The organism is Bacillus sp. AFS041924 (genome assembly GCF_002577195.1).
GTDB lineage: Bacteria > Bacillota > Bacilli > Bacillales > Bacillaceae_G > Gottfriedia.
The window spans coordinates 1-57,671 of record NZ_NULG01000030.1; the positions used below are offsets into that span (position 1 = coordinate 1).

The 57,671-nt window shown below is 34.2% G+C and carries 48 protein-coding genes, 1 other RNA gene and 2 pseudogenes (1 of these 51 running past the window's edge); 5 read left to right on the forward strand and 46 right to left on the reverse strand.

What is annotated here, in order from left to right:
• Positions 1–54: 54 nt before the first annotated feature.
• From COC46_RS10455 to COC46_RS10485, 7 genes are all read right to left on the reverse strand, one after another.
• Positions 55–726, reverse strand: coding sequence for an AroM family protein (locus COC46_RS10455; protein ID WP_098809658.1), 672 nt, complete (start codon positions 724–726; stop codon positions 55–57).
• A gap of 45 nt (positions 727–771) precedes the next feature.
• Positions 772–1,716: a DUF1177 domain-containing protein gene (locus COC46_RS10460; RefSeq protein WP_098809659.1), complete on the reverse strand. Its 945-nt coding sequence runs from the start codon at positions 1,714–1,716 to the stop codon at positions 772–774.
• Between the two features lie 33 nt (positions 1,717–1,749).
• The gene (locus COC46_RS10465) at positions 1,750–2,799 is read right to left on the reverse strand and encodes an S-methyl thiohydantoin desulfurase family protein (protein WP_098809660.1); all 1,050 of its coding nucleotides are present in this window, start codon (positions 2,797–2,799) and stop codon (positions 1,750–1,752) included.
• A gap of 11 nt (positions 2,800–2,810) precedes the next feature.
• Positions 2,811–4,412 (reverse strand): OPT/YSL family transporter, encoded by a 1,602-nt coding sequence (locus COC46_RS10470; protein ID WP_098809661.1) that lies wholly within the window; start codon positions 4,410–4,412, stop codon positions 2,811–2,813.
• Between the two features lie 307 nt (positions 4,413–4,719).
• Positions 4,720–5,499, reverse strand: coding sequence for an IclR family transcriptional regulator (locus COC46_RS10475; RefSeq protein ID WP_369700045.1), 780 nt, complete (start codon positions 5,497–5,499; stop codon positions 4,720–4,722).
• Between the two features lie 476 nt (positions 5,500–5,975).
• A complete protein-coding gene (locus COC46_RS23015; protein ID WP_098809662.1) occupies positions 5,976–10,139 on the reverse strand; it encodes a S8 family serine peptidase in 4,164 nt (1,387 codons plus the stop codon).
• Positions 10,140–11,337: 1,198 nt separating this feature from the next.
• Complete coding sequence (locus tag COC46_RS10485; protein ID WP_098809663.1) at positions 11,338–13,056, reverse strand: cohesin domain-containing protein; 1,719 nt, start codon at positions 13,054–13,056, stop codon at positions 11,338–11,340.
• Between the two features lie 255 nt (positions 13,057–13,311).
• Between COC46_RS10485 and COC46_RS10490 the strand changes: the two genes are divergently transcribed.
• Complete coding sequence (locus COC46_RS10490) at positions 13,312–14,514, forward strand: IS110 family RNA-guided transposase (protein ID WP_098809664.1); 1,203 nt, start codon at positions 13,312–13,314, stop codon at positions 14,512–14,514.
• A gap of 207 nt (positions 14,515–14,721) precedes the next feature.
• Here COC46_RS10490 and COC46_RS10495 read toward each other — a convergent pair whose 3' ends face one another.
• From COC46_RS10495 to COC46_RS10560, 14 genes and pseudogenes are all read right to left on the reverse strand, one after another.
• Entirely contained in the window at positions 14,722–15,015 is a 294-nt protein-coding gene (locus COC46_RS10495) for a hypothetical protein (RefSeq protein ID WP_098809665.1), read from the reverse strand.
• Between the two features lie 520 nt (positions 15,016–15,535).
• Positions 15,536–15,766: pseudogene (gene cotJC / locus COC46_RS10500) on the reverse strand (spore coat protein CotJC); the annotation flags it as partial.
• A gap of 15 nt (positions 15,767–15,781) precedes the next feature.
• The gene (locus COC46_RS10505) at positions 15,782–16,045 is read right to left on the reverse strand and encodes a spore coat protein CotJB (protein WP_098809666.1); all 264 of its coding nucleotides are present in this window, start codon (positions 16,043–16,045) and stop codon (positions 15,782–15,784) included.
• Positions 16,046–16,047: 2 nt separating this feature from the next.
• Positions 16,048–16,290, reverse strand: a complete 243-nt coding sequence (locus COC46_RS10510) for a spore coat associated protein CotJA (protein ID WP_098809667.1) — start codon at positions 16,288–16,290, stop codon at positions 16,048–16,050.
• A 72-nt stretch (positions 16,291–16,362) separates the two neighbouring features.
• Positions 16,363–17,844: a flavin monoamine oxidase family protein gene (locus tag COC46_RS10515; RefSeq protein WP_098809668.1), complete on the reverse strand. Its 1,482-nt coding sequence runs from the start codon at positions 17,842–17,844 to the stop codon at positions 16,363–16,365.
• Positions 17,845–18,109: 265 nt separating this feature from the next.
• The gene (locus COC46_RS10520) at positions 18,110–19,048 is read right to left on the reverse strand and encodes a type II secretion system F family protein (RefSeq protein ID WP_098809669.1); all 939 of its coding nucleotides are present in this window, start codon (positions 19,046–19,048) and stop codon (positions 18,110–18,112) included.
• Between the two features lie 3 nt (positions 19,049–19,051).
• Complete coding sequence (locus tag COC46_RS10525; RefSeq protein ID WP_098809670.1) at positions 19,052–20,014, reverse strand: type II secretion system F family protein; 963 nt, start codon at positions 20,012–20,014, stop codon at positions 19,052–19,054.
• Position 20,015: 1 nt separating this feature from the next.
• Entirely contained in the window at positions 20,016–21,356 is a 1,341-nt protein-coding gene (locus COC46_RS10530) for a TadA family conjugal transfer-associated ATPase (RefSeq protein ID WP_098809671.1), read from the reverse strand.
• A gap of 14 nt (positions 21,357–21,370) precedes the next feature.
• Positions 21,371–22,558 (reverse strand): CpaE/TadZ family protein, encoded by a 1,188-nt coding sequence (locus COC46_RS10535; protein ID WP_098809672.1) that lies wholly within the window; start codon positions 22,556–22,558, stop codon positions 21,371–21,373.
• The gene (locus COC46_RS10540) at positions 22,558–23,142 is read right to left on the reverse strand and encodes an RcpC/CpaB family pilus assembly protein (RefSeq protein WP_098809673.1); all 585 of its coding nucleotides are present in this window, start codon (positions 23,140–23,142) and stop codon (positions 22,558–22,560) included. Before COC46_RS10540 ends, COC46_RS10535 begins: the two co-directional genes overlap by 1 nt.
• A gap of 22 nt (positions 23,143–23,164) precedes the next feature.
• Complete coding sequence (locus tag COC46_RS10545) at positions 23,165–24,064, reverse strand: pilus assembly protein TadG-related protein (RefSeq protein WP_098809674.1); 900 nt, start codon at positions 24,062–24,064, stop codon at positions 23,165–23,167.
• A complete protein-coding gene (locus tag COC46_RS10550; protein WP_098809675.1) occupies positions 24,064–24,435 on the reverse strand; it encodes a TadE/TadG family type IV pilus assembly protein in 372 nt (123 codons plus the stop codon). The genes COC46_RS10545 and COC46_RS10550 overlap by 1 nt, the downstream gene beginning before the upstream one ends.
• Entirely contained in the window at positions 24,432–24,944 is a 513-nt protein-coding gene (locus COC46_RS10555) for an A24 family peptidase (RefSeq protein WP_098809676.1), read from the reverse strand. Before COC46_RS10555 ends, COC46_RS10550 begins: the two co-directional genes overlap by 4 nt.
• Positions 24,945–25,071: 127 nt before the next feature.
• Entirely contained in the window at positions 25,072–25,245 is a 174-nt protein-coding gene (locus COC46_RS10560; RefSeq protein WP_098809677.1) for a Flp family type IVb pilin, read from the reverse strand.
• A 410-nt stretch (positions 25,246–25,655) separates the two neighbouring features.
• Between COC46_RS10560 and COC46_RS10565 the strand changes: the two genes are divergently transcribed.
• Entirely contained in the window at positions 25,656–25,997 is a 342-nt protein-coding gene (locus COC46_RS10565; RefSeq protein ID WP_098809678.1) for a DUF192 domain-containing protein, read from the forward strand.
• 65 nt (positions 25,998–26,062) lie between these two features.
• Here the strand turns inward: COC46_RS10565 and COC46_RS10570 are convergent, their stop codons facing one another.
• The 17 genes and pseudogenes from COC46_RS10570 to COC46_RS10650 form a co-directional block, all read right to left on the reverse strand.
• Positions 26,063–27,040 (reverse strand): ring-cleaving dioxygenase, encoded by a 978-nt coding sequence (locus COC46_RS10570; protein WP_098809679.1) that lies wholly within the window; start codon positions 27,038–27,040, stop codon positions 26,063–26,065.
• Positions 27,041–27,254: 214 nt separating this feature from the next.
• Positions 27,255–28,991, reverse strand: coding sequence for a thiol reductant ABC exporter subunit CydC (gene cydC / locus COC46_RS10575; protein ID WP_098809680.1), 1,737 nt, complete (start codon positions 28,989–28,991; stop codon positions 27,255–27,257).
• Between the two features lie 11 nt (positions 28,992–29,002).
• A complete protein-coding gene (cydD, locus tag COC46_RS10580) occupies positions 29,003–30,706 on the reverse strand; it encodes a thiol reductant ABC exporter subunit CydD (protein WP_098809681.1) in 1,704 nt (567 codons plus the stop codon).
• Positions 30,706–31,719 (reverse strand): cytochrome d ubiquinol oxidase subunit II, encoded by a 1,014-nt coding sequence (cydB, locus tag COC46_RS10585; protein ID WP_098809682.1) that lies wholly within the window; start codon positions 31,717–31,719, stop codon positions 30,706–30,708. Before cydB ends, cydD begins: the two co-directional genes overlap by 1 nt.
• 186 nt (positions 31,720–31,905) lie before the next feature.
• Positions 31,906–33,021 (reverse strand): annotated as a pseudogene (locus COC46_RS10590) (RNA-guided endonuclease InsQ/TnpB family protein).
• 146 nt (positions 33,022–33,167) lie between these two features.
• Positions 33,168–34,562: a cytochrome ubiquinol oxidase subunit I gene (locus tag COC46_RS10595; RefSeq protein ID WP_098809683.1), complete on the reverse strand. Its 1,395-nt coding sequence runs from the start codon at positions 34,560–34,562 to the stop codon at positions 33,168–33,170.
• A gap of 340 nt (positions 34,563–34,902) precedes the next feature.
• On the reverse strand, positions 34,903–35,433 hold the full coding sequence (locus COC46_RS10600; protein ID WP_098809684.1) for a chromate transporter: 531 nt from the start codon (positions 35,431–35,433) through the stop codon (positions 34,903–34,905).
• Positions 35,430–35,996, reverse strand: a complete 567-nt coding sequence (locus COC46_RS10605; protein ID WP_098809685.1) for a chromate transporter — start codon at positions 35,994–35,996, stop codon at positions 35,430–35,432. The genes COC46_RS10600 and COC46_RS10605 overlap by 4 nt, the downstream gene beginning before the upstream one ends.
• 12 nt (positions 35,997–36,008) lie before the next feature.
• Entirely contained in the window at positions 36,009–37,619 is a 1,611-nt protein-coding gene (ggt, locus tag COC46_RS10610) for a gamma-glutamyltransferase (RefSeq protein ID WP_098809686.1), read from the reverse strand.
• A gap of 14 nt (positions 37,620–37,633) precedes the next feature.
• Entirely contained in the window at positions 37,634–38,620 is a 987-nt protein-coding gene (locus COC46_RS10615; protein ID WP_098809687.1) for an ABC transporter ATP-binding protein, read from the reverse strand.
• Positions 38,617–39,594, reverse strand: a complete 978-nt coding sequence (locus tag COC46_RS10620) for an ABC transporter ATP-binding protein (protein ID WP_098809688.1) — start codon at positions 39,592–39,594, stop codon at positions 38,617–38,619. Before COC46_RS10620 ends, COC46_RS10615 begins: the two co-directional genes overlap by 4 nt.
• 8 nt (positions 39,595–39,602) lie before the next feature.
• Positions 39,603–41,123 carry a glutathione ABC transporter substrate-binding protein gene (locus tag COC46_RS10625; protein WP_098809689.1) on the reverse strand — a complete coding sequence of 507 codons (1,521 nt, stop codon included), beginning with the start codon at positions 41,121–41,123 and terminating at the stop codon, positions 39,603–39,605.
• A 12-nt stretch (positions 41,124–41,135) separates the two neighbouring features.
• Entirely contained in the window at positions 41,136–42,023 is an 888-nt protein-coding gene (locus COC46_RS10630) for an ABC transporter permease (RefSeq protein WP_098809754.1), read from the reverse strand.
• Between the two features lie 40 nt (positions 42,024–42,063).
• Positions 42,064–43,005 carry an ABC transporter permease gene (locus COC46_RS10635; RefSeq protein WP_098809690.1) on the reverse strand — a complete coding sequence of 314 codons (942 nt, stop codon included), beginning with the start codon at positions 43,003–43,005 and terminating at the stop codon, positions 42,064–42,066.
• A gap of 197 nt (positions 43,006–43,202) precedes the next feature.
• Positions 43,203–43,652 carry an Lrp/AsnC family transcriptional regulator gene (locus COC46_RS10640; protein WP_098809691.1) on the reverse strand — a complete coding sequence of 150 codons (450 nt, stop codon included), beginning with the start codon at positions 43,650–43,652 and terminating at the stop codon, positions 43,203–43,205.
• 277 nt (positions 43,653–43,929) lie between these two features.
• On the reverse strand, positions 43,930–46,110 hold the full coding sequence (locus COC46_RS10645) for a YhgE/Pip domain-containing protein (protein ID WP_098809692.1): 2,181 nt from the start codon (positions 46,108–46,110) through the stop codon (positions 43,930–43,932).
• 157 nt (positions 46,111–46,267) lie between these two features.
• Entirely contained in the window at positions 46,268–46,858 is a 591-nt protein-coding gene (locus COC46_RS10650; protein WP_098809693.1) for a TetR/AcrR family transcriptional regulator, read from the reverse strand.
• Between the two features lie 290 nt (positions 46,859–47,148).
• On the opposite strand from COC46_RS10650, the gene COC46_RS10655 reads away from it, so the two are divergent.
• Positions 47,149–48,576: an alanine/glycine:cation symporter family protein gene (locus tag COC46_RS10655; protein WP_098809694.1), complete on the forward strand. Its 1,428-nt coding sequence runs from the start codon at positions 47,149–47,151 to the stop codon at positions 48,574–48,576.
• Between the two features lie 220 nt (positions 48,577–48,796).
• Here COC46_RS10655 and COC46_RS10660 read toward each other — a convergent pair whose 3' ends face one another.
• Complete coding sequence (locus COC46_RS10660) at positions 48,797–49,168, reverse strand: hypothetical protein (protein WP_098809695.1); 372 nt, start codon at positions 49,166–49,168, stop codon at positions 48,797–48,799.
• Positions 49,169–49,630: 462 nt separating this feature from the next.
• Between COC46_RS10660 and COC46_RS10665 the strand changes: the two genes are divergently transcribed.
• The gene (locus COC46_RS10665) at positions 49,631–50,851 is read left to right on the forward strand and encodes a helix-turn-helix domain-containing protein (RefSeq protein ID WP_098809696.1); all 1,221 of its coding nucleotides are present in this window, start codon (positions 49,631–49,633) and stop codon (positions 50,849–50,851) included.
• Positions 50,852–51,165: 314 nt separating this feature from the next.
• On the opposite strand, the gene ssrA is transcribed toward COC46_RS10665, so the two are convergent.
• The 4 genes from ssrA to COC46_RS10685 form a co-directional block, all read right to left on the reverse strand.
• Positions 51,166–51,523, reverse strand: a transfer-messenger RNA (tmRNA) gene (ssrA, locus tag COC46_RS10670).
• Positions 51,524–51,738: 215 nt separating this feature from the next.
• Positions 51,739–52,206, reverse strand: a complete 468-nt coding sequence (gene smpB, locus COC46_RS10675; RefSeq protein ID WP_056469927.1) for an SsrA-binding protein SmpB — start codon at positions 52,204–52,206, stop codon at positions 51,739–51,741.
• A 92-nt stretch (positions 52,207–52,298) separates the two neighbouring features.
• Positions 52,299–54,752, reverse strand: coding sequence for a ribonuclease R (rnr, locus tag COC46_RS10680; protein ID WP_098809697.1), 2,454 nt, complete (start codon positions 54,750–54,752; stop codon positions 52,299–52,301).
• A gap of 65 nt (positions 54,753–54,817) precedes the next feature.
• Entirely contained in the window at positions 54,818–55,558 is a 741-nt protein-coding gene (locus COC46_RS10685; protein WP_098809698.1) for an alpha/beta hydrolase, read from the reverse strand.
• 266 nt (positions 55,559–55,824) lie between these two features.
• Between COC46_RS10685 and COC46_RS10690 the strand changes: the two genes are divergently transcribed.
• Positions 55,825–56,316, forward strand: coding sequence for a DinB family protein (locus COC46_RS10690; RefSeq protein ID WP_098809699.1), 492 nt, complete (start codon positions 55,825–55,827; stop codon positions 56,314–56,316).
• Positions 56,317–56,360: 44 nt separating this feature from the next.
• Here COC46_RS10690 and COC46_RS10695 read toward each other — a convergent pair whose 3' ends face one another.
• The 3 genes from COC46_RS10695 to COC46_RS10705 all read right to left on the reverse strand — a co-directional run.
• On the reverse strand, positions 56,361–56,879 hold the full coding sequence (locus tag COC46_RS10695) for a PepSY domain-containing protein (protein WP_098809700.1): 519 nt from the start codon (positions 56,877–56,879) through the stop codon (positions 56,361–56,363).
• Positions 56,880–57,012: 133 nt separating this feature from the next.
• Positions 57,013–57,246, reverse strand: a complete 234-nt coding sequence (gene secG, locus COC46_RS10700) for a preprotein translocase subunit SecG (RefSeq protein ID WP_098809701.1) — start codon at positions 57,244–57,246, stop codon at positions 57,013–57,015.
• Between the two features lie 84 nt (positions 57,247–57,330).
• A protein-coding gene (locus COC46_RS10705; RefSeq protein WP_098809702.1) for an alpha/beta fold hydrolase crosses the window boundary here: on the reverse strand, positions 57,331–57,671 show its 3' portion. Its footprint extends 589 nt past the window's final position; the window shows 341 of its 930 coding nt (coding positions 590–930); the start codon falls outside the window, past its right edge — the gene reads right to left on this strand; it ends in the stop codon at positions 57,331–57,333.

A 57,671-nucleotide genomic window follows, 5' to 3' on the forward strand; every position in this document is an offset into this window, starting at 1 on the left:
ACTTTATAGGGAACAATTCATTATAAGAAAGAATAGCGCTTTTTTTCATTTTAATTAAATCATTTCTGAAACTAGCTTTGCCATAATCACATTTGAAACGATAACAGGAAGCCCTGTTATTTTGGACACTAATTCTCTTGACTGCTCTGAATATGCCATGCAATCAAGTAAAATAATATCTACTTTTTCCTTAAGTGCCTTACCTGCTTTTTCGAAATTTTTCAAATCATTTTTATAAGGAGAAGCAACCTGAATAGTAGGACTCATTCCAAATTGAGAAAATTTATTAATTATACTATCTACTTGTTCTGCTAAAGGTATAATAACCCCTAATCGAAGATTTCCAATTATCGCCTTAACTGCAGACGGAATAATTTGATCTGGTTCAATTAGATAGGATGTATTTGTTTGTAATCCTGGAAATACACCCGTACATAGAAGTAAAATTTGCTTTATCCCCATCTTCTCCAACTGATGAATCTTATCTTGAATAATGGGCTGAATTTTCTCCCGCGACATCACTACAGAATCACCGTTTGTCAATCGAGTCGTTAACACATAATCACCAAAGTCCGGTGACAAATGCTCTTCAATTGTTTCTTTAATTAACCCGTCCAAAACTCCAACTTGAACTAATTCAGAACGACCCTCTATATATTTTTCAATTACTGGTGCCATATCAAGTCGTGGCGCTTGACCGATTGTAACCATTCCAATTTTCGGCATTTGTTTCTCTCCTCTTTAATAAGGAAATGTACATTTCATTCTTGATTAACAAACAGATTTTTTCCCCATTGTTTGTAAGATTTTCATAGAACCATAGAGTTGCGTAATTTTTTCAAATTCGACTTGATTATAAAATTGGCACGAACCGTTTGTAGCTTCTTTGGCAGCTTCAATTGCAAACCGAGCAGCCAATGCAATATCGGTTTCATGGCTTGCTCCTGTACCACATCCAGGAACCATGGATTGAGCTGTAATTGCTAGTCCAACTACAGGCGAATCAGTAGCAACAGACGGCTGAAGAATTGAATTAATATGATAAATGTCATTTCCATATGGTGTAATATCTTGCATTGTTATTGGATACGTAACAGGAAGTTGACCTGTTGTCATTTCCATAATTCTCAGCAAATCGTCACTGACACGAAGAATATATCCTTCTTTTACAGTTGGTGATATCGCAATTCCCTTTTGATTAATGACACGATTTCCTTTTGTCGTATCAATGGAAAGAACCATGTCCATTTCAGGTAAAACTTCATATTGATTCATTGTTAAAATATCAACAGGTGAATCCATGAAGTCTACAGGCTCATGTGGAAATGTTGGTGCATCAGGACAAATATGAGTTGTGACGATTACATCACCTTGTAAGACATCTCCCTTTACTTGCATATCTGCTAATTTTAGTGCAGAAGCAATTGCCGCGACTGCACCATCTGCATCTGAAACTAGACCGATACGACTGGGTCTCGCCCCAATACCACCAAGACGACCTACGATTCCAAAAGTAGGAATATTACCACCAGCAACTTTTCCTTCTTTTCCTGGAATCACAATCTTAATAAAATCTGTGCTACCATTCTCACCTGTTACGGTAGTTACTTCTACGGTAACGTCAGGATATGGAAGAAATAATTCCTTTACTTTTTGCCCGTTTACATAAGCATTATCTAGAGCATCCATTACAGTAAGAGTTTGTCTAAGTGTCATATTAAACCCTCCGTCTCATTTACACGATGTGTTTTAAAGTACTGATTTTTTTATAATTCCTTCAATTTGTCTTAGTAATTTTTCATTGCTCATTGTAGTACTCAAAATTAAATTTTCTTTCGGTACTGCGATAACTGAAAGATGCTGCCCTTTTTCGATCGCTGCGGACACTATCGGTTTTGCTGTTTTTGCATCAAACGTCATAATTAAATCAGGGAAGGTTGCAAATCGCTCTCCGTCTTTTTCTAGTGTCATATATTCATTCCAAAATGTTAATTCATAAGAATCATTGATTAATACAGTTCCAACATCAAATCCGCCGGCCGTTTCAAGTTGAAAGTCAGTAACAGTTCCTGTTGTAATGACTTTTCCACCTAATTTTTTAACGACTGCATCGATTGCCTCTTCACCTTGATGGCTTAATAAAGCTTCTCCAACTTCCATAGCTTGCTTGATTGCACCAGGTGAGCCATTTTGCTTTGCGTATGCGACAGTTACAGGATTTCTCGCAACAGCAACAACTCCACCTGCTTCGATTGAAGCTTTTCGAACCATGTTAGATGTTTTATCAAGTGAGCCTGACATACTCACCTCGACATAGTTTTCATCTTTTCCACCAAGCGCTGCTTGATGTGATACATAATCAGGTAGTTCTGATAAATTTAAAGAGCCCATTGATCCAGTAGGGTGTGCACGTCCATTACATGGAATATCAATTACTGGAATATTTGTCACAGCACTTTGAAACCATCCATTTACTGAAGTACTTGCCCCATTTTCATTTGTAATAATCCCTTTTATTGGTTTACCTATTTTTTTCGAAAGTAGCTCTAATGCCTGAGCATAATACATTGGTTTAACAAATTGCTCCTTTGCTGCAGGAGCCCCAACTAATGATACTGTTACTAGTAAATCGTCATCTTCAAGCTCATCAATTGTAAGTAGTTTCGGTTGACCAACTTCAAGAGCTAACTTACCTATTTTAAGTCCCTCTTCAATCCAGCCACCGCCGCCGCCACCTAAGACTGCGCCACCATATACTACATATTCAACAGTTTTTTCATCTAATTTTATAATTGCCATTTTATTTCGCCTCACTTTCTGATTTTGAACATTGAATTAAAGAAGTTGAACAATGCGTCACCTGCGATAAAACCTGCAGCTAAAATACTCATTGGAGCTTCAGCTTCTTTTCCTTTTACTTTCAATACAACAATACGGATTAGAATACCTAAAAGAACAGCCCAGCAAGCATTCGGACTTAATATCAGTAATCCAGTTGCAAATAAGACTCCTAATTGTTTACCAGGGCCACCAATTAATTGGATAATTGCGCCTGGAATTGCCCAGAATAACAGCTGTTTTGCTACTTCTGGAGATGCACCCGCTTTAATTGTTGAAACATATACCGCATCAATTGGAGGTACTAGATTTTGGGCAAAATAACTTTTATATGTGATCAGAACTGTTAAAAGAGCAACCCCAAATGAAATCATACCAGTAATGTACTGTTGCTTTCTTCCTTGTAATTCATACTCTTTGTCTTCGCCATTTCCGCGAAGAATGTAGCCAGTTTTCAAATCGTATCCCATATCAGCAAATGCCGGACCAGTAGCAGCGCTAAACCCAGCCAACAGTGCTAGTGCTACAGGTGGAAATCCGATTAACATTCCAAATAGAAGCGTAATGAAAGCTACAGCAAATGCTGGGAACCAACCTGAATGCATAGCAGCAATCCCAACAATTAATTCATGAACAAATGCTGCAAAAGCTGCAAATAGTAGGAATCCTATAAACATTCCTGGAGACATTTTTGTAATGATACCGCCTGTAATAGCAATTAATAAAGCTATTACCAGATATGCAATAAATCCATAGCCCAATGCACGTCTTGCTTCCTTAATCGGTCTAGTTAATCTACTCTCATCTAAATTCTCTGTAGCTTTCGCTTGTTTCTGATTACTTTTCTTTTGTTTTCCAAAAATTAAGAATGAAACTTGAATTAAAGCTACTATTCCAGCACCGATCATGAATCCATGTGCAATATAGTGCTGATTAATATCAAAATTAAACCAAGGAATCGAATACTGGCGAATCATTAGTCCGATGCCAAACATTGAAAGTGCCCAAATATTGCCGATAAACGCTGTACCAAATGCCGACATTGAAATATTAAAATAAGAACCTATTATCCCAATTGCTGTACCAACTCCTAAAAGTGCGGCACGTTTTCCACCCTTATCTCCAGCTAGAATAGACTGAGCTGTAGCCACTCCAGGTGCCCAAGTTTCTGATGCCGGGAAAAGCCTAGAATCAAATATTTTGTATAGGATGGCAGCATCTACAAACATAGCTAATGCTGCACCAATCAACATAGGTATAATTAATTTCGTATTCCCCATAACAAATGGAATCCCAATCGGTATTAATAAACTGTTAGCTGCACCAAACGTAGCAGAAGAAATCGATGTTTGAACTAGATTTTGTCGATGAATCGATTTGTACTTTTTAAACATTGCTCCTGGTATCCTAGCTACCAGCATAGCAACAAGTGCACCAACGATTGATGTACTTGGTGTTACCCCAAGAGTCGTAATGATTTGCATTCCAATGATCGCCCCAATAATACTCGTTACAATATTAAAGATAAGCGCAAAGGGTTCAAAAATACTTGGATGCTTTTTTGTGTCTTTCATAGTTTATACCCCCATTAATAATTCCTAACAACTACAATTTTTCTCTTTATACAGTCCTCATTTTCATACTCTTTTAAACGCTTTTTTACCTTTTATACCTTTTATATCCCCCCTTAGTCGTTTTTTATCAACTTAATATGTTTCTATATAAGAAACACTGTTTCTAAAATTATAAACCAATTATAATAAATAATCTAAAAATTTTCAATATTAATATTCTTCCAAGCTTTGGTAAAGCAAATCTATAAAAAAACTGCCCGCTCAATTGAGCGGGCAGTTTTAAATGATTAGTTTATGGTATCAATTATCATCTTGATATGTAATTACTTTGTGTTTCTACATCATATTGAGAGAAATAGCCTTGTATTTTCTCTGCCGCTTTTTGGAGCTTCGGTAAAACTTCGGGTATGATTGATTCTGGCATACGATATTCTGGTCCACCTATCGTTAAAGACGCAATTATTTCATTCTTTCTATTAAATAATGGGACAGATAACGCGAAGATTGATTCAGAATATTCACCGATTGAATAGCACCATCCTTTCGCACGAATCTCCTCTAAATCTTTCAACAATGTTTCAGGTTCTAGTATTGTCTTGGTTGTAAATGCCTGTAATCCTGTATCCATAATTTCTGCTATTTTCTCTTGGGGAAGATAGGCCATTATGACCTTACTTGATGCTCCAGCGTATAAGACTGATCTTGCGCCCTTTGATACAGCAAATTTAATTCTTTTATCAGTCTCAGCAATTTCTACTGTTATCCCTTCTGAACCTTCAAGCCATGTTAAAAATGTAGATTCTTCCGTCTCCTCTGAAAGCTCTTTCATAATTGGATAAATAAAATTTGAAAGATTCATTTTTTCTTGAACAATATAACCGTATTCCATAAATCGAATCCCTAGTTCATATTTCTTTGTTTCTGAATTTTGAGCTAAGAATCCGTGACTCTCGAAAGTAGATAAAATTCGATAAACGACTGAATGGTTCATATTCATTTCCTTAGATAGCTCTCGAACCCCCCATGAAGGATTCTGTTTTGTAAAACATTTTAATAGCTCTAAAGAATTGTCTAATGTTTTTAGCATTATTTCCACACCTCCACTGTTTGTTTCTGTATAAGAACCGTAGTTTCTGTTATATTATTTGTTTTCATTATAACTTTATCTAGGTGTGGAATAAAACAAAAAATAAATATTTGTATCTGTTACATTTATATTCTTTCGTTAAAAAGGACTTTTGATTTTGGATAAAATGTTTGTATTCTATCAAGCGACTGGAATTTGTCATTAATTTAGTATAATTATTATTAAGATAATCGAAGTCAATAATAAAAACAATAATAATAAAGGATAAACAAACAAATGCACTATTATATCCTCCAATCGAACGATATTAATTAAATTGATATTCAACATTATGAAAATATATTTTTTTCTACTATTACTTTTCAAATATAGAGTATTTATATGTAAAGGGAATAGTAAAGAATAAAGAAAGACTCCGGTAAAAAACCGGAGTCAATTAAAACAAAAATTATTTCGAATTTTTCAGTCTTTTGTTTTTAGTTAATTCCTAGTTCTTTCTTAATACTTTCTAAAGTTTGTGATTTGTATTTCTTTTTAGGTTTTGTCTCATTGTTAAATGAAGTATTTTGCCTTAAATAGTTTTTCTCAACAAAAGCCATATCTTTCTCATCAACTACACCATCAAAGTTAACATCCGCATTGCGTTTATTCGTTCCCCAATAAACTTGTAAGTAGATTGCATCCAATACATCAATCACATTATCGCCATTCACATCACCTGCACGGTTTTTCTCCATATCTACTACTGGACTTACCCCCGCAAGATCACCATTGACGTCTCTCACTAGTTTGGTTGATATTTTGCTTGCAAAGTGGCCAGGTAACTTTACATAAATGTCATAGGCTTTGTCTGATAATGGAATATTATCAATTGTAAAGTAACCAGTCTTTGTAATACTTGATGCTTCATAGGTTTTACCACTTGCATCTTGTGCGTACACTTTTGCTCCAATCTTTGAGTAATCAATTGCAGCATTCACTTGATCATTATTCATGAAAGCTTCAGGCAAAATTGAACCATTTACTATTGATTGTTTAGGTAAGACAGTAAAAGTTTTATCTTTAAATGCGCGAATTATTGTATTAGTCGAACTAGACGTTTTCTTATATTTAAAAGAAGTGACATCTATTGGTGTTGCCTCTGATTCATAGATTTTATCATTCGTGACTTTAAACGTGACATCTAAAAACGGTAAATCCTTATCGATTTTCAAATCAGTTTGATCAATTGTAGCCCCTACTTTAAGTGACCCTATTTTAAGTGACCCTGCACTTACTGTTGGTGCACTTAAATTAATTTTTACACCCTTTTCTTCAGCATATTTTTTAAATGCATCATTGATTTTGACATTTTGAAAATTAAGAAAGTCTTTATAAAAAGATACGGTATATTCTCCAAAAGCAAGTTGCTTAATATTATTTAAATTCATTGTCATCGTAATTTCATCACCAAGCCTAACCTTTTCTTTGTCGTAACTTGGCATCGCGTATTCTGTACCTTCTTTTATAAACATGTAATGCTTAATTCCTTGTGGATATCCGTCTGACGCTGTTGCATTATCAAAAACAAATAAGTTCGAATCAATGTAGCCTACTTGGTCAAGCTCAGACTTTGATGCTGGGAATCTAAAGTTACCCTCTTGATCGATTGCGAGGAAATATTGATTATAATAATTATACTCCCACCAAAGTGCACCGTTCGTAGACTGACTGATATTGACTCCTTTTTGTTTCAACGCATCAACAGTTGAATCATAAACGTTACCGTGTATCCATACTGCAGGTCCATCTAATCCCGTTTCTGTCGAATACATCGAATCATTCACTTCATAAACACCTGGTTTTAGTGATACCTCTACTTTTGGAGGAGTATTGTCAATCATAACAATAGCATCCTTGCTGTATGACTTTCCATCTGCATCATGGGCAATCATTTCAAATAAATAATCACCTTCTGGAAGTTTTACCTTTTCATCTGAAATTGGTTGTTTTTTCTTATTTGTGAATGGGTAAACTTCGCCTCTAAACAGGCCTTGCACGTAATAATCGATACCGGTTACTAAATTACTTGCACCAAAAGTTCCGACAAGTCCAATCGGTTCTCCTGTTTTCCCATCTTTCACCAATACATCAATCGTATTTACAGGGCTTGATAATTTGAAATATACACTATTATATGGAGTTGAATACGGATGGGGATTCGTCATATCATTTGTTATCATCGGTCTACTCATTCTCATGTAATCGAATCCTTTATCTCTTACATTGATTGAAAATGGAATTTGATAGTTTTCTTCACTATTCTTTGAATTGACAAAATGAATGTATCCTTCATATCTACCGAATTTTGCTTGTTTAGGTACAACAATGGTTGGATTAACTTCTGTAGATTTTCCTGCTTCTACTGATACAGTACTTGGTACATTTACTTTTACACCATTTTTTGCACCATCTTGAATTTCACCATAAGCAGGTAAGAACTCTACATTTATGTCAAACGTCTTTAAATCTTTTTGATTCAGATTTTCGATAACTACTTTTCTACTGTCTTCAATATTCTTAGCGTCCCCTATATAGTGAGTACCAAAAGCCATTGAACCTGTTTCTTCAGCAATTTCGACTAAATTGCCATCCTGTGCATTCATCGTTTTGTCCATAACCTTCAATAAAGTATCAGAATGGACTGCCTCATATACATCAATTCTACCTGCCCCAACTGCATTAACAGAGTAATCACCATTCATTTTGTCAGCGGTATTCATTAATGCTTCTTTTACTTCAAAAGGTGTATAGTCCGGATGTGCTTGCAAGATTAGAGCTGCAGCCCCGGCTACATGAGGAGTGGCCATAGATGTTCCTGAAAGGCGACCATATGCTATATCGTATTTCTCCCCGTCTTGCTTATCATTAATATATTCAGGAAGAGTAGAAAAGATGGATACGCCCGGTGCAACTACATCTGGTTTAATGTCACCTGTTCCTTCAGCAGGTCCTCTTGAACTAAAATCAGCTAAGTGATCACCTTCTGTTTTAACGCTACCTAATGATTCAAATGTAATTTCATTTTTCCCTTTTAGCCGTTCACCATCAGCCTTGGAAATACGGAACGATGGAATATAATTTGTGCCTTCACCAATAAAAGCATCGATATCACCATCTACATTGTTATATACAATTACCGCCTTTGCACCTGCAGCTTTTGCATTTTGCACTTTCTCATCAAAAGTATACGTGCCACGCTGTATAAACGCTACCTTACCCGCTACATCTTTATTCGCATAATCGCTCTTTGCTCCTAACCCAACATCAACAATCGGTAAAGTCGTATTTTTAAGATCTTCTAAACTATCTGTATAATTTTGTGCTAATAGTTGCATATTTGTTAGCTTTGTATCCCCTGCACTTGCTGTATATGTTGGAATAGCTAGCGACATATCGCTCGCTCCTACTGTCACTGCTAATGCTGCCGCTCCAGGAGCTCCAAGTGTTTTTTCATTAGGTCCAGCATTTCCTGACGCAACACATGCAACAACACCAGATAACATTGCATTGTTTATCGCAATAGATGTCGGACTAAGCGGGTCGTTAACGCTTGATCCTAAAGATAAATTGATGACATCCATTCCATCTTTTACAGCTTTATCAATACCTGCCATAACTGCGTCGTTTGTTCCAGACCCATAAGGTCCCAATACTCTGTATACATAAAGATCAACGTCAGGTGCTACACCCATAACGGCCGATGGAGAGTTATTTTTCTTTTGCGCTCCAATTGACCCAGAAACGTGCGTTCCATGTTCGGTATAATAACTAGTACCAGACATATTAGTTTCAGGCTGTCCAGAAGCCTTCCAGTCCTTATAAGTTGTCTCCATCGGATCCGCATCATTATCAACAAAATCATATCCACCTTTAAAAATCCCTTTTAAATCTGGATGGTTATAATCAATACCAGTATCAATAACTCCTACTTTTACGCCTTTTCCAGTAATGTTCTCTTGGTGAAGTTTGTCCGCACCGATTTGTGGAAGGCTATCATCTACTTTTGTTGGACCAGAAGTCTGCATTTCAGCAGCTTCTTTTGGAAGATCAAGCTTAACCTCGTTGTCCTGCCAAATTCGTTTAACAACACCTGTGCTAAGTAACTCTTGTACAGCAATTCCAGGCAATGTTATCGCTACACCATTAAATGCATTATGGTATTCTCTCGTGATTTTGGCCTCTCCCATTTTCGTCGCTTTTCGCTCATTCTGACTTTTTATATTCTTCCACTCATCTTTAAATTTATCATGATCACTTTCTTGTTTATCTTTTGCGTTAGAAAGAGACATCTTTTTCCCCTTCAATGCTTGCTTTAAAACTTCTACCTTTGCAGGTGCTTGGTTAAATTCAACGATGACATTGACCAATCTAGAGCTTTTTTGATTTATATCTGGCGAAATAACGAATCCTGGTGAAACGTCAAGTTCATTCAGTGCCTTCCTTTGTTCATCAGTTAAGTTTGCCAACATCTTTTCTACACTATTTTGATTATTCTGATTTTTAATTTCGGCAATAGCCTTATATTGACCACCTGTGGAAAATAGCAAACTAGTAATGACAGTACCAGTAAAAATATGTTTAAGTTTTCCTGATTTCATAACTTTCCCCCTGATTATTAATATTTGCTAAAACTAAAATTGTGCCTATAATAACATGTTTAAAAAATTACAATCACCTAACAAATCAATTTTTTCAAAAACGAATGGGTATCAAAATTGAACGACTTTCTCAGGCTTCTGTTTAAACTCGACATTCTTTCTAGCTGTACAAGAGATAATATTTTTCTGTAAGACTATTAATCGTTTTTCTTTTCTCAGATTTCCTTATAATTCAACTATTAGCTTTACTTTTTACAAGATAATTCACTATATTTAATAGCTTTGTAGAACGATCACCACCAATTTTTAATTTTTTTATCTTTAAACAGCAGATAATGTTAAAAATATCTATAAAAACTTCTTCCCCTTTGTGGTTGTTTCCCCATCCTAATTTGATTATATGGAAGGTTGACTGTATCTTTATTTCGCAAAATATTATCATTTTATTTAAATTTATCGACATAAAATAACAAATATTACCAATATTCAGTTTTTTTATTTAGTTTATGAATATATTTTTCTTCTAATTTCTTTATTTTTAAATTCCGATCATACTTAAGAAATAGGAGTCGTTTATCCATCATCATCATTAATGGCCTTTCTATTTAGGAGGCTTAAAAACTTAATAGAAAGGAAAAGTCCTCTATTAAAATGAGTGGTTGCTTTTATCAAAATGCTTAATGGAATAACTAACTTGAACGATAATAGAAAAGAGAGTGAAACCATTTTGAAGAGTTTATTTTTAGCAATAACAAAAAGAAGTGAAGCAGTCAAATTCTGACAATAGCTTCACTTTATTTTGTTTGGTTCATTAATGAGTGAGTGTGTTCCATAAGAAACTTTACCTTTGTATAAATGACCGGCACTATATCTAAATGTACTACTTTAGATAACTTCCTTATTTAACTAATACGTTAGTTCAATGATTGAGTAGATTTTTTCAGATACTTTATCTGGTAACATCAAGTCGTTTATATTAGTGACGAACTCTGGTCTATCTATCTTAAAAACAAACCTATTACGGAAATTTCTAAAATCTTTATTCTATTCAAGCTTGTATAGATATTCAACATTTTGTTCTTTCTAAATAAGCTAAAAGACCAAATCTTTTAGCGATTTGGTCTTAAAAATTATATTGCAATTCTATTGTCTCTCCGTATCAACTGAACTACTTACCCATTTCTCATTACTATTTTATTTAATGCTTTGGTTCCAGACCGATCAAGTTCAAGTAGTAATCTAATCCTTTTTTACCCACAGTTGCTTGTGGTTCTTTTTTCGCTTCTGGTGATTTCTCCATAAAATTCTTCTCGATGAATCGAACATCGGCCTCATTCACAACACCATCTTGGTTAATATCTTGCGCCAAGATAGCTGAATCAGTTGTACCATAAACATCAACTGCACTTTGAACATCTTTAATGTCAACTACATCATCACCATTTACATCGCCTGCAATGCCTAGGTTCATTTGTCCCAATCCAATACTTTGACCAAAATAAGAACCTTGTAGCATAACACCAGTCATAACTTGCTTATACGTTTTTAAATGTCCAGGAATGTCTACAACAACTGTATAATTCTGCGCAGAAGCCGGTACACCTAAAATCGTAAATGTCCCGCGGCTATCGATTGTCCCATTATATTTCTTTCCACTTGGAGATACTGCATAGATCTTTGCACCAATTTTCGTGTAATCACGTGATGTTAAGCTTAATCCGCTAGTAATTGTTTTTGCGAATGCTTCAGGTAAAATACTTCCAGTTATTTTTGAATGCTTCGATATAAAACCAAAATTAGCTGTACTATAAAACGGAAGAGTTACCGCATTTGATTGGCCTGCCTTCGTATAAGTAGAAGTCGTCACTTTAAATTCAGATTCTCCGTAATACCATTCATCTCCAGTTACTTTGAACGTAACGTCTAAGAACGGCATATCTTCGTTCAAACCTTTAAATTCAGATCCACTTAGTGTGGCACCGACTGTAACTAGTGAATTAACACCTGTTCCCTTGAAAACTGGATCGTTCAATACAGCATCTAATCCATTTTGTTTCGCATATTTCTTGATTGCATTGTTTAATTTAACGTTTTTAAAGGTGTATAACCCTGAATCATATTTCACATCATATTTTCCTGACACAAGATTTTTCACATTGTTTAGACTAAGTGTCATTGTGACAGTATCTCCTAATTTCACTTCCTGTTTATCATAGCTCGAAGTTAGGTACTCTGTTCCTTCTTTTAGGTAAATATACTTTTTATAATTTACATTCAACGCAATGTCTGAAGCAGCAAAATATACATAAAATGGTCCATTAGCGATATCAGTTGATTCGATACCATATTCTACATCGCCGTTTGCTGCTACTGGCGGCCAGTCAATAACCCCATAATATGGAAGTCCGTTATAGGTTAAGGAACTATACATTGTGTTCGCCGATTGATCAATATTCAATCCTTTAGACTTTAAAACCTTTATTGAACTATCTGTTACATTACCATGATTCCAGAACGCTTTCTTACCATATTCTTCGGTGTACATTGAATCATTGATTTCATATACACCAGGTTTTTTGTCAAACTTCACGTCTGGTTTTGTGTTATCTACTAGCATAAATGATCCAGCTGTGTACGACTGACCTTCTGAATCATGGCCGATCATTTCAAGCATGTAATCTCCTTCAGGGACCTCTACAGATTCATCAGAAATTGGATGACTTGGATCTCCAGTAAACGGATAAACAACACCTGTAAATGCACCAAGAACCCAGTATTGTTGATCAGGTTTTGCAGACTCTACATTGAAGGATTGTACAAAACCAACTACATTTCCAGTTTTATTATCCTTTAAGATGACATCCACTGTTTTCATTGGACTTTTAAATTTAAAAGTTGCGTTAACAAGTGGATTCATATACTGCCAATTCGTATTATATGGTTAGCCAGAAATTTCTGGTTGACCTATTTTTTATAGGTAATATGATTACAGTAGCCAGGGTAGAACGTAACTGCCAGTGGGACCAGGATCCCGTCGACAAAACTGTTCTCCCTCTACTTATAGAAACATGTTTGAGGCTGGTTGGGACTTGATCCCGAATAACAAGCGAAGCTATGAAACTATAAGAAGAGATAGAGGTTACTGGTAAATAAGAGTTAAGGAGAGATGTTAATGAATCCAGTAGTTGGTCTGGATGTTTCAAAAGGAGAAAGCGAAGTACAAGCCTTTTTAAATAAGAGTATTCCTTACGGAAAAAGCTTCAAAATTTATCACACAAGCGAAGGTTTAACTTTCTTTCTACAATTTTTAAAGGATTTAGAAAACAAGACATTAGTTAAACCTACTATCATTCTAGAAGCCACAGTACATTATCAAGCACCTGTCATTCAATTCTTAGAGAAATACAATTACTTGTATATTATGATTAATCCTTTAGTGTCCCATCAGTCTAAAAAAACAAGCTTAAGAAAAGTAAAAACTGATGCCATGGATGCCTATAATCTTTGTCAATTGTTTTATAAAGAAGAATTAGAGCCCTATAAAAAACGAGGAATTAATCTCTTAAACCTACGCCATTTAACGAGACAACATGAGGCGATAACTGGTCTATATATCCAAGCAAAGCTACAATTTCACACCATGTTAGATCAAGTTTTTCCTGAATATAGACGCGTATTTGGTGATTTATTTTCTAAAGTATCTTTAAATCTATTAAATGTATATCCTACTTCTGAAAAGGTTTTAAAAGAATGTGAAGTTAATTTAGCTGAGAAGATCCGTTCACTATGTAAAACACGTTCTTACCAATGGGCATTAAAAAAAGCAGCTAAATTGAAAGAAGCTGCCATGAATAATCCTTTTGATAAAATTATTTATCAAAGTCATTTAATCAGTCTAAATATGTTTATTCAAATGCTTCTTCAATACCAAGAGCACCTATCTATCTTAGAGGAACAAATAGCTACTCTCACTAAAGATATCGAAGAATATAAGATAATCCAGTCTATTCCAGGTATCGGAGAAAAAATCGGTGCAACGATACTCTCTGAAATTGGTGAAATAGAACGGTTTAATCATCCCAAAAAATTAGTAGCCTTCGCTGGAGTTGATCCTAGTGTATTTCAGTCTGGTAAGTTCAATGCCACAATAAATCGTATTACCAAAAGAGGTTCAACTAGGCTCCGTCACGTTCTATATATGGCAGTCCTTTGTGGAATTAGGAGTTCCAGAAATAAACGATTAAAAGAATTTTATGATAGAAAACGTGTGGAAGGTAAACCCGCAAAAGTAGCAATAATTGCTTGTGTAAATAAATTATTACATTGGATATATACTCTTTTAAAAAGGAAAGAAACATTCCTTGATCTAAACTAAATGCCAAAATTATGATGAAATAACAAATCCTTCCAACAATGAAATGGAAGGCTATTTGGTATGTGCATTTTTAGTATATCATGTGCTAAAAAAAATGTTTATTGGAAAATATTGACATTCTATTAGCTGGTTTTGTTGAATAAAAAAAATCGACTAAACATCCGATCTTGTTATGCAACTATCGCATGAGTTAGTTGCATAGCCACATTAAAAAAATGTTGTACTAAATAATCCCCAAAAGAGAATCACCATAAATAACATAATTGTTCCAAATATGAATGAACATATTTTAAACCAAATAATGTGGTTCTTTCTAGAAAGGAACCTTTTTGTAATACTCAAGATAAAAGTCATTATAAGCTCTAATAGCTCAAAACCTGTAATACCAATTACAAAGTCATCATCTGATTCATATTTTTTAAATGCATAATAAAACCCGTGATAACTAAATAATCCAAAAAGTAAAGTAGATAAAGTAACCAAGATGATTCCAATTAACATTAACATACCAACCTATTTTATTAATTTATAATAATTGTAACACCTTAATTAAAGGGTGTTAACCACTTAAAATAGTAGTTCCCTTATTAAACTAATCTGCCATTTAGTTTAAGTACAATCCTTCACAAACTCCAAGCCAGCGACAACATAAATAACCAATTTTGTTTTAATTCGAGAAGAAAGTCTCATTAATTCTTAAATACCGTTAAAACTTTCTTAGTGTTGTAAATCCGCATTTTATTGACGCTACCTCTTTTCTCAATGGATATTGAGAAAAGAGAAAATAGTGAAGAGGTTGTTACACGTTTTGTATTTTAGATTTATTTAAGGGACAACCTTTATTTTCAGAGGTTACTTCATAATATTTTATGAGGTGATTATTTAATGGCAGTCAAAGAGGTTGGTACACTTGACGTTTTGAAATGGATCGAATTGCTATTAAAGTCAAAATCATTAAAGAGAGCTAAGGTTTAACTTAGTTCTTTTTTATTGCCAATTATTGCATTTTATAAATTATCTATTTATAAATCATCGTAGCAATCATTTCCAAATGAGCAAATTCCTCAGTTCCAATATCGGTTAATAGTCCAATAACTTTATCTGGAATTGAATATCGTTGATTTAAGTATCTCAAAGCAGCTGCTAGCTCTCCGTCTGCTCCACCATATTGTTCAACTAAAAATTTGGCAAGCATAGGGTTACAAGTACTTACTTTTACTGGATATTGTAATTTTTTTTCATAAATCCACATCTATACTCCCTCCTTCTATACCTGCCATGGCCATGGGCCTTTATGCCAGTTCCAGTTTTGGTCTGAATAGCTGTTACCAAATTGAAATAATGGTCCATATTTTGATTCGAAATTTGCTTCGATTTGTTTTTTATATTGAACATATTGATTAAATTGGTTAATTGCATTTTGATCATCTGGATGAGTATCTAAATATAAAGTTAATTCTACAAGTACAAAACCAACAGCTTGCAGTTCCTCTAAATCGTGATAATACTCTGGAGGAAGTTGTTCAGTCATTTTTAATCCCTCCTTGCCTTATATGGATTTTCGTAAAAGTCATAAAACACTTTCCATAAAGTACCTTTTTTCAATGCTTCTTTGTAAGAAAATTGCTCTAGTCCTGGTGGCTGAAACCCTAAATATAAATGTGGAGGCGTTGAATAATACCTTTTACCAATGGGTGGACACGGGTCATTAGGACCATGAAAAACATTCCATGATTTTACAGGGGTAAATTGAAGTCCTTGGTTATTTTCGTTCAAACTGATCACTCCCTCAAATAAAAAGACATCCACTATTGTCACTATATTCGAAAAAAATATAAAAAATGAATTTTATCGTTCATGCAAAGCTCGGTTATTTACTTCAAATGCAGAACGAATGCCAGATTCAACTGCACCTTCAATCCATGCAGGAGCTGTTGATGTATGTTCTCCTGCAAAGTGTACTCTACCCTCAGGTGTAGAGATATAGGGTGTTAATTCTCTATTTTGTTCAGGTTTAAACATCGAGAAAGCTCCACCAGAGTATGGGTACAGTGCCCAACTATGAGTATAACCTGTAATAAATTCTGTATATACTTGCTTCCCATGTATGATAGCCAAATCTCTTAAAGCATTCATTATCCGATCATTTTCAGACATACTATCCCAAATTAATGCATCGTCTTCCCATGTGTAACTAGCTAAAACGATTCCCGATCCGTTATGCCCGTTATGATTACTTGGATAATATGCAAATCGAATTGGTAAATCTGTTGTTAATTTCCCGCCTAATGTCCCATCTTTTTCCCAAAATCTACTTTTAAACTGAAGTCCAATTTTTGTAGAAGGAACATAGTGTAATTCTCGAATAGCTTTCCATTTATCATAAGAAAAAGAGTTTCTTGGGACTACTTCTATGAAATTTAATAATGAAAAGGGGATAGTAATAATGGCATAGTCAGCAGTAGTTTGATAAGGCAGATGGCTTGTATAATGATCTGAATGAATGGTAACTTGATTATTTTCTTGCACTATTTTATTCATTTTTTGACCGAAGAATATATTCTCCTTTAATTGTGTTAAAAACTTTTTAGGCAGTAGATCATTCCCCCCGGTAATCTCGTAAAATTTAATTTCCTTTGAAAATAGTACAATGAACTCTCTTAAAATAGCAGTAAAGGCAAGCTCAGGAAAGCCTTCCATTCCTTGAAGTACTTTTACTTCTTCTACAGCACCAGGTGATAAAGGTGTTCCGATTGGATTATATCTTAAAAATGAATCCATTGAATGATGATCATAATTTTCAATAATGGTTTTCCAGTTCTCATCAGGATTTTGGCGAATGAAATCCATTACAGTTTTTAATGATTTTTCAATTAACTGATCAACATTTACCCCTTTTTCATTTGCAGCTACACGATATCCTAAAATATCTGGATTTTGTTCATATGACTTTTGCGTAGTTTTTACACCATTTACATAAATAATATCCTCTGATTTCCCATTTACAAATTCGTTCACTTTTAATTTAAATTTATTAATATATTCAAGTACAAGCTTGTGATTAGAAGCTATACGCATTGCACCCAATTCCAAATATTGCTCATTAATAAAAGGTGCTCTTTTTGTATAGATACGACCCCCTACTCGGCCATTTGCTTCTAAAATTGTCACTTCATGCCCGGCATCTTTTAATAATGAGCCTGCTACCAATCCAGAAATTCCTGCTCCTACTATAACAATCTTCTTTGGATTATTTGTCCTCTCTAGTCCATTTCGGATTATATAAACCATATCATCCTTTGATAAACGCAGACCAGATGTACTATTCATATTCCCTCCCCCTAAAAAATTATTTTAGTTCATAAGATTTTTATTCAATGAAATATTTCATTAGAATAACAAATCATTTTATGCATTGAATTTTTTAGGTAATTTTTATCAGTTTGGGTATTGATTATGTAATAAAAAAAACACTCACTAATAAAATTAGTAAGTGTTTCAGACCGTTGACAAACGCTCGCTTTCTTCGTTGCNNCAAATTTTTGGGACTTTGTCCACACACTGAAACACTCACTAATAAATTTAGTAAGTGTTATTATCCGCCAAAGCCTTTCGTAATAAAGTAAATTACCACAGGGCCAAGTATAACGATGAATAAAGAAGGGAAAATGAAAAAGATCATTGGAAACAACATTTTTATTGGAGCTTTCATCGCTTGCTCGCGTGCAGCTTCACGGCGTTGTTCTCTAATACGCATTGTCATATTTCGAAGTACCTTTGCCATCCCAATCCCTAGTTGATCTGCTTGAATCAGGGACGTTATGATACTTTGAAATGTATCTGAAGGAACACGCTTTCTCAGTTCGTAAAATGCTTCTCGTCTTGATTTCCCTAGTTTCATATCTTCCAATGTCTGTTTGAACTCTTCTGATATCGGCCCTTTCATCTTTTGACATACAACAGCAATTGCTGCATCCAACCCCATTCCAGCTTCTATTAGTAGATTTACAGTATCAAAAAAATCAGCCATATTTTTATTAATTTCTTTTATGCGTTGTGTCTTTTTCTTACCCAAATAAAAGATTGGGTATCGAAATCCTAGCATGGCCACTGTTAAAGCTAATACCCATAACATTAATTTATTCTTAGCAATAGGAAGACATAAAATAAAGATTAATACTCCACCGCCAGCACTTAACAATATTTGTATTAAGCGAAATTCTATTGCTGATAATTTAAAAGATAGTCCTGCATCACGTAGCATAACATCTAGCTTTTTTAAGTTTGATTTAGAAACTCTATTACTAACTTGTTGGACACCTTTTTCCCAGAATATCTTTAATAACGGATTCTTTTTAATTTCCTTTCCATTTAATACAGTATCTAATTTATTTTTAGAGCTATTTGGTTCTCTTAAATATGTAGTAATGCGCTGGTTATAAGAAATTTTTCTTTGATAAAGCGAGAACATTGCTCCTGCTGTTAACAGCGTAAAACATACAGTAGTTAACAGAAAAAACATAAAGTGCAGCATTTTTTACACCTCAATTTTGATGATTTTCTGTATAACGGTCCATCCAATTAAACAAGACACAATTGCAGCAAATATCATAAATAATCCTAATGGATGATCCAGCATTGGCCTGAAATAATCTGGACTAAAGAAATATAAATAAAAACCTAATCCAACAGGTAACAACGTAATAATCCAAGAAGACATTTTACCTTGGGCAGTTAGCGTCTTCAATTCTTCTAAAATACGGATTCTTCCTCGTATTGTCTCTTCCATTGTTTCCATTAGTTCAGCTATATTCCCCCCACTAGTACGCTGGGCTAATATGGCTTGTACAACTACATCAAGCTCTTTATTTGGAAGCCGATCTACTAGGTCATTGAATGCTTTCTCAAATGATACCCCAAGTCCAACTTCTCTAACTACACGTTCAAACTCTGGTCCTAATGGATCTGGCATTTCTTTACCCGCTAACTGAATTGCTTGCATGAAACTAAAACCAGATCTCATTGAATTCGCCATCATCCCTAATGTTTCAATTAACTGATAAGATATTAAATTTAATCGCTTCTTACTTTTTCTTTCTAGAATATAGGAAGGAAGAACAAATCCAACGATGATTGATAGAATGATAAATAAAATATTCCACCCTATAATAAAACTGAAAAAACCGGTGCCTATCGCTAGCATGATTCTTAGTACGAAAAATTCTTCTGGTTTTAACTTACTTCCAGCTTCCAGTAGCTTTTTTTCAGATTTACGAACAACTTTAACACCATAAAATGCTTTTGAGATGACAGTAATAAATTGATTGAAAATACTTCTCTTTTTTTCGGTAGATTTTGTTTCTTCTATATTAGATGACAATGGAAGAAATTCATTAATACGTCTGTTAGTATGATTCCTTTTCATTCCATTTTTAACAAAAATATAGAATAGAAGAGTTGAAGCAATGAACACAATGAACAATTCTAAAATTAGTTTCATCTTACCACTCTCCAATAAACATCGAGGCTGGCAGCTCAAAGCCGTTCAATTCCATTTGTTCACTGACTGTAGGACGAATTCCAGTTGAGATAAATTTACCATCAATTAGCCCGTCAAAATTCCTTCCCGATTCACGATATACAAATAAATCTTGTAGAACAATCGTGTCTCCTTCCATGCCTAATACCTCAGTAATATGTGTTATTTTTCTTGTACCGTCCTTCATACGGGATTGTTGAACAATTAAATCAATTGAACTGGCAATTTGTTCACGAATTGCCCTGATCGGTAAATCAAACCCTGCCATAAGTACCATCGTTTCTAATCTAGAAAGAATATCTCTTGGCGAATTAGCATGACCAGTACTTAAACTTCCGTCATGTCCAGTATTCATCGCTTGTAGCATATCCAACGCCTCTGCACCACGAACCTCACCAACAACAATTCGATCCGGACGCATCCTAAGTGCATTTCGCACTAAATCACGAATCGTAATTTGTCCTTTCCCCTCTATATTAGGTGGTCTAGATTCTAAAGAGACAATATGTTCTTGATACAATTTCAATTCAGCTGCATCCTCTATTGTTACAATTCGCTCATCATTTGGAATAAATGAAGATAATACGTTTAAGGATGTTGTTTTTCCTGAACCTGTACCACCACTAATAAAAATATTTAAGCGAGACTTAACACTCGCATCGAGAAATCTTGCCATATCCTCACTCAATGTACCAAATCGTATTAAATCTTGAATTTGATATGGAGTATCAGAAAATTTACGGATTGTTAAACAAGGTCCTTTCAATGAAAGCGGAGGAATAATCGCATTAACACGTGACCCATCTGGTAAACGAGCATCTACCATAGGTGAACTTTCATCTACACGTCGACCAATAGGAGCTACAATTCGTTCAATTACCCTAATAACATGCTGGTTATCCCGAAATTCTGAATTACATTTATAAAGTTTCCCCTTCTGTTCGTAGTAAATCTCATTGGGACTATTTACCATGATCTCCGAAATACGCGAATCCTCTAGTAAGGGAGTAATTGGGCCATATCCTAGTAACTCATGTTCTACAAAAGTTAAAAGCTCTTTTTTCTCTTCAAAGGTGAAGCGTGCCCCTTCTTTCTCCAAATAGGCCTCACCTAATTGTTGAATTTTCCTTTTTTCTTGTTCAATATCATCACTATTAAATTTCTTGAGTTCTTCAACTAGGTAATTATGTAAAATGAATTCCATTTCCCAAAACTCTTTTGTTTTTATGATTGCAGTTGAATTAAGTTGAAATGTTCGTGAATCATTATTGCCTTCATCACTAAATCGTTTAAACAATGACATAATCTTCACAACCTTTATTTTCTTAATGAGAACTTGCGTTTACTTTTCTTCTTCACTTTCTCACCATCTCCATCATCAATGAATAACCGATCTGCTAAAGTGAAGATTGCTTTTGCTACTGGTGTTTTAACGTTTGTTAAGACAAATGGAGTGCCTTGATTGACAGAAGGATTTACAATATTCTCTTGACCTGGTATTGATGCGAAAATAGATACACTAAGGACCTCCTCCACTTTCTTTGGTTCTAGTGTCTTAATTTTCCCTTCACGATTTAAAATGAGTTTAGTTTGCCCTTTTAAGTTTAAAGATTCCATCGTATCGATATATAATTTACTGTTTCGCAATGTCGGTAAATCATTTGATGAAAGCAATAATATCTCATCAGATTTTTTTAAACAGCTCAAATGCACCTCTGATAGATACGCTGAAGTATCAATTAAAATAACATCAAACAATTTTTTACTTTCTTCAATGGCAGCCTTTATATGCTCCTCTTTGATAATTTCAAAAAACTCGGGTCGAGGAGGTGCAGCTAATACATACACGCCGCAGTCATGTTTCACCATATACTGATCAATTGAATAATGATCATACCCGTATCCTTCTTTAACCCATTCATAAATTGTTCGCTTCGGCTTCAAGTCAAAATACATCGCAATATCACCAAATTGGAGATCTGAATCAATAACGGCTACCTTTTTCCCCTGCTTAGCAAAAGTAGCTGCTAAGTTTACAGTCATTGTTGTACGACCCGCTCCACCTTTTGTACTGCAAATCGAAATTACTCTACAATCTTTTTTTCCAAGATTCATAGAATAAGTATTTTCTTTTTTAGCACGATGAATCATATACTTTTCCGCTTGAACAACAACCTTTAACAAATCTTCAAATTCATATGTTGTACGTAAAAGATCTGATGCACCAACATGCATTGCCTTCTTTATATTCTCCATATTATCTGGAGCAATTAGAACAATATATACATGAGGGTACATAACGGAAATTTCCTGACAAAGATCGTATACGTTATAAATAGTAATTGCTTTAATAAAAAGAACCGCTTTATCGTTTTGGATTATATGCTGATGTAAATCCTCTAATCTCAAAACGCTTTTTAGTGAATAGTTCTTTCTAGTTAAAATCTCTTCAATCTCTCCTGGTGGAGTGTTGGTATCGGAATAATAGTACCAATTAATTTCCATTATTCATCATCACCTTTCACTACTTCTCTTGTCACCCGGACATCCTTTGTTTCTGTCGCTGTATCTTTCACATTACGAAGCATAAAATAAAAACCGTTCTTGTCCTTTGCAGCTAAACTCAAGGCTACTCCTTCTTCTGGAGTAACTTCTACAGTAATTGTTTCATAATTAAGTGACTCATCATTACCATCGGATGCTTTACCAGAAGCTAACACTTTAATATTTTGAAGAGCTAAAATAGCTGAACGAAATTCTTTCTTTGTTTTTTGATCAATTTTCGTATCATATGCTATGATATCGACCTTCGAATTAGGCTCAACATATCCTGAAATCCCTTGTTCTAATCCTACTTTTAAAGAAATAGCTCTCATCCCTTCACTTACAGGAACCATTTCATTTTTTATATCTCTTTCTGATGCTTTCTTTTCCGCCGCTTTTGCGGTTTGAATATTCGTTTTCACAACTGGCTTTTTTTCCTTAGTTGTTGTAGGAGTTGCCGCTTTTGAGAATACCGCAATGTATAAAACAGTTGCGGTCATAAGTCCAAATAGTAAAGACCAAATCCAAATACGTTTTGTGTTCATAGTTCCCCCTGCAATTTAATTGTTATTCAACGAGCTTTACGCCGTATAAATTGTAATCACCAATGCCAATGTCTCCTATTTCTCCTGGACCTACCATTTTAATGAATTGACCTTTTACTTCCTTATCACTTTTGTTAATTCCTTCAATCCAATACGCTGCTAAACCAATAATTTTTACAGTATCTTTCCCATTAACTCCATCCCATGTATCAATAACCGGACAAAAGATCACTCGTTTACATGAACGATCTGCAGTGGCTGCACTCTGACAAATGGGCTTATCGGCATCACTATCAATTAAATACTGAAAAGCATCTTCTACTGGTCCCCAGCTTTGTCCCGTCTTTGTTTTAGCAGTATCATTTATCGCTACACTGGTTCCATTTTTAATTGCATCTTCCAACCCACTAGCACCATTTCCACCTAAATCCAGATAACCACAATTGCCCTTATTTGGATTGTCACACTTAAGTTGCTTTCCGTCTGGAATTGCACTCTTTTCGATTGCAATCGGAGTTATTCCTGTTCCCTTTTTTAGTGGACCCACGATTACTTTCGCTGACGCACTTACATTCACATTATTAATTCCTATCACTTTTGCAAAAGTCATCGGTACTGAAACTTCATTTGTCACTTTTATGTAGTTACTTGTAACTGTAATGTCACTATCCGTAATCGTGTATGTATTGTTTAGTGCTAAATCCTTTGCAATCGTTTTTGCCTGTGATTGATTGTTTACTAATACTTGACCGCCACCTAATACCGCAGCATCTACTGCTTTCTGTAGTTTACTTTTTTCTAAATACAATCTCCCTACGTCTATAACAATTGCAGTTACGCCAAGAAAAAACACCATTAATAAGCCTACAAAAACAGCAGTTACACCACTTTCATTTTTTAAGAATCTTAGAAACTTCTTCATTATTCAACCCTCATTACAGTGGTATCTTTTAAATCAAATGTCCCGATGATCTGTCCAATAACTGGAGTCAAAAAATCTACAGGGTAAGTAATCGTAATCCTTACATCACTACCAGAAGAACGAGTACTTGGACTAATTGAGACTTGATCTGTCGTTAAATTAATACTGGACGCATCATTAACCGCTACACTTTTAATTGTAGTATCATCTTTACCGATGCTTGCCGCTCTAGCTGCTTCGCGACCTGCATGATCTAATGTCAAATAAACATGATAAATTCGTCCGAAATCTACGATCGCAAGTATAAGCATTGCTAGAAGAGGAAGTACTAAGGCAAATTCTACAAGTGACTGACCTTTTTCTGACTTCATTTGATCACACCAAAAATTGCCTCACATAATGTACCAAGTACTATCGCTACACCATAAGGGAATGCTATACTTGATTGCTTATCTGCGTGAAATACTAATGAGCCAAGATTACTTCTAAAGTAAACCATGGTAACAAAAAATGACTTAATCGAATTCATTATTCCTCTCTTCTTCATAATTAGCACTAACGAAATCATCCCGCCAATTAAAGCTGTATATATAAAAGAGTAAAAAGTAAACATTGTGCCTGTTAGTGCTCCGATGGCCGCCATCAATTTTACATCCCCCGCTCCCATTCCACCTAAAAGATAGGGAATAAAAAGAAAAGATGCTCCGACTAGAAATCCCTTTCCACTGAAAAGAAGTCCTTCCCAACCGAGAGACACGGTATAATAGACAAAGCCAATTAAGATGGCAGGAAATGTAACGATGTTCAAAATTTTTCTGTTTCGAATATCGGTAATTAGTGAAATTAATAATATCAATCCAAGAATGGTAATAATAAACATAAAACTAACCTCTGCTTTTAATAGAATGAGAGCCCTACTATTTATAAGTAGGGCTTAATAATTTTTTTTATTTTTTCAATTCTAAATAATACCTAATGGAACGTACTCTGTTATCTTATTAAGAACCTCAAGATGTTGGGTTAAGAAGTTTTCCAATTCTTTTAAATAATGTATCCATACTATCAGATAATAAAAGAACCGCTGCAGCAACCACCCCTACAACTGCTGCTAATAATAATCCATACTCCGATAAACCTTGCCCTTCTTCTTCAACTACTAAATTCTTAATTTTAGCTAACATTCTAATTCCTCCTGTTGTTTTAAAATTTTATGTATTTTAAGTAGTCAATAAGATTTCTAGTATTTTTAATACATCTTTTTGACAACTTGATACCAAAAATTACGATTAATCCGCATTAATATCTAATAATTCCGAATTTTCAAGACATAAAATAATTAGTTTCCTAGACCTAATAAAAGATTGGAGCAATACAAATATACAACGTTCTTTATAAAGTAATTCAAAAAAAACAATTGTTCTTTTTTAAGAACAACCTTACAATTTCATACTAAAATACAAAATCAACAATGTAAACAACCAAATATTGGTAATTTTCAGAAAAATATACCACAAGCCCTATTGAGAATAAGATAAATGTTAACTATACTTTCTTTAACCCAAATATTTTTTTATGAAGTGAGTGTGATAATATGCCAAAAAATTCCAAGTTAGAATTAAATCTAACTATTCCTTTTACTATTAAAAAGGCAAATACTTTCGCCACTAGGCTAAAAGGACTTATGTTTCGTAAAAAACCATTAATACAAGAGGGCCTTTGGATTACCCCTTGTAATTCGATCCATATGTGTTTTATGAATTTTCCAATTGATGTTGCGTTCTTAAACAAGAACAATCAGATTGTAAAACTCATTAATAATCTTCAACCATGGAGGTTTGTTGCACCCGTTACTGATGCTTATTCTGTTTTGGAACTACCAGCTGGTGTAATCGAAGAGTTTAAATTAGAGATTGGACAAATTCTTGATCTATAAATTCACAAATTTTTAGGAGGTTAACGCAAAAAAACACCCACTACAAAAGTGAGTGTTCCCAAACATTATTCTTTCACAAATTCCTTCGTACTTCTAACAGTATCAATCTGGCGAACCATGCTTTCAATTTCGTCACGTTTTGGTTCTAGGAAAGGCGGTAAAGATAATTTCTCACCTAATGTTTCATAAGGTTCGTCTCCCATAAATCCAGGACCATCAGTCGCAAACTCAAATAAAATTTGTGGTGCAACTCTTGCGTATAATGATTCAAAGAAGTGACGGTCTACATAGCCAGAGTTAGGTAAACGGAATGAGTCTAGACGTTTAATCCATTCTTTTAATACGGACGTATCTTCTACACGGAACGCCACATGGTGAACAGTACCAAAGCCTTGATAGCTTTGAGGTAATATCTCATTATGTTCTGCGATAATTTGTGCACCGTTTCCTCCTTCGCCGACTTCGAATAAGTGGAATGAACCTTCCTTATCAATTTCTTTAAATAATAGTACTTTTTCAATTACTTCTTTAAAGAATTCGAAGTTAGCTACACGGATGAAGATTGGTCCTAGTCCTGTAATTGCATATTCTAATGGAATTGGACCTTTTTGCCATGGTGTTCCTGAAACAATTCCTTTGTTTTGTTCATCTGAGATTAATTGATATTGCTGGTCGTCGAAATCAACGAATGATAATGTTTTCTTACCAAATTGTGTTTTTATTCCTGAGTGCTTCACTTCTAATCGATCAAAACGCTTCACCCAATAATCTAGTGCTGCGTCTGTTGGTACTCGGAAGGATGTTTTTGAAATTTCATTTGTTCCGTGTACACCTTTTGGAATTCCAGGGAAATCGAAAAATGTCATGTCCGTTCCAGCGCTTCCCTTATCGTCTGCAAAGAATAAATGATATGTTTGAATATCGTCTTGATTAACTGTTTTCTTTACTAAACGCATTCCTAAAACATAAGTGAAAAATTCATAGTTTTTTTCTGCACTGCTAGTAATTGCTGTTACGTGATGTATACCTTTTAAGCCGTTCATTCTAATTCCTCCAACTCGTTATTTTTTTTATATAATCCTATTTATTTTGTGAATCGATTGATGAAGAATACGGTAAAATTTAATGGAAATTTATTTTGAATTCAAGATATCTCGAATTCGAGATAAATATATCATGTAAATCATTTTCCGTCAAACTGTAATTTTTATTAACAAAAAGACTCTGACAAATTAGTCAGAGCCCATTAATTTTCATCTATTCACTTACTCTAAATGGTCGATCTAGTTCAAAGAGTTTACGATATCGTTCTTCGGTTTTGAAAAGAGTATCGTGAGAACCCTTCATTGCAATTGTACCTTTATCTAAAAAAAGAATTTGATCAGCCATTTCTGCACCAATTAAGTGGTGTGTAATCCATAGTACTGTTTTCCCTTCTAATACTTTAAAAATTGTTGCAAGAAGTTTTCTTTCCGTTATTGAATCTAATCCAACCGTTGGTTCATCTAAAATAACGATTGGTGTATTTTGAAGAAGTATTCTAGCCAACGCAATTCTTTGACGTTCTCCACCTGAAAATCTAACTCCGGTTTCTTGCATAGATGTATGATATCCTTCTGGAAGTGATGCAATATATTCATGAAGCTCAACCATTTTCGTAACCTTTATTACCTCTTCATCACTTGCTTTTGGATTTCCTAAACGAATATTATTTAAAACTGTTGTATCAAATAAATATGGCTTTTGATTTAGAACAGATATAACTTTCGAAATGTGATCTCCGAATGAAATACTTTCGAGTTCATTCACTATAACACTTCCTGCAATAGGAGATTCTACACCTTCAATTAGTTTAAGGATCGTCGATTTTCCAGAACCACTCGGCCCTAATAAGGCAGTTTTTTTGTTTGGCTCAATAGCGAATGAAACATTGTTTAAAACAGTTTCGCCTTCCGAATAGTGAAATGTTACATTTTGAAATTCGATTTTTCGATAATCATCAATATTCTCTTCTAATTTAGGCAATACTTGATCACGATTTACCTCTTTAATCCCTTCTAAACGAGTGATTGAATCCGTATATAAAGGGACACTGCCTATAGAATTTGATAATGGAATAAAGGCTTCTGTTAAAGGAAAGATAATTAAAACAAATGCAGCGATAAAAGTTCTTGGAATATCTCCTGTTAAACTTGCATTCCCTGCCCAATATAGCATCATTAAAACTAAAATTGCTACGATGAATTGGGCAATTAAATCGCGCCGTCTTCTAAATCTTTTTTCCTTGCTTTGAATAGTTCTTAAGGATTCATCCATTTCTTCGTACTTTTTAATAAAGCTTTTTTGTTTACCACTAAATAACCAATCACTAATTCCCATTACGGCATCAGTTAGATTTTCATATATGTGACTCTTTTCCTTTTTAATTTGATGTGTCCGTGCTTTTTCAACTAATAATGAAAATAGTGGGAGGATCCCTATTAAGACAAAGGATACAATTGCCGTTAAAATTGCAAATGGAATAGAGAAAAAACCAAGTGCAACTACAGATAGTACATATATAAACAATGAAGCAATTCCAGGGAAAATCGTCTTTAAATAAATATCCTGTAAATATTCTATATCATTCGCTAATAAGCCTAAAATATCTCCTGTTTTAAACTTTGAATTGATATTAAGCGCATACGGTTCGAGATTACTAAATAATCTCGTTCTCATTCGAGATAAAATCTTTAAAATTGTATGGTGTCCGACTAATCTTTCAACATATTTAGAAGCTGACCTTAAAATACCAAATGTACGTACAGCTACGATTGGTACATAAACCATTAAAATATTTTCAGGTCTAGTTGCTGCTTTGGAGATTAAATAGCCGGAAGTGTACATAAGAGAAGCCGCTGCAAAAATAGTCAATGAACTTAAGAAGATCACAACTATAAATAAACGACGATTCTCTTTTATATATGGTAAAATCCATCCATTTTTATTAAACATACATTTCCCTTCTAACTATGAATTAATCGATAATAATGACCCTTTTTTAGTAATAACTCTTCGTGCGTACCAACCTCAATTATGTTACCTTCGTTCATAACAATAATTTGATCCATTTCTTTCATCCAATGTAAGCGATGCGTAGCTAAGAACACTAATTTATTTGAAAATAACTTAAGCATTGTTTGTTTTAATTCAAACTCTGTTTCAATATCAAGGTGACTAGTAGGTTCATCTAACAGAAGCATTGGACGATTTTCTAAAAATGCTCTAGCAAGTGCTACACGCTGACTTTGTCCTCCACTTAAAGCTCTACCGCCTTCACCGATTTTTTCCTCTAATCCTTTTGGTAATTCTTTAATTAAAGAATTTAGACCAGCCAAAACAGCTGCATTTTCAATCTCTTTTGTTGTCGCACTAGGATTATAAAAGCTTATATTATCGTTTAACGATTTTGAAAAAATGTAAGGACTTTGTGGAATATAGATTAATTGTTTATGCCAATCTGGTAATTGAAGATGCGCAACCTTTTCACCTGAAATATGAATCGTACCATTCGATGGTTCTAAAAATCCCCCGATTAAGTCAATGAGTGTTGATTTACCAGATCCGCTTTCGCCAACAATGCCGATTTTTTGAAACCCTTTAATACTTAAATTTATATTCGTTAAAATCGCTTGACCATCTTTTTCGGGTTTGACTGATACATCAATAAAATTGATTTCGCTAGTTTGATTCCAACCTGATAGATGAGTATTTTCTTGTGCCTTAAACTCCTGTTCATCTAAAATATCTTGCATTGCTTTTCCAGCTTCTTGACCATTTAATGTAGCATGATAATCTGCTCCTACTTCACGAACCGGTAAGAAATATTCAGGTGCTAGAATTAATATTGTTAGTGCTGGCCCCAATAATATCACTCCGTCAATCAATCGGAGCCCTAAAAAGACAGCAACTGTAGCGATTGAAAGCATTGTAAATAAATCTAGAGCAAATGATGATAAAAAGGCTACTTTTAATGTCCCCATCGTCGCTTCTCTATACCTTTCACTTACACTTTCAATTTTTTTTATCTGTTTTCTACTTAACCCTAGGAATTTTAATGTTTCCAGACCGCGTAGTGAATCAGTAAAATGGTTCGATAAAATTCTGTAAATCTTCCATTGTTTATTTGATTTCTTTTTAGCTGCCAAACCGAGTAAAATCATAAAAATAATAATGATTGGGAACGTTACGACTAGTATAAGTGCAGAAACTTTATCAACAAAGAAAATATAAATGACGATGACCGGTGAGACAATTGCTAAGTTAATCATTTTTAATGGAACGATCTCTAAATATTGTCTTAGCTGTGAAGTTCCTTCCATAATAAGTGTTACAATATTACCTGTTCCTGATTTTCTTGCAAATCTAGGACCAAGTTTAAACAGCTTCTCTAAAACTTTCATTTTCATTTCTGTTGAAGCAATGTCGGCAAAATGCTCTGAACATCTCTGTTTTATGGTCGAGAGTATATATCGACAAATAAATGCGATGATGAAGAAAATAGTAGCGTATAAAATATCGCTACTATTTTTTCCATTGAACAAACTGACAATAGCTTTTGAAAGCATATATGCCTGAATCATAATTGCCGTTACTTGTATAATTGTTAAAAAAGATAGGATCATTAATAAACGATTTATCCCTTTATATTTAATAAGATCTTTTCCCATTAATAAGTCAAATCCTTCTCATCCACTCTTTTTCTAAACACATAATAACTCCATATTTGATAACCGAGTACGAATGGTAATAATGTACATGCAACAAGGGTCATTACTTTTAATGAATATGGACCAGATGAAGCATTATATACAGTTAAATCATACGTATTTTTTATTGAACTAATCATGACTCTTGGGAACAACGAAGTAAACATTGTCCCTACTGTTAGAACAATACCAATGCCTGTCATCGTAAATGACCAGCCATCTCTTTTTTTATAAATGAAGATTGTAGCAAGCACATAAGCTACTACGACTAACAAAATAAGCGGAACTGTTATTTCTGCTTTTACTTTAAACATATCTGTCTCAAAAAATGCCATTCCAGTAAATGCAACTAAGAATAGGAATACTGGAATCATTACTAAACGTGCCAGAGAGCGCGCACGATTTCTTAACTCTCCTACAGTTTTTAATGTTAAAAACATTAATCCGTGTAAGAGGCATAATAATGTTACAGTTATACCTCCAACTACTGTGAATACATTAACGTAATCTGAAAAACCTGCAGATATATTCATATTTTGATCGATTGGCATTCCTCTAAGAATGCTAGAGAATAGCACACCGAATAAAAATGGTGGTAATAAACTACCGAAGAAAATTACCCAATCCCAAGCTTTTGTCCATTTTGAACTTTCTACTTTCCCTCTAAATTCAAAAGCAACTCCACGTCCGATTAATGCCATTAAGACAAATACAAACGGAATATAATATCCACTAAACATTGTTGCATACCAATTTGGAAATGCCGCAAAGATTGCTCCACCGGCAGTTAATAACCACACTTCATTTGCGTCCCAGAATGGTCCAATTGTATTAATTAATATTCTTCTTTCAGTATCATTTTTAGCTAGTAGCTTCGTAGATATACCTACACCAAAGTCGAATCCTTCTAAAAAGAAGAAGCCTATAAATAAAACCGCTACAAGTAAAAACCATAATTCATTTAACTCAATCATACAATCGTAGCCGTTGCCAAAGACTTATAAAAATCAATAAATATCTATTATTTTTATAGATTTTGTTTATTTCCCTGTTCTACGTGTCCGATTTTGCCTAATTAGGCTACTCCCGTTTGGTATAACACTCCAAGGGCGTAAATTCGGATACAACGAATCCTACATATTAGTAATGACGTCTAGGTATCATAATACTAATTTATAACGTGACAAGTTGATCGCAGCGTTAAAATCTCGATCTATTACACGACCGCATTTACATTTATATAATCGGTCTGATAGTTTTAAATCATTCTTCAAATTCCCACAACTTGAACACGTTTTAGAAGATGGGTACCATTAATCAGCTTCAACAAATTCAATACCATATTTTTCACACTTATATTGAATTTGGCGCTTGAATTTACATAAGCACTGCTTTGCAATTGCTTTTGAAAGGTGCTTATTCTTCATCATCTTTTTAATATTTAAAGTTTCCATTACGATGCGATATGGTTTGGTTCTCACGATCTCGCTCGTAGATTGATGAAGATGATTTAGTCTGATATTGGTCAACCTTCTATGGAGGTGTTGTACCTTCTTTTCGATTTTTATAATGTTGCTTGTTTTGACGAAACGGTTTCCCTCCTTATTCATTTCATATTTATGAGAAACTCTACGTTGCAACCTACGTAAACGTTTCTCTGCCCTTCTAACAGTGCTTGTTTTGTTAATATTTTTCTTCTTAGTGCCATCTGAACATACGGCTAATTCTTTAATTCCTACATCAATTCCAAGTGAGACATCCGTCAGTTCAACAATTGGTTTTGATTCTTCAATTCCTACAGAAAGATACCCGTATTTTCCGTCGTGACTTATTCTAGGATTATAGAATTTTTCATCTGGTATATTTTCAGAAGTTTTTATCCAACCAACTTTTTCGACCAATATTATATTTCCTTTTACTTTCAACTTCACATTATCATTGTAAAATGAGGGTTTTGATTTTCTTTTACTTTTGAATCGTGGTTTATCTGCTAATCCTTTAAAGAAATTTTTATACGCATTACAAAGATCTTTTATCGCTTGTTTTGTAATATTATTCGATACTTCATACAACCAAGAAAATTCTTCATTTTTTTTTAGTGTAGTTAATTCTTTTCTTAACATGGCATCAGAAATAAATTTCCCACCTGATTTATAATTTTCATCTTGTTTAGACAATGCCCAGTTATAAGCCCATCTAGCAGTTCCCACTGACTTCCATAATTGTGTTTCTTGTTCTTTAGTTGGTATTAATCTTACTTTCTTCGCAAGTACCATTTTTTTTTTCAAATTTTTAAGAGTTTGTACAGTTCCACGGATCGAATCAACTTTCAAATTACTCACCTCATGTACATTTAAACACAATGGGTGATTTTCATTTAGAACAAATTGTGATATTTTTATAAATTTTAATAAATTAATAATTAACTGTAATAGGCCTCCCTTTCAAATGGATCGACAGTAGGAACCTCTTCTTTTTTAACATGATGTGTCCCTTTTTTAATTTCCTTCACAAACAAGTAAACTAAAACGACTGCTAAAATTGCATACATTGTTGTAAATGTTGTGATTGAGAAGATGAGTGATCCTTTTGAAACATTTGGTGATACAGATGCAGCCGTCGTCATTAAACCGAACACTGTCCAAGGTTGGCGACCTATTTCCGTCATAACCCATCCAGCTGTATTTGCAATAAATGGTAATGAAATAAGTAAAATTGTTGCCTTTAAGAATAGATTTTTAGATTCCAATTTTTTTCGATAGCTAAAATATAACCCTAACATCGACATTAAAATCATAACCATTCCTGCTCCTGCCATAATTCTAAAGCTCCAGAAGGTTGTATTAACTGGTGGAATATAATTTCCAGGACCATATAATTTCTCATACTGCTTTTGTAATGTATTCATTCCAGGTACTTTACCTTCAAATTTCTCGTAAGCAAGATAACTTAGTAGATACGGTACTTCAACTTCGTACTTATTTTCTTTCTTTTTCGAATCAATAAGACCAAAAATCATCCAGCTTGCAGGGTCGCCACTATCTTCCCAAAGCCCTTCACTGGCAGCCATTTTCATAGGTTGTGATTCCATTAAATGCTTAGCTTGAGAATGACCACTGAATGCCACGCCAATTCCTGCTACTAAAGCAACTACCATTGCGAGATTGAATGCCTTTTTAAACAGTTCTGTTTCTTGTTTTTTTAAGATTTTATATGCACTTACACCTGCAACAAATAATGCACCTGTTGCTAATGCTCCAGCTATTGTGTGAGGAAACTCAACCTTTAGCTGTGGATTTGTTATGATCGCCAAGAAATCATTCATTTCTGCTCGACCATTTTTAATCGTAAAACCAACTGGCTCCTGCATAAATGAATTGGCTGCTAAGATCCAAAATGCTGACATTACAGTTCCAAATGCAACAAGCCAAATACACATTAGATGAATTTTTTTATTAAGTCGTTCCCAACCGAATATCCAAATGCCTAAAAATGTAGATTCGATAAAAAACGCTAATAATGCTTCAATAGCGAGTGGTGCTCCAAATACGTCCCCTACAAACCGGGAATATTCAGACCAGTTCATACCAAACTGAAATTCTTGAATAATACCTGTTACAACACCGACTGCAAAATTTATTAAAAATAAATGCCCAAAGAATTTTGTTAACTTTTTATATGTCTCGTTATTTCGAAAAACATACATTGTTTCCATAATTGCTACCATAAATACTAAACCTATAGAAAGTGGTACAAATAAAAAATGGAAAATCGTAGTGGAACCAAATTGTAATCTTGCAAGCTCTAGTACACTCACAGTCATCCCCCTTAGGTTAAAGATCATTGTAAAAAAATTTCCATTATGCCCGAGCGAAATTTTGAACACTTTTTCACAAATAATTCATTAGATTGATTTCAGGAAACCAGTTAATGGTATCCCTTGTTACTTATAGTTTACTGTTCTAATAGGGTTTTTGACTTAAACTTATATGTCTAAATCGTGTCAATAAATTGTCTATTTTGTGACATTGTTCACATTTAATGTTTTATTCTGCTTTTAAATAATCGAAAGACGAATAAAAAAACATTATTGATTGCAACATCCATAATGGTATTGCATCAATAATGTTCAAATAGAATTACTGTTTATTCATTCCTTATGCCAAAAACACTGCTCCATAAACAAGTGCTCCCCCGATTACATATGCAGGGTGAATTTTCCAGCGTTCTAAAAATAATAAGGAAAGTACACTAATAATAATTGTTTGAGTAACACCTACGCCAGTATATGAATCGTTAAAAAAGTCAAAGGCCATAATGCCGAGTAATACGGCAATTAAAGGTCTTACTAGTGAAGTCATTTTTTTAACTTTAGGTGAACTTTTATGCTTCATTAATATACTTAGTAAAGCAATCATTAAAATTAGTGAGGGTGCGATTGATGCAAATAATCCTACAAAGGATCCTAATACTCCACCCTCAACATATCCAATATACCCGGCCATCTTTGTAGCAATTGGACCTGGTAGAGCATTACCTAGTGCAAGCACATTACTAAATTCAACCGAAGATAGCCATCCGTACTTATCTACTACTTCATTCTCAATAAGAGGGATTGAGGCAGGTCCTCCACCATATCCGAAAATTCCGGGTAAGAAAAATGCTAAAAATATTTTCCAATAAATCATGATGCCTTCACCTTCTTCTTCTTTTCATTTTTACTTTTTGAGAAAAAGGCGTATCCAACTAAGCACCCAATTAATATAGCCGGATGTACATTTAAAAAATATAAGAGGATAAAGCTCGCTACTACGATACTACTAGTCATTTTCCAGCCAAGTGATTCTTTCGACTTCTCTACAAATTCCCATGTTAAGGTGGCCAACATAACTCCGACTACTGGAACAACCGCTTTTGACATCCCCTGTACCCAGGCAATACCTTTAAAGTGATTCAGTGTAGATAACAGAAGGACAAGTAGGAAGACTGTTGGTAGAGTTGTTGCAATAATGGCATTTAGCATACCTACTACGCCACCTATTCTCCAACCTACATATCCAGCAAGCTTTGTAGCGATTGGGCCTGGAAGAGCATTTCCGATTGCGAGTACATCTGAAAAGTCATCCTTACTTAACCATTTATACTTGTCAACAACCTCTGTATGTATAAGAGGGATTGAAGAGGGACCTCCTCCGTAACCTAACATTCCTACTCTGAAAAAAGCTAAAAAAAGTCTCCATTGTTTTAACATTAAACCATTCCTTTACCAAACTGCAATTGCGCCATCTGTTCGGGATTCTGTTCCTCCCATTAGCACCCCGGTCCTAGGATTACGCCAAATAATTTGACCTCTTCCGAAACTACTACAATCTGTAGCTACTTGAATTTGATGACCTTTTCTAGCAAGTGCTTGGGCTATATAATTTGGAAAATGAGGTTCGACGACCACTTTTTTCCCTTCCATCCATTGCCATCTAGGTGCGTCTAATGCACTTTGAGGATTTAGTAGAAAATCCACAGTATTCATCACAACTTGTGCATGACCTTGTGGTTGCATATATCCTCCCATTACTCCAAAAGGACCTACAGCTTCACCATCTTTTGTTAAGAATCCTGGAATAATAGTGTGATATGTTCTTTTACCAGGCTTTAGTGAGTTAGAATGGTCTGGATTTAATGAAAAATCATGTCCTCTATTTTGAAGGGCAATACCTGTGTCAGGAATGACGATCCCTGAGCCAAAACCCATATAGTTACTTTGAATAAAGGAAATCATGTTCCCTTCCCCATCAGCAGCCGCTAAATAAACGGTACCACCTTTAGGAGGAGTATAGCTTTCTGGCTCGATCGCTTTGTCACCAATTAATTCTCTACGCGACCTTGCATATTCTTCCGATAATAGTTCGTCTACATCAATTTCCATATGCTCTGAATCTGTAATAAACGCTTTTCCATCAGTAAAAGCTAGTTTCATTGCTTCTATTTGCTTATGATATGTATCAACATCATCTTTCGTAGAAAAGTTAAAACCTTTGGCAATATTTAATGCCATTAACGCTACCATGCCTTGTCCATTCGGTGGAATTTCCCAAACATCGTATCCGCGATAGTTCGTTGAGATTGGTTTCACCCATTCTACTTTATATTCACTTAAGTCTTCTGAACTTAAATAGCCATTGTGTTCCTTCATGAAAGAAACAATCTTTTCTGCTAAGTTGCCTCGGTAAAAACTTTCAGCATTCGTTTTACCAATTTCACGTAATGTTTTTGCATGCGCTTTAGATGACCATAGTTCACCAATCTCTGGTGCTCGGTTATTTGGAGCGAATGTTTTGAACCATTCGTCGTATTCTGGTGTGGTAAATTGCTTTTTAAACTTTTCATAAGCTATATTCCAAAACTTCCCTAAAATCGGGGAAAGTGGGTAACCTTCTTCAGCAAGCGTAATGGCTGGTTGTAGAACCTCTTCAAATGATAATTTACCAAAACGCTTCGATAATGCTGCCCATGCTGCAGGTACTCCTGGAACCGTAACAGGAACCACTCCATGAGATGGCATCTTCTCAATTCCTTGTTCATTTAGCTTTTCAATCGAAATTGACTTAGGCGCTGGACCGCTACCGTTTAAACCGTGCAGCTCCCCTTTTACCCAAACTAGTGCAAAAGCGTCACCGCCTATTCCATTTGAAGTCGGTTCAACAACCGTTAAAGCTGCTGCTGTAGCAATAGCAGCATCAATTGCGTTACCACCTTTTTTCAATATGTCTAGCCCTGCTTGCGCGGCTAATGGCTGTGAAGTTGCCACCATTCCATTTTTTCCAAATGTTGTATGGCGTTGTGCTGAATATGGATTATTTAAATGATCTAACTGCATCTGTTTCTTCTCCTTTAAGCATCTACATGGTGACATGCAACATAATGATTTTCTTCAATTTCTTTCCACTCTGGCTTTGCTTGACCACAAAGTTCTGTTGCTAGCGGACAACGAGTTCGGAATGTACAACCTGAAGGTGGATTCGCTGGATTCGGAATTTCACCAGTCAAACGAATTTTATCCGTTCTTTTTCCTACCTTTGGGCGTGGAATCGCAGATAGTAACGCCTTCGTATAAGGATGTAATGGATTATTATATAGTTTGTCTGCTGGAGCTAACTCAACTGTATTCCCTAAATACATGACTAAAACTCGATCGCAAAAATAACGTACGACCCCTAAATCATGAGAGATAAATAAATAAGTTAAATTATATGTTGCTTGCAATGATTTTAAGAGTTTTAACACTTGTGCTTGTACTGACACATCAAGTGCAGAAACTGCCTCATCACAAATGATTAACGATGGATTTAGAGCAATAGCTCTTGCAATTCCAATTCGTTGTCTTTGTCCACCACTGAACTCATGAGGGTAACGATCATAATGATCTTCATTTAATCCTACTTCATGAAGCAAACCGATTACCTTTTCTTTACGTTCTTGTTTTGATAGATTCGTATGAATAACAAAAACTTCCTCCAATGCATCACCAATTCGTTGTCTTGGATTTAATGAAGCATATGGATCTTGGAAAATCATTTGCATTTGTCTCTTAAAATCATTTCGACTCTTATTAGATAAATGCTGAATTTCTGTATCTTTAAAAATTACTTTTCCACCAGTAATATCTTCAAGTCCCAAAATTGTTTTTCCTAAAGTAGATTTACCACAACCTGATTCACCTACAACGCCTAAACTTTCACCTTCTAAAAGTGTAAGGCTTACTTCTTCAACTGCCTTAACATGACCTTGAACTTTTTTTAGTAGGCCTCCACGAATCGGATAATATTTTTTAACATTTCGAAGCTCTAATAAAGGTGATTTACTTTTCGTTAAAGTCATATCGCATCCTCCTCACTTAACCAACATTTAACTGTGTGCCCATCCTTTATTGTAAATTCTTTTGGTACTTCAACTTTGCAGCGTGCTAATGCATGTTCACAACGTGGATGAAAACGGCAACCAGTTATTTGTTCATTTAAGCTCGGTGTCGAACCTGGAATCGCTTCTAGTTCAAAATCAGGATCATCAACATTTGGTACAGATTTTAATAATCCTCTAGTATATGGATGACTTGGATGATTAAAGATCTCATCGACTGGACCTTCTTCGATTTTTTCTCCTGCATACATGACCATTACTTTATCTGCTATTTCAGCTACGACTCCCATATCATGTGTAACCATGACGACACCCATTCCAAGTTCTTCTTGTAAGTCATGGATTAAATCTAAAATTTGGGATTGAATCGTAACATCAAGTGCAGTTGTTGGTTCGTCTGCAATTAAAAGGCCAGGAGTACAAGCTAATGAAATGGCAATCATAACTCTTTGTCTCATTCCGCCGCTTAACTCATGAGGATATTGATTCATTCTTTTTTCGGGATAAGGTATTCCTACTTGCTTTAAAAGTTCAATTCCTTTTTGATTTGCATCTTGTTTCGAAAGCTTTTGGTGAATCATAAGTGGCTCACGTAGCTGATAACCAATTGTAATGACAGGATTTAACGCAGTCATTGGCTCTTGGAAGATCATCGATATTTTATTACCTCTTATTTTTCTTAATTCATCAGCTGATAATTTAGTTAAGTCAGTTCCCTCTAATTGAATTGAACCGCTTTTTATTGAACCATTACTTGGTAATAATCCCATGATGGACAATGATGTAATACTTTTTCCACAACCTGATTCTCCAACTATACATAAAGTTTCACTCTTATTAACTGAAAAGGATACGTTTCGAACAGCTGGGATTTCTCCATCAGCCGTTCGAAACGTAGTTACTAAATTATTTACAGATAGAAGCTCTGTTGCCATACTATTACCTACTCTCTGTGTACGTTGTATAATGACCATTGGCCAGTAGGATCGATTTCAATACCTTTAACCGATTGATCAACTGCAGAAGTAACTACACCTTGATTCATAACGATTACTGGAGCATCTTTAACTAATAATTCATTTGCTTCTTTTAATTTTTCTTTTCTGGCATCTGGATCAATCGTTTGACGAGACTCATTAACTAACTGATCAAATTGCTTATTACTATATGAAATTCGGTTTGATGATCCTAAATTGTCAGAGTGGAAGTTAGGATAGAATAATTCACTACCATCAGCTGTACTATTTGACCAGCCTAAGAATGTAACATCGTATTGCCCTTTTGTTGCTGCATCTAGGAAAGTTCCCCACTCCATTGTTTCAAGCTTAACTTTTAAGCCAATTTCAGTCATTTGAGATTGAGCAATTTCAGCCATTTTCATATACATATCTCGGTTAGGAACAAGCATTTTTACTTCTTTTCCTTCAAAACCATTATCCTTAATTAGCTTTTTAGCTTTTTCTACATCATATGAATAACCAACTTTTTCGTCAGATGCGTCATATCCGAAAACTTTTGGTCCAATTACACTATTACCTTCGATTCCTAGACCGTTTAACTGATTAATATAAGCTTTACGATCTAATCCATAAGCAACTGCCTGACGGAATGCTAAGTTATTCATTGGTGCTTTTTTCATGTTAAATCCTAAATAGTAAACAGGTGTTCCTTCTGCTTTTGAAACTTTTACATTCTTAATTGATTCTAAACGTTTAACTTGTTCTGCTGGTAGTGCATCGATAAATTGTACTTTCCCAGTTTGTAACATTGAAATAGCTGTTGAAACTTCAGGTACTACTTTAAATGTAACTTTTTTCAGTTTAGGTGCACTATTCCAATAATCTTTGTTTGCTTCAAGTACGATTTGGTCACCAGGTGTCCAGCTAACAAACTTAAATGGCCCAGTTCCAACAGGGGTTTTCATTAAATCACTCTTTTTATCTGCTTCTGGGCTAACGATTGAAGCAGCAGTATGAGCAAGTGCAGCTAAAAGTGGTCCGTATGGATATTTCGTTTTAATTTCTACTTTGTAATCATCAATTACATTAACTGATTGAATCGGTTCTAATAATGATGCACGTGGAGCAGCAGTTTTTGGGTCACGGAATTTATCGAATGTGTATTTTACTGCTTCTGCGTTAAAATCTGTTCCGTCTTGAAATTTAATTCCCTTTTTTAAAGTAATTTCCCAAGTTTTATCATCTAGGTTAGTATAAGATTCTGCTAATAAAGGCTCGATTTCCATTGTTTTAGGATTTCTTTTAAATAATGTTTCGTAAACTTGCATGATGACATTAGCTGAAACAGCATCATTTGTTAAAATTGGTGATAAACCTACAACATCTGATGTTGAAGCATATGTAAGTTCTTGTGAAACATTAGTGCTATTTGATCCAGTAGTTTTACTAGAGCAACCAGCAAGTAGAAGAATTGCACTAATTACGATAACCATCCATTTTTTCATTAACCCATCTCCTCAATCGTTAATATTCATATTTGGATCTAAAGCATCTCTTAACCCATCACCTACGACATTAAAAGAGAAAACAATCAGCATAATTGCGATTCCTGGTACGATTGTCATATGAGGTGAAGAAAACATATAGTCTTGCCCTTGGGAAATCATTGAGCCCCATTCTGCTGTTGGAGGCTGAGCCCCGAGACCTAAATAACTAAGTGATGCTGTCGATAAGATCGACGTAGCCATCCTCATTGTGGCAAAAACAATGATTGGTGCCATACAGTTTGGTAAAATATGCTTCACCATAATCCGTAAGTTACTTGCACCTAAAGTCCTCATTGCTTGTATGTACTCTTGTTTTTTTATCGATAAAACTGAACCACGAACGATCCTTGCACATGAAGGAATTGACCATATACTTATCGCAACTGCTACATTCACTAAGCTTGTACCAAGAATTGCGATAATTAGCATAGCTAGTAGAATTCCAGGAAAAGCAAATAATAAATCTACTATTCTCATAAGCAGGCCATCTAGTTTTGAAAAATATCCAGCTAGCATGCCAATTGTAATCCCACCAATTAATCCGAGAATGACTGCACTAAATCCAACAACTAGTGATACACGAGATCCGAATACGATTCGGCTCCACATATCCCTTCCATAATTATCAGTTCCTAACCAATGTCCACTTGAGAATATTGGCAGCTCCGTTGAAGTTAAATTTTGTTTAATTGGATCATGGACAGTAATTAATGGTGCAAATATTGCCATTAAAATTTGTAAAACAATAATGATTAATCCAAATACGGCTAATCGATTTTTCACTAATCGTTTAAACGTTTGAACAATAAATTTTTCTTTCTTTTTAGTCGTAGCTTGCTTTGTGCTTATGTTATTGATGACAACTTCTGTAGACAAAACTCTTCCTCCTTTCTACCAATCAATCGTAGCTAATTCTTGGATCTATAAATACGTATAAAATATCAACAACTAAGTTAACAATTACAAACAGAGACGCCACAAGTAAAACTGCTCCTTGTACCATTGGAAAATCTCTAGCAGCAATTGCATCGATCATTAATCTTCCAACACCGTTTATTGCAAATACTTGTTCTGTAATTATTGTTCCTCCAAGAAGGAACCCAAAATTCAAACCAATAACAGTGATAACTGGAATCATCGAGTTTTTTAAAGCATGAACCCAAACAATCGATTTTTCTTTTACACCTTTAGCTCTTGCGGTTCGTATGTAATCTGCTCGGATTACCTCTAACATAGATGAGCGACTCATTCTTGCAATCATCGCTGCTGAAGCTGTACCGAGTGCAATTGCAGGTAAAAGGATTTGCTTAAATCCTGCTACCGTCCAAATTGGTGAATCTAGTCCCCCAACAGGCAATAGTTGTAAGTTAACCCCAAAAATCAGAATAAGGATGGCACCTAACCAAAAGTTAGGTACTGATATACCCGCAAGTGCAATTATTGTACTTGATACATCCATCCAAGAATTTTGCTTAAGTGCAGAAATAATACCTGTTATTACTCCGATTATTACTGCAACAATCATACTCGCGATTGCTAAACTTAAAGTATTAGGAAAACGGATTGAAATTGCCTCTGCAACCGACTGTTTCGTTTGAAAGGAATATCCTAAATTCCCATGAAGTACGCCAGATAAATAATGCCAATATTGGACAAAAAACGAGTCATTCAGCCCCAAGCTTTCACGAATAGCATTTAGATCAGCTTTTGTTGCTGTAGGTCCTCCAATGACTGCTGCTGGGTCACCAGGTGCTAAATGCATAGAAGCAAAGACTAAAAAGGAGATACCTAGCAATAATAAAAACAATTGAAACAACCTTCTTAATATAAGTGACGCCATCTTTCCACCTACTCCATTTGTAAATATATTAACTAAAATTACATACGTTTGTTAACTTGCAAGGACTAATAACCTAACAATGTAAATTTAATTATTCTCGATTATACCCCTAGGAGACAGAATATTCTATATTTTTATGAATTTTTACAAAAAATAGTAAAAAAAGACGAGAGATTACCAATCTCTCGCCAAAGTAACTATAATTTTAAGCCATTTCTACTTTTAAATCTTCGTAATAAAATATGACTTTCTACCCTTGTGATTCCTTCTAACGCATATAATTCATTATTTATAAACTGTTCTAAACTGACAAAATCATCGACTAATACATGCATATGTAAAGTACTTGGACCCGTCATTTGATAACAACTAGCTACAACTGGATTATCTGCAAGTGCCTGAGCTACATCTACCAAAAATGCTGGTTCACAATCAACTTCAAAGAAAGCAGATACACCTTTTCCTATTTTTTCTGAATTAATAACTACTGAAAATCTCTCAATCACACCGTTTTTTATTAATTGATTTACACGTTCACGGATCGAAACTCTTGATAAATTAAGCTCTTTTCCAATATCGGCGTATGACATCCGTCCATTTTTAGTAAGCATCTCTAAAATTCTTTTATCAACGTTAGTTAGTTTCATTTATTCACCACTTTCCCCTTAAATGAAAACGCTTCCTTACTTTTTTATACTTTAACGCACTAAAATGTCCCCATAACTTAACCATGTTAAATTTTAACGATAATTACTTTACAATGTAAAGTGATTCTCTATTATTTCCTTCAATATTCCCAATTTTCATCTCTAATTTTACAATAAAATATTAACCTAAAGATACTGGATTTTTATTTCAGTCAATAGTTAAAAGGATTGAAATCTTTTTTTAATTAGACTTCAATCCTTTTGTTAATTGATTGTATTAAGCTTCGATTTCACTTAATTGTTTTTTCTTTGCTAATTTAACTCTAACTGCAAATGTTACATTCGTTAGAATAATAAATAACGCTGCAAATCCAAATAAATAGTAGACTTGATCCCATACAAATCCTTTGCTAACAGAACTAGAAATCAGTTCTCTAAATCCTTTTATAGCATACGTCATTGGTAAATAAGGATGAATATGTTGGAAAAATGATGGTGTTAATGAAATTGGGAAAGTACCTGAAGTTCCTCCAATTTGTAATAACATTATAATGAACACTATATATTGACCAATATTTCCTAATGTAACAGTTAAGAATTGAATTAACGAGTAGAAGGTCAAACTAGTGATGATTGTAAACAGAACGAATAATCCTACGTTTTTAACATCAAGACCCATACCGTAAATTAAAACGATGTCTGCTACGATCGATTGCATGATCCCAACAAAGATTAGAACACTATATTTACTAAAGAACCAAGCTAAACCAGTAGTAGGAGCAATAGAGTTCTTTCTCATAGGATAAACTGAAGTGAACATTAATCCACCAGCAAATAACCCAATTGATAAAATATATGGAGTTAATCCTACGCCATATTCTTTTACATTATTGATTTTATGTTCGACTAACTCTGTCGGTTCTGCAAAGAATTTATCCGTTTCATCACTTGTTTTAACTTTATTTACTTCATCTCCACCATCCTTCAAGGATTTATGAAGTTCAGTTGTTCCTTTTGTTAAATCAGCAGTTCCCTTTAATAAGTCAGAAGACCCACTATATAACTTATTTGTTCCATCAGTTAGTTGTTTCGAACCATCATTTAATTGGTCAATTCCTTGAACTAACTGATCTCCACCTGTATTTAGTTTTCCTAAACCAGCTGAAAGTAATGAACTTCCTTCATTTAATTGCTTTGTACCGTTGTATAAATCAGTACTTCCTTGGGCTAATTGATTCGCTCCATTAGAAGCTTGTTGTAATTTACTATTAAATAAACTTAAATTTGAATTTAATTCTTTTTGTCCTTCAAGTAAATTACTTGAACCTGTATATAGTTGACCTTGCGCTGCAGCAATTTGATCAACACCAGCTTTAATTTGGTTACTTCCTTGTGATAGTTGATTTAAGCTGTTTGAGATTGCTTGTAATTTCTGCAAATCTTCTTTACTTAATGAACCATCTTGCAGACCATTAACAACAGATTTTAATGCATTATTTGTAGCACCAAGATTCTCATTAAATCCTGCTTCATTTTTTTGCAGTTCGATTGAACCTTCATATGATTGTTTTAAGCCAGCATTTAATTGGCTACTTCCAGTTTCTAGTTTTGAAGAGCCGGCTTCGATTTTGTTGCCACCATCAACTAGTTGTGATAATCCACTATTTAAATCACTAGATCCAGCCTTTAATCTACCAGAACCTTCTAGAAGAGAGTTTAAGCCAGTATTTAATTTATTTGCTCCATCATTTGATTGTTTAATACCATCTGTTAATTGAATAGCTCCATTTTTCAGTTTTGTACTGCCATTTTCGAAAGTTATCATGCTGTCATTTAATTTTTTTAAATTTTTATTTAAAACGTCTGTTCCATCCGAAATTTTTGAAGCACCGTCTTGAATTTTACCGGCACCATCAGATGCTTTTGTCATGCCATCTCCAATATCCTTGAAATTATCAAACACTGTTTTAGCATATTGTTCTGTAATTTCTTTTGAGATATTAGCATTTACTTCCTTCATGGCACTTGAGCCAATTTGTGCGCCTACATAGTTTTTACCTGCATTTGTATAATAATTTAATTTCATTTTTTGAGGTTTTTCATCTAATAACGTAGATGCATTTTTAGAAAAGTTAGAAGGTATTTCAATCACTAAATAATATTTTTCGTCATCTAACCCTTCCAGTGCCTGCTTTTTGTTTGTAACTTTCCATTTAAACGATTTATTATCTTTCAAACCATCTACAAAATCTTTACCTACGTAAAGCTTTTTACCATTAAACTCAGTTCCTCGATCATTATTAACGACCGCTACAGAAAGTTTTTCTGTTTTGTTGTATGGATTCCAATAAGCTGAAAGAAATATGAATGAATAAAGCATTGGTACAAGACCGATTGCAATGATCGTAGCAATTGTCATTGGCTTTTTTAATATATTTTTCCATTCCTGTTTAATCACATGACCACTCCCTTTTCAGACCAACTGACCATTTTTGCATTTTGGTCAATTTTTAACATTTAAAAAGTTTAATACTCCCTTTCAAAAAAGGGAAATACTAAACCGTTAAATAAATTTATTTTGAAAATACACACTAACATTCACACTTACTTCATGTTTATTCAGGACTTTTATTTCCTATTAATCCAAATAAGATTAATTGCACCATTTTATTAGATGCATCTTCTGTAATATACATCGGATCTTTATCTAGAACATTTTTTTGTAAATTAAGAATCGAGATAATTGTTGTAATCATACTTAAACTTAAAATAGGTATTTCTAAGTGAAAGTTTGTTTCATTCGCATTCATTCTAGCTTCTATTTCTTCTTCAATTGGAGTTTTACAATAAATCTGTTGAAAGAATATCTCTGATAACTCTGGGTGACGTAAAGTCTCACTGATTAAGATTTCAATTTGATTTCGATTCTTTTCTACCCATTTAATTCTTTTCTTTACATATAACCTAAGTAATTCTTCAATTGAAAAATTACTAAAATCCTCTTTCATCCAAACTTCTTGAATGTCAGGTTTTACACAATTTATTAATACATCCAGCTTACTTTTAAAATACTTATAAATAGTCGCTTCAGAAATCTTACTTTCTTTTGCAATTTGATTGATTGTTGTACCGTCATAACCGTTTTTTGCAAAAAGCTGTTTAGACTTTTCAAGTATGAGTTGTTTTGTTCTTTCTCCCTTGTTCACTTTTTACCTCCTTAAAAACCGATGTTAAAAAGGAATTAAATCTTTGTTTTTAGCACACCCTAAAAAAAGTAAGTGTTTATTCACTTTTCTAGTATATTAATCGTGATTAGATTCGTCAACAAAAAGTAAGTGATTACTTACTTTTTTAATCTTTTTCTAATCTTTTCTACTTTTTATTGGATATCAATTAAAAAACTATTGCCATAGTGAACTTATTATTTTATTATTACACTTTGTAGTCAAAATTATCGAATAATTTTGCGAATATTCTTAATAAAGGAGATGAATTTATGACAGAATTAGTTACTTTACTCAACGACTTTTTATGGGCAAAATTAATTGTAATTTTATTAGTTGCAATTGGTCTATTTTTAACAGTGTATTTAGGATTTATACAATTTAAATTCTTCCCTGAAATGGTTCGATTATTAGGTGATGGTCGAAACAGAGACAAAGAAAAAAAATCGGTTTCTTCATTACAGGCTTTTATGATCGGAATGGCTGCACGTATTGGTACAGGTAATATTGCCGGTGTTGCAACTGCAGTCGCATTAGGTGGACCAGGGGCAGTATTTTGGATGTGGTTAATCGCACTTATTGGTTCTGCTTCAGCTTTTGTTGAGAGTACGTTAGCTCAGTTATATAAAGTGAAAGACGGTTCCTCATGGCGTGGTGGACCTGCTTATTATATGGAAAAAGCTTTAGGTAATAGAAAACTTGGTGTTCTCTTTAGTATTTTAATTACTTTATCTTTTGGTTTAATTTTTAATGCGGTACAAGCTAACACGATTGCTGCTTCGATCAATAATGAATTTGGAGTTAATACAAAAACAACTGCAATCGTTCTTGCGATTATTACAGCTTTAATTATCTTTGGTGGTGTACACTCAGTAGCAAAATTTTCTACTGTTTTAGTTCCAATTAAAGCCGGTGTATATATTATTTTAGCTTTATGGGTAATGATCGCAAACTTTGATATTTTACCTGATGTAATTGGAGCAATTTTTTCTGAAGGTATTTTTACATTTAAACAAATGTTTGGCGGGGTTATGGGTGCTGCAGTACTTCATGGTATTCGTCGTGGATTATTCTCAAATGAAGCTGGTATGGGTTCAGCTCCAAACGCAGCCGCAACAGCTGACGTAACTCACCCTGTAAAACAAGGTTTTATTCAAGCGCTAGGTGTAATTGTTGATACATTTATCATCTGTTCATCAACAGCTATGATTGTTTTAGTTTCAGGTGTTTATAAGACATCAGAACTAACAGGTATTCCTTTAACTCAGGAATCATTACGTGTAAGTCTTGGTGACTTTGCAGCTACATTCGTTTCAATTTCAGTATTCTTATTTGCCTTAAGTACGATTATGGGTAACTACTACTACGGTGAATCAAATATTAGTTTCATGAAGCATTCGAAAAAATCAATTTACTTATACCGTTTTGCTGTAATTGGTATGGTATTATTTGGGGCTCTATATAGTGCCGAATTAATTTGGTCATTAGCAGATATCTTTATGGGATTAATGGTAATCGTTAATCTTTACGCGATTACACGATTATCAAAAGTAGCAAGAGCATTGTTAAAAGATTACATTGCTCAAAAGAAACAAGGTTTAGATCCTGTTTTCTATGCTGATAATATCGAAAACATACCTGGCCGTGAACATTTAGAAGCTTGGAATGACAAAAAAGAAGTTAAGAAACAAATTGGATAATAAATAAAGAAGACCATCATTCGAGGAATGATGGTTCTTTTTTATACACTATTTTCTCTATTTACCCGGTAATTAACCTGTCCAACCTGCATCCCCGGTGATAAAGTTCCATTAACAAAGCTATCTTGGATTAGTTTAATCAAATTAACAGTACTTTATCTACAAGCTAAAAACCATCATTCCCATGTGAATGATGGTTTTTTCATTTTTAGCTAACGAATTACTCGTCCCTTCTATCTCTATCGATCATATCCTTTGGATCTTCCACAATATCTTCAGGATCTGGATCGGCATCATTTTCGTCATCTCTTAACAGATTGTCATTTTGGTCGACACCTGGTGCATTTATGTTATTAACATTTCTCTTATAAATCTTAGTATTATCAAGGTCGTCGTTTATGTCATCATTATCATAATGATAATTATTTCTATTCATTTGATAATTATCATCGTAATTTACATTTTCCCTGTCATAACGCATTTGTTTTTGTAATTGACTACGGTCATTTTCCGGTTCATTTACATTACAACCAACTAAGATTGATGATGCCAAAAGAATATTTGTAAAAATAACAGCCGATTTTTTCATCATATTCAGTATCCTTCCTCACAAATTTAAATTAAATAATTATATTTAATTCATTATTAGTGTTGCTAAATGGAAGGGTTATATGTGTAATTTGAATGAATACCATACTTTTACAATATTCTTAAGAACTACCTCTATTTTGTAGTAATCAATACCATAAATTATGTTAATAATCGTATTTTTGAATAATATTATCATCATAAAATGAAAAATGCTGAACCATAATAAAGGCTTTAATAACGATATAAATGGATACTAATTACAAAGAGATGTTTATTATAGAAGTGAATTACATAGCCTTCCATTTTTTCCTGATTTTCCTAATTTCACTTACCCTTAACATATCTTTAAGTATTACTTCACATACTACACGGGTTTTCTAAATATACTATTTTTGTTGTTAACTGTAGAATTTTAGTATTAGGTACTATTTTTAACATCCTGGGATGGGAGGAGGACTTAGTTATGTATGAAGGAAAAATTATTAAATTTTATCGAGAAAAATACAAACTAACACAAGAACAATTAGGAAAAAATATTTGCTCCGTTACCCATATAAGTAAAATAGAATGTGGACAAACAAAGTACGCACCAGAAATTATCAATTTATTATCCAAAAGACTTGGAATTGATATGGAATTAGAAGTAGCTAATTTCATGAATATCAAACAGCGCCTACTTCACTGGCACGATGTAATCATCATGCAGTTATTTGAAGAGATGAACCAAATAAACTATGAGTTTGAAATGGAAGAATTAATTCAAATATCAGAATACCATGACATGTATCAGTTACTAAGAGCTAAGTATTTTCTTACGTATAATAAATGTACCGAGGCTTTTAAAATCATCAAAAAAATTCAAAAAAAAGAAGATAAATTAGCTCCATACGAACAAAATTTATTAAAGCATATTTTAGGAATATATTATTTAGCAAAACAAGAATATGGTAAAGTAATCCAAACTCTTAAGTCGATCGACCACAAAGTTTACAAAAACCCTGAATTTTATTACCATTTAGCAGTTGCTTATCATACGATAAAGGCACCTGTTTTAGCTTATTATTATGCAGAAAAATCTCATCTATTTTTTAAACAAATCAATAATTATCTGCGAGTAATTGACGCTGAAATGTTAATGATTATTCAAGTCCAAGGTGACACTTTAGATGAAGAAATAATCAATCGATTTAAGAATTTGATTAGAAGCTGTGAACTATGTAATGCCCCTGATCGAAAGGCTAAAGTACTGCATAATTTAGCATATGAATATTACAGAGGTAAAAACTTTAAGGAAGCAAGTAAATATTATAAAGAATCTATGCTACTAAAAGATCCCGAATGTTCATCCTACTTACTTTCTTTAGAAGGTTATATCCGAAGTTCTTTTGAAGGTAATTCCTCTAACTTGGAAGAGCTAATACACGATGCAGAAGTCGGCCTTTTCACCGCAAAAAAGAATAATTACACATTATATGTTCATTTATTTAAGCTTTTACTTTATTTATTAAAGTCTAAAGAAAAAGAATACTATCATTATCTAAATAATCGTGCATTACCTATGTTTATAAAAAGTGGTTTTACATTCTTAACGGAACGTTCTAAGAAGGAATTATTTAATTATTATTCAAAGATGAATTTAAATGAACAAGCAATGGAGATAGCGCAATTAATCGTAAATACTTAAAATAAATGAAAAAAGTTAAATTTGCACTTATTATCTTTTAACATAAATAAAAAATAAGACAAGAATACTAAACTGTATTCTTGTCTTATTTTTAAGGGGAAATTTGTATTTGAAAAAAGATGATCTAATTGTTTATTTACAAAAAAGGTGTTTAACCAAGTTATTCAATATGATTACACCCTTTTTGCTAAAAGAGTAACTTATACTGCTTGTTAGTTCATTTTTATCGTTTGATCGCTCTACCATAGATTTTCTTCGATCCAATTAAAACTGGATATTGTGGAGACATAAAAAAACCACCAACAATTATGTATTGGTGGAGACGGTGGGAGTCGAACCCACGTCCAAGAATATCGGCACTTAAGCTTCTACGAGCGTAGTCACTGTATTAGAATTTCGCATACCATTCGGCCCAATGACAGGCTTCCTGATAGCTAGTCTGGTTAATCTCTTCCTTTCCCCTCAGACGGCGAGGTCCGGCGTAGCCCACTAATGAGTGAACCCCTCTAAGCTATGCACATGGGCGATACATAGGAGGAGCCTTTAGTGCAATTAAGCAGCTAAAGAGAAATTGTTGTTTTTGCCAGTTATTGGCTTTTGCGTTTTAACGAGGCCGACCCCTCGACTCGCGACTTAAGCTCGAACTACCCCTGTCGAATCCGTAACGTCCCCATATAAAATGCTCACATAACTTATTTCAGTTCTGCTCGCTATGAGTGACTTACGAAGCATAAAGCAAAGGCTTCATAATCTATAAAATCTGCACATCGTGCTCATTTATGTTGCTGATTAACTTACAAACTTATTATAGCATATTGGTCGTAAGTTGCAATTAACAATTGTTTCTAAAAGAATAACAGAATTCCAATCCTTCAACATTTATCCAATTAGATTCTTTGACGATCTCGGAATGCACGCTCTACTTCACGTTTTGCTTCTTTTTTCTTTAAATCATCACGTTTATCATATTGTTTCTTTCCTTTACCTAATCCAAGTAATAGCTTAGCATAGCCATTTTTCAAATAGATTTTTAAAGGAACTAAAGTATAACCTGTTTCCTTTGTATAACCGATTAATTTCACGATTTCTCTATTATGTAGTAGTAACTTTCTTGTACGTAATGGTTCGTGATTATAGCGATTACCTTGTTCATATGGACTAATATGCATATTATGAAGCCATACTTCTCCACCTTGAACACGTGCAAAGGAATCCTTTAAATTCGCTTTTCCAGCACGTAATGATTTAATTTCGGTACCTTGTAATACGATACCTGTTTCATATGTTTCTTCAATAAAGTAATCATGATACGCTTTTTTATTTTGAGCAATTACTTTCCCTTCACCTTTTGGCATAAATAACACCTCTCTATCTTTACTTATTTTACCATAATTTTACCTAAAATAGTCAATAAGCAGTGGACTAGATGTCCACTGCCTTATCGTTTTTATCGTTTTTTATTACCTTTTGCTACTTTTTCGTAAAATGGCTTGTTCTTTTTGCTCTTACTTTTACTTTTCGTTGGATTAAAACGATCGTCACGCTTATTTCTCGACGATTTACCGTTACGTCCACTATCTTTCTCGTCACCTCGAGTACTTTCTCCTCGAGGTGAACTATCTCCTCGTCTTCCACGAGAACGACCACTGCGAGAACTATCCCCATTTCGATCTGATGAACCTCTACCACGTCCGCCTCGTCCTCTGCCGCCACCAGAGCCGCCACCAAGATTAACTGGTCCTCTACCGTCGCTTCTACGAGGTTTATTCGATTTCATTCCAACAATTTCAAAATCGATTGCTCGCTCTTCTTTATTTACATTCACTACGCGAACAGATACTTCATCGCCTATTCGGAAAACCTTCCCTGTTCTCTCACCGATCATAGAGAATGAGCGCTCGTCATAGTTATAGTAGTCATCTGATAAATCAGCAACCCTGACTAATCCTTCAATTGTATTTGGCAGTTCAATAAACATACCGAAGTTTGTGACAGAGCTGATAATCCCTTCATACTCTTCGCCAACCTTATCAAGCATGTACTCTGCCTTTTTCAAATCATCCGTTTCTCTTTCTGCTTCAACTGAGCGTCGTTCCATATTAGAAGCATGCTCGGCGATTGCAGGTAACTTATCATCCCACTCACGTTTTGTTTCATTATCCATCTTTCCTTCGATTAAATATTTACGAATTAGTCGATGAACAATTAAGTCCGGATAACGACGAATCGGCGATGTGAAATGAGTATAATATTCAGCTGCTAAACCGAAGTGGCCAAGATTGTCAGCCTCATACTTCGCTTGTTTCATTGAACGAAGCATGACTGTTGAGATAACTGTTTCCTCAGGTTGTCCATGAACCATATCAAGAACTTGTTGCAACGCTCTCGGGTGAATTTCATTGCCAGCACCCTTTACTGTATAACCAAATGATGCGATAAATTCAAAGAATCGTTGAAGTTTCTCTTCTTTCGGGTCCTCATGCACACGATACATAAACGGTACATTTAGCCAATGGAAATGTTCAGCAACTGTTTCATTTGCTACTAGCATAAATTCTTCAATTAGTTTTTCTGCCGTTGAGCGCTCACGAATGACGACATCAGTTGGATGACCATCTTCATCAACTAATACTTTTGATTCTTTAAAATCAAAATCAATTGCTCCACGAGTCATACGTCTATTACGTAAGATTTTTGCTAACTGAGCCATTTCCTCAAACATCGGCACTAACGGCTCGTAGCGCTCACGTAATTCAACATCTTGCTCATCTAATATTTTATTTACATCGCTATATGTCATTCGTTCAGTTGTTTTAATGATACTTTCAAAAATTTCATGTTTAACAACTTCACCTTTTTGATTGATTTCCATTTCACAGGAAAGTGTAAATCGATTTACTTTTGGATTTAATGAACAAATTCCATTGGATAAACGATGTGGAATCATCGGTATAACTCGGTCAACTAAATAAATACTTGTTCCACGATCATGTGCTTCCTGATCAATCGGTGAGTTATCAGTCACATAGTATGAGACGTCTGCAATATGTACCCCTAACTTATAATGACCATTTTCGAGCGCTGTTACTGTAACAGCATCATCTAAGTCTTTTGCATCAGCTCCATCTATCGTTACAATTTGTTCATCACGAAGATCGCGACGAGTGCCAATAGCTGATTCATCAATCTCATCCGGTACAGCATTCGCTTGATCCATTACTTCCTTAGGGAATTCTTGAGGTAAATCAAACTTATGAATAACCGATAGAATATCTACACCTGGATCATTTTTATGTCCTAGTACTTGGACTACTATACCCTCTGCATTTTTCCCATTCTCAGGAAACTGAGTAAGCTCTACAACAACTTTGTGACCTTCCACTGCACCTTGAGAATTACTCTTTGATATAAAAATATCACTTCCGAATCGCTTATCATCAGGAATAACAAAACCAAAGCTTTTCTGAGCCTGGTATGTACCTACCATTTTCGTTTGACCACGTTCAACAATTTTTACAATTGTCCCTTCTCTACGTGCATCACTTTTTTCTTTTGTAATACGAGCTAAAACGATGTCTCCATGCAGGGCACCATTTAAATCTGATGGTGAAATAAATACATCTTCTGCTCCTGCTTCTTCTGGAATGACAAACGCAAAGCCTTTCGCATGTCCAGTTAATTTACCTCTAACTAAATTAGATTGATCAGGTAAACTATATTTATTATTTCGAGAACGTACAATATAACCCTCATCTTCTAAAATAACGAGCGTTTTTACTACTTCTCGAAAGTCACTTGCGTCAGTCAACTCCATAGCCTCTTCTATTCCTTGTATATTTAAAGGCTTATAATCTTCACTTTTCATCAATTCTAATAATTTTTCTTTCCATTGTTGATTCATAATTTTCCCTCCTTTTTCTAACTGTTAAGGGTATATAATTTAAGTTTGTCCAGAAAGATTTCATTCTACCATTCCAATTCATTAAGAAAAGCTAGCACATCTTCATGTAATATGTCTTTTTCCTGTCCAAGCGTAATAACATGAGTTGAATTTTCGTACCACTTTAATTTTTTCTGATCAGATTGCACTTCATTATAAATAATATTTGCGCTGTCAGTATTAATCATCTCGTCTACAGTAGATTGTACGACAAACGTTGGTGCATATACCGTATCAACATTTTCACGCACTTCTTTAATTAAACCTTGAAGAGCTTTTAATGTATTCATTGGCGTTTTTTTAAACTCTTCCATTTCTACTTCAATTTGTTCAGGAGATTTCCCTTCACGTTTTTTAAACTCTCTTGTGTAGGCTAAGACACCTTCATACATAATTTCTTCACTTTTTATGTACATTGGTGAACACATTGTGACAATACCATTCAAAGGTACAGTGTAACCTAGCTTAAGTGCAAATACTCCTCCTAAAGATAGACCAACCGCTGCGATTTTTTGATGTCCTTTATCTTTTAGAAATTGATAAGCTTCCATTACATCCTTCCACCAGTCCTCTGGTCCAGTATGAACAAGCTCATCTGGTGGTACACCATGTCCTTTATAATGCGGTGCATGACATGTATAACCTTGTTTTTCTAAAAAACGGCCAAGCATTCGAACATCCGCAGAATGTCCCGTAAAACCATGTAATAATAAAACTGCTCGATCTCCACCTTCAAATGTAAATGGCTTCGGCATTGTTACTCTCATATATACTCACTCCAAAACTTTTCTATCCATTTTTCTTTCGTTACTCTTATCTTATCTTTAAATGATATGTTTATTTAAATTAATAATCATTATAAATAATGAATCATAATATTTACCTAATTTTACGTAAAGAAATTGTTCTTTTATTTTACCTTTCAATTGAAGAATTTACCAATAAACAGTTTTTTTAATTAACTAGTTATGATTTAATGAAAGGTGTGGTAATAATAATGTTGGTCATTTAACCAACAAAAGGAGGATACGTTATGTTTAATAATGTTGAAGAATTTATTACTGAGTGGAAAATGGAAGAAGCTAGCACAATCAAATTACTAAATGCTATGACAGATGAATCACTTGATCAATCAATTGGTGAAGATTTTAGCTCATTAGGAGAATTAGCTTGGCATATCACTACAGCAATTAAAGCGATTATTTCACAATCAGGATTACAATTCGAAGGTTCTATGAATAAAGAAGACATGCCTGGAACTGCGAAAGAACTTGCTGAAAAATACGCTGAAGTAAGTAATGCAATGATTGAAGCAGCACAAGCAGAATGGAAAGAAAGCGATCTAAAACAAATCATTAACGCTTTTGGATTCCTTGAATTGCCTATTCACGCATTACTTCGTATGGCAATTCAACACCAAACTCATCACCGTGGTCAAATGACTGTATTAATGAGACAAGCTGGTCTAGTTGTTCCAGGTATGTACGGTCCAAGTAAGGAAGAATGGGCTGCAATGAGAGGTTAATCTACATATTAAAATACAGCCGAGCCTTGGCTGTATTTTTTATTCTAATCATTTAGAAAAATATCTTCTTGTTCAAGGGAAACGATTTTGCCTGATTTGGCATCGATATCCATTGTATAATTTATATGATCCTTCATCACTTCGATACTGTAATAAAATTGCCCATCGTCCTTTTCTTTTTCAATTTCGGTAATCGTACCGCCATTTACTTGATCTAATGCTATATCTTTTGCTTTTTCAGGTGTTACGACAAATTCATCTTTGTATAATAAATCTAGTGCTTGATCATCTAGAAAATCACGCTCTTTTTCTTCCTTTTTGATTTTTGCATTTTTCGCATCAACAATTAGCGTTTTTTTATGATTTTTCTCTGAAACTTCAACCTCATACTTAGATTTACTTTCCTTTTCAATACTTGTAACGACCTTATTAGAATCTTTTTCAATTCTGGATACTATTTCTTCTTTTGAGAGATTTTGACTATCAGTATTATTATTACAGCCACTCAAAAATAGTCCAAGCGTAATTACAAACAATCCTACTATACTGTATATTTTTCTCATCCTTACCTCCTATTTTTATCTATTTTCTTTCTAGTATTTAACAGAATTTCAATTAGTATTTAATATACCGCATAAAAAACAGACATACAATTTTAGTAAAATAAAAAAGCTACCTATTTAGGCAGCTTGTTTATTACAGTTTAAAATATGTTACAGCAATTGTTAGAATGAAGAATATAACTGCTACAACAACTGTTATTCGTTGTAAAACTAGTTCAAAACCACGAGCTTTTTGCTTGCCAAACAGTTGCTCAGCACCACCAGATATCGCACCTGATAGGCCGTTACTTTTACTAGATTGAAGTAGAACTAAAACAATCATAAGTACTGAAACAATAATTAAAAGTACAGATAAAAACGTATGCATTTCTTCACCTCCACAGTAAAATACTGTTACTTCCTATTCTACTATGAAGAATACTATACTTCAATATGAGAGTACAATACTTATTTAATGATTTAAGATTGTTTCTTCTATCCAAGTTTTTACATCTTGATGAACTTCATCTTTATTGATTTCATGAAGCATCTCATGGCGACCTTCTTCATACAATTTCAACTTTACATTTGTACATCCAATATCTTTATATAGACCATAAACCTTCTTTACACCCTCACCATTTTGACCAACTGGATCTTTGTCTCCAGAAAAAATATAAATTGGCAATGAAGTTGGTGTCTTCTTTATTTCCTCTTTACGATGAATAATTCCGACCCCTTTCAACAGTTCGCGATAATAACTTGAAGAACAAATAAAACCACAATATTGATCTTTTATATAGCGATCAATCT

Coding starts and splice junctions, on each gene's coding strand:
- COC46_RS10475 (WP_369700045.1), bottom strand. CDS start 5,499: ATGCTAAAAACATTAGACAATTCTTTAGAGCTATTAAAATGTTTTACA.
- smpB (WP_056469927.1), bottom strand. CDS start 52,206: ATGCCAAAAGGTGAAGGGAAAGTAATTGCTCAAAATAAAAAAGCGTAT.
- cydD (WP_098809681.1), bottom strand. CDS start 30,706: ATGGGAAAAGATCTTATTAAATATAAAGGGATAAATCGTTTATTAATG.
- COC46_RS10470 (WP_098809661.1), bottom strand. CDS start 4,412: ATGAAAGACACAAAAAAGCATCCAAGTATTTTTGAACCCTTTGCGCTT.
- COC46_RS10685 (WP_098809698.1), bottom strand. CDS start 55,558: ATGAGAGTAACAATGCCGAAGCCATTTACATTTGAAGGTGGAGATCGA.
- COC46_RS10690 (WP_098809699.1), top strand. CDS start 55,825: ATGTTTAATAATGTTGAAGAATTTATTACTGAGTGGAAAATGGAAGAA.
- COC46_RS10535 (WP_098809672.1), bottom strand. CDS start 22,558: ATGGAAATTAATTGGTACTATTATTCCGATACCAACACTCCACCAGGA.
- COC46_RS10465 (WP_098809660.1), bottom strand. CDS start 2,799: ATGGCAATTATAAAATTAGATGAAAAAACTGTTGAATATGTAGTATAT.
- COC46_RS10600 (WP_098809684.1), bottom strand. CDS start 35,433: ATGATTTATTGGAAAATATTTTTAGCATTTTTCTTACCCGGAATTTTC.
- COC46_RS23015 (WP_098809662.1), bottom strand. CDS start 10,139: ATGAAATCAGGAAAACTTAAACATATTTTTACTGGTACTGTCATTACT.
- COC46_RS10615 (WP_098809687.1), bottom strand. CDS start 38,620: ATGACTTTAACGAAAAGTAAATCACCTTTATTAGAGCTTCGAAATGTT.
- COC46_RS10555 (WP_098809676.1), bottom strand. CDS start 24,944: ATGTTTATTATTACCATTCTTGGATTGATATTATTAATTTCACTAATT.
- COC46_RS10485 (WP_098809663.1), bottom strand. CDS start 13,056: ATGAATCCACTTGTTAACGCAACTTTTAAATTTAAAAGTCCAATGAAA.
- COC46_RS10570 (WP_098809679.1), bottom strand. CDS start 27,040: ATGAACGGCTTAAAAGGTATACATCACGTAACAGCAATTACTAGCAGT.
- COC46_RS10655 (WP_098809694.1), top strand. CDS start 47,149: ATGACAGAATTAGTTACTTTACTCAACGACTTTTTATGGGCAAAATTA.
- COC46_RS10540 (WP_098809673.1), bottom strand. CDS start 23,142: ATGAACACAAAACGTATTTGGATTTGGTCTTTACTATTTGGACTTATG.
- COC46_RS10560 (WP_098809677.1), bottom strand. CDS start 25,245: ATGTTAGCTAAAATTAAGAATTTAGTAGTTGAAGAAGAAGGGCAAGGT.
- rnr (WP_098809697.1), bottom strand. CDS start 54,752: ATGAATCAACAATGGAAAGAAAAATTATTAGAATTGATGAAAAGTGAA.
- COC46_RS10605 (WP_098809685.1), bottom strand. CDS start 35,996: ATGTTAAAACAATGGAGACTTTTTTTAGCTTTTTTCAGAGTAGGAATG.
- COC46_RS10550 (WP_098809675.1), bottom strand. CDS start 24,435: ATGAAGTCAGAAAAAGGTCAGTCACTTGTAGAATTTGCCTTAGTACTT.
- COC46_RS10455 (WP_098809658.1), bottom strand. CDS start 726: ATGCCGAAAATTGGAATGGTTACAATCGGTCAAGCGCCACGACTTGAT.
- COC46_RS10565 (WP_098809678.1), top strand. CDS start 25,656: ATGCCAAAAAATTCCAAGTTAGAATTAAATCTAACTATTCCTTTTACT.
- COC46_RS10665 (WP_098809696.1), top strand. CDS start 49,631: ATGTATGAAGGAAAAATTATTAAATTTTATCGAGAAAAATACAAACTA.
- COC46_RS10490 (WP_098809664.1), top strand. CDS start 13,312: ATGAATCCAGTAGTTGGTCTGGATGTTTCAAAAGGAGAAAGCGAAGTA.
- ggt (WP_098809686.1), bottom strand. CDS start 37,619: ATGCAGTTAGATCATTTAAATAATCCATATTCAGCACAACGCCATACA.
- cydC (WP_098809680.1), bottom strand. CDS start 28,991: ATGTTTAATAAAAATGGATGGATTTTACCATATATAAAAGAGAATCGT.
- COC46_RS10515 (WP_098809668.1), bottom strand. CDS start 17,844: ATGAATAGTACATCTGGTCTGCGTTTATCAAAGGATGATATGGTTTAT.
- COC46_RS10545 (WP_098809674.1), bottom strand. CDS start 24,064: ATGAAGAAGTTTCTAAGATTCTTAAAAAATGAAAGTGGTGTAACTGCT.
- COC46_RS10460 (WP_098809659.1), bottom strand. CDS start 1,716: ATGACACTTAGACAAACTCTTACTGTAATGGATGCTCTAGATAATGCT.
- secG (WP_098809701.1), bottom strand. CDS start 57,246: ATGCATACGTTTTTATCTGTACTTTTAATTATTGTTTCAGTACTTATG.
- COC46_RS10625 (WP_098809689.1), bottom strand. CDS start 41,123: ATGAAAAAATGGATGGTTATCGTAATTAGTGCAATTCTTCTACTTGCT.
- COC46_RS10505 (WP_098809666.1), bottom strand. CDS start 16,045: ATGACTGAACAACTTCCTCCAGAGTATTATCACGATTTAGAGGAACTG.
- COC46_RS10695 (WP_098809700.1), bottom strand. CDS start 56,879: ATGAGAAAAATATACAGTATAGTAGGATTGTTTGTAATTACGCTTGGA.
- COC46_RS10530 (WP_098809671.1), bottom strand. CDS start 21,356: ATGTCATTGTTTAAACGATTTAGTGATGAAGGCAATAATGATTCACGA.
- COC46_RS10520 (WP_098809669.1), bottom strand. CDS start 19,048: ATGCTGCACTTTATGTTTTTTCTGTTAACTACTGTATGTTTTACGCTG.
- COC46_RS10660 (WP_098809695.1), bottom strand. CDS start 49,168: ATGATGAAAAAATCGGCTGTTATTTTTACAAATATTCTTTTGGCATCA.
- COC46_RS10640 (WP_098809691.1), bottom strand. CDS start 43,652: ATGAAACTAACTAACGTTGATAAAAGAATTTTAGAGATGCTTACTAAA.
- COC46_RS10525 (WP_098809670.1), bottom strand. CDS start 20,014: ATGAAACTAATTTTAGAATTGTTCATTGTGTTCATTGCTTCAACTCTT.
- COC46_RS10635 (WP_098809690.1), bottom strand. CDS start 43,005: ATGGCGTCACTTATATTAAGAAGGTTGTTTCAATTGTTTTTATTATTG.
- COC46_RS10620 (WP_098809688.1), bottom strand. CDS start 39,594: ATGGCAACAGAGCTTCTATCTGTAAATAATTTAGTAACTACGTTTCGA.
- cydB (WP_098809682.1), bottom strand. CDS start 31,719: ATGATTGAGTTAAATGAATTATGGTTTTTACTTGTAGCGGTTTTATTT.
- COC46_RS10495 (WP_098809665.1), bottom strand. CDS start 15,015: ATGTTAATTGGAATCATCTTGGTTACTTTATCTACTTTACTTTTTGGA.